Origin of the sequence: Pseudomonas sp. MIS38, from assembly GCF_019891575.1 — a bacterium.
GTDB lineage: Bacteria > Pseudomonadota > Gammaproteobacteria > Pseudomonadales > Pseudomonadaceae > Aquipseudomonas > Aquipseudomonas putida_A.
Window position 1 is genome coordinate 1 of the sequence record NZ_JAFLXF010000004.1, and the last position, 56076, is coordinate 56076.

56 protein-coding genes and 4 tRNA genes (1 of these 60 only partly in view) are annotated in these 56076 nt (G+C 60.0%); 33 read left to right on the forward strand and 27 right to left on the reverse strand.

Annotated elements, in window-relative coordinates; all coding sequences use genetic code 11:
• Positions 1-10 precede the first annotated feature (10 nt).
• The 4 genes from J1G18_RS06890 to J1G18_RS06905 form a co-directional block, all read right to left on the reverse strand.
• Positions 11-86, reverse strand: a tRNA-His gene (locus J1G18_RS06890).
• A 76-nt stretch (positions 87-162) separates the two neighbouring features.
• A tRNA-Leu gene (locus J1G18_RS06895) sits at positions 163-247 on the reverse strand.
• A gap of 58 nt (positions 248-305) precedes the next feature.
• Positions 306-381, reverse strand: a tRNA-His gene (locus J1G18_RS06900).
• Positions 382-413: 32 nt separating this feature from the next.
• Positions 414-490 (reverse strand) — tRNA-Arg (locus tag J1G18_RS06905).
• Between the two features lie 275 nt (positions 491-765).
• Here J1G18_RS06905 and folD point away from each other — a divergent pair.
• Complete coding sequence (gene folD, locus J1G18_RS06910; protein ID WP_003223627.1) at positions 766-1620, forward strand: bifunctional methylenetetrahydrofolate dehydrogenase/methenyltetrahydrofolate cyclohydrolase FolD; 855 nt, start codon at positions 766-768, stop codon at positions 1618-1620.
• Between the two features lie 229 nt (positions 1621-1849).
• Complete coding sequence (gene pbpG / locus J1G18_RS06915; RefSeq protein ID WP_047597458.1) at positions 1850-2788, forward strand: D-alanyl-D-alanine endopeptidase; 939 nt, start codon at positions 1850-1852, stop codon at positions 2786-2788.
• A gap of 78 nt (positions 2789-2866) precedes the next feature.
• Here pbpG and J1G18_RS06920 read toward each other — a convergent pair whose 3' ends face one another.
• The 3 genes from J1G18_RS06920 to J1G18_RS06930 form a co-directional block, all read right to left on the reverse strand.
• The gene (locus tag J1G18_RS06920; RefSeq protein ID WP_047291581.1) at positions 2867-3061 is read right to left on the reverse strand and encodes a hypothetical protein; all 195 of its coding nucleotides are present in this window, start codon (positions 3059-3061) and stop codon (positions 2867-2869) included.
• Positions 3062-3073: 12 nt separating this feature from the next.
• On the reverse strand, positions 3074-3280 hold the full coding sequence (locus J1G18_RS06925; protein ID WP_139055776.1) for a DUF6021 family protein: 207 nt from the start codon (positions 3278-3280) through the stop codon (positions 3074-3076).
• A gap of 89 nt (positions 3281-3369) precedes the next feature.
• The gene (locus tag J1G18_RS06930; RefSeq protein WP_223007402.1) at positions 3370-4041 is read right to left on the reverse strand and encodes a peptidase C39 family protein; all 672 of its coding nucleotides are present in this window, start codon (positions 4039-4041) and stop codon (positions 3370-3372) included.
• A gap of 232 nt (positions 4042-4273) precedes the next feature.
• Here J1G18_RS06930 and J1G18_RS06935 point away from each other — a divergent pair, with 232 nt between their 5' ends.
• Complete coding sequence (locus J1G18_RS06935) at positions 4274-4441, forward strand: hypothetical protein (RefSeq protein WP_171061921.1); 168 nt, start codon at positions 4274-4276, stop codon at positions 4439-4441.
• Between the two features lie 73 nt (positions 4442-4514).
• Here J1G18_RS06935 and J1G18_RS06940 read toward each other — a convergent pair whose 3' ends face one another.
• Both J1G18_RS06940 and J1G18_RS06945 read right to left on the reverse strand, forming a co-directional pair.
• The gene (locus J1G18_RS06940; RefSeq protein ID WP_027613902.1) at positions 4515-5264 is read right to left on the reverse strand and encodes a TerC family protein; all 750 of its coding nucleotides are present in this window, start codon (positions 5262-5264) and stop codon (positions 4515-4517) included.
• Positions 5265-5293: 29 nt separating this feature from the next.
• Positions 5294-5536: a hypothetical protein gene (locus J1G18_RS06945; protein ID WP_007965379.1), complete on the reverse strand. Its 243-nt coding sequence runs from the start codon at positions 5534-5536 to the stop codon at positions 5294-5296.
• 153 nt (positions 5537-5689) lie between these two features.
• On the opposite strand from J1G18_RS06945, the gene nhaR reads away from it, so the two are divergent.
• Positions 5690-6589 carry a transcriptional activator NhaR gene (gene nhaR / locus J1G18_RS06950; RefSeq protein ID WP_134785956.1) on the forward strand — a complete coding sequence of 300 codons (900 nt, stop codon included), beginning with the start codon at positions 5690-5692 and terminating at the stop codon, positions 6587-6589.
• Here nhaR and J1G18_RS06955 read toward each other — a convergent pair.
• Positions 6584-7747: an MFS transporter gene (locus tag J1G18_RS06955; protein WP_223007277.1), complete on the reverse strand. Its 1164-nt coding sequence runs from the start codon at positions 7745-7747 to the stop codon at positions 6584-6586. The genes nhaR and J1G18_RS06955 overlap by 6 nt on opposite strands.
• 337 nt (positions 7748-8084) lie before the next feature.
• On the opposite strand from J1G18_RS06955, the gene sstT reads away from it, so the two are divergent.
• Complete coding sequence (gene sstT / locus J1G18_RS06960) at positions 8085-9317, forward strand: serine/threonine transporter SstT (RefSeq protein WP_139055773.1); 1233 nt, start codon at positions 8085-8087, stop codon at positions 9315-9317.
• A 240-nt stretch (positions 9318-9557) separates the two neighbouring features.
• On the opposite strand, the gene J1G18_RS06965 is transcribed toward sstT, so the two are convergent.
• On the reverse strand, positions 9558-10067 hold the full coding sequence (locus tag J1G18_RS06965) for a DUF1993 family protein (protein WP_007965386.1): 510 nt from the start codon (positions 10065-10067) through the stop codon (positions 9558-9560).
• A gap of 125 nt (positions 10068-10192) precedes the next feature.
• On the opposite strand from J1G18_RS06965, the gene J1G18_RS06970 reads away from it, so the two are divergent.
• The gene (locus tag J1G18_RS06970; RefSeq protein ID WP_223007278.1) at positions 10193-10837 is read left to right on the forward strand and encodes a YceH family protein; all 645 of its coding nucleotides are present in this window, start codon (positions 10193-10195) and stop codon (positions 10835-10837) included.
• A gap of 132 nt (positions 10838-10969) precedes the next feature.
• Here J1G18_RS06970 and J1G18_RS06975 read toward each other — a convergent pair whose 3' ends face one another.
• A complete protein-coding gene (locus tag J1G18_RS06975; RefSeq protein ID WP_210557593.1) occupies positions 10970-11488 on the reverse strand; it encodes a cupin domain-containing protein in 519 nt (172 codons plus the stop codon).
• Between the two features lie 212 nt (positions 11489-11700).
• Positions 11701-12519 (reverse strand): shikimate 5-dehydrogenase, encoded by an 819-nt coding sequence (locus J1G18_RS06980; RefSeq protein WP_223007279.1) that lies wholly within the window; start codon positions 12517-12519, stop codon positions 11701-11703.
• Positions 12520-12776: 257 nt separating this feature from the next.
• Here J1G18_RS06980 and J1G18_RS06985 point away from each other — a divergent pair, with 257 nt between their 5' ends.
• The 3 genes from J1G18_RS06985 to J1G18_RS06995 all read left to right on the forward strand — a co-directional run bounded on the left by J1G18_RS06985 (position 12777) and on the right by J1G18_RS06995 (position 13836).
• The gene (locus tag J1G18_RS06985; RefSeq protein ID WP_007965394.1) at positions 12777-13127 is read left to right on the forward strand and encodes a hypothetical protein; all 351 of its coding nucleotides are present in this window, start codon (positions 12777-12779) and stop codon (positions 13125-13127) included.
• Between the two features lie 229 nt (positions 13128-13356).
• On the forward strand, positions 13357-13551 hold the full coding sequence (locus J1G18_RS06990) for a hypothetical protein (protein WP_025108897.1): 195 nt from the start codon (positions 13357-13359) through the stop codon (positions 13549-13551).
• Positions 13552-13653: 102 nt separating this feature from the next.
• Positions 13654-13836 carry a hypothetical protein gene (locus tag J1G18_RS06995; RefSeq protein ID WP_223007280.1) on the forward strand — a complete coding sequence of 61 codons (183 nt, stop codon included), beginning with the start codon at positions 13654-13656 and terminating at the stop codon, positions 13834-13836.
• Here J1G18_RS06995 and J1G18_RS07000 read toward each other — a convergent pair.
• Complete coding sequence (locus J1G18_RS07000; RefSeq protein WP_223007281.1) at positions 13833-14894, reverse strand: AI-2E family transporter; 1062 nt, start codon at positions 14892-14894, stop codon at positions 13833-13835. The genes J1G18_RS06995 and J1G18_RS07000 overlap by 4 nt on opposite strands.
• Positions 14895-15011: 117 nt before the next feature.
• The gene (locus tag J1G18_RS07005) at positions 15012-15698 is read right to left on the reverse strand and encodes a cysteine hydrolase family protein (protein WP_098968081.1); all 687 of its coding nucleotides are present in this window, start codon (positions 15696-15698) and stop codon (positions 15012-15014) included.
• Between the two features lie 192 nt (positions 15699-15890).
• Here J1G18_RS07005 and yegQ point away from each other — a divergent pair, with 192 nt between their 5' ends.
• Positions 15891-17225: a tRNA 5-hydroxyuridine modification protein YegQ gene (yegQ, locus tag J1G18_RS07010; protein WP_223007282.1), complete on the forward strand. Its 1335-nt coding sequence runs from the start codon at positions 15891-15893 to the stop codon at positions 17223-17225.
• Between the two features lie 113 nt (positions 17226-17338).
• Here yegQ and J1G18_RS07015 read toward each other — a convergent pair whose 3' ends face one another.
• On the reverse strand, positions 17339-18202 hold the full coding sequence (locus J1G18_RS07015) for a LysR family transcriptional regulator (RefSeq protein WP_115990239.1): 864 nt from the start codon (positions 18200-18202) through the stop codon (positions 17339-17341).
• A gap of 101 nt (positions 18203-18303) precedes the next feature.
• Here J1G18_RS07015 and J1G18_RS07020 point away from each other — a divergent pair, with 101 nt between their 5' ends.
• A complete protein-coding gene (locus J1G18_RS07020) occupies positions 18304-19197 on the forward strand; it encodes a DMT family transporter (RefSeq protein WP_223007283.1) in 894 nt (297 codons plus the stop codon).
• A 135-nt stretch (positions 19198-19332) separates the two neighbouring features.
• On the opposite strand, the gene J1G18_RS07025 is transcribed toward J1G18_RS07020, so the two are convergent.
• Both J1G18_RS07025 and J1G18_RS07030 read right to left on the reverse strand, forming a co-directional pair.
• Positions 19333-19563: a hypothetical protein gene (locus J1G18_RS07025; RefSeq protein WP_223007284.1), complete on the reverse strand. Its 231-nt coding sequence runs from the start codon at positions 19561-19563 to the stop codon at positions 19333-19335.
• A gap of 92 nt (positions 19564-19655) precedes the next feature.
• Entirely contained in the window at positions 19656-20369 is a 714-nt protein-coding gene (locus J1G18_RS07030; RefSeq protein ID WP_098968077.1) for a FadR/GntR family transcriptional regulator, read from the reverse strand.
• A gap of 366 nt (positions 20370-20735) precedes the next feature.
• Here J1G18_RS07030 and J1G18_RS07035 point away from each other — a divergent pair, with 366 nt between their 5' ends.
• Positions 20736-22082: an MFS transporter gene (locus tag J1G18_RS07035; protein ID WP_223007285.1), complete on the forward strand. Its 1347-nt coding sequence runs from the start codon at positions 20736-20738 to the stop codon at positions 22080-22082.
• Between the two features lie 34 nt (positions 22083-22116).
• Positions 22117-23460, forward strand: coding sequence for a glucarate dehydratase (gene gudD / locus J1G18_RS07040; RefSeq protein WP_223007286.1), 1344 nt, complete (start codon positions 22117-22119; stop codon positions 23458-23460).
• A 132-nt stretch (positions 23461-23592) separates the two neighbouring features.
• Here gudD and J1G18_RS07045 read toward each other — a convergent pair whose 3' ends face one another.
• On the reverse strand, positions 23593-24465 hold the full coding sequence (locus tag J1G18_RS07045; RefSeq protein ID WP_134785945.1) for a LysR family transcriptional regulator: 873 nt from the start codon (positions 24463-24465) through the stop codon (positions 23593-23595).
• A 160-nt stretch (positions 24466-24625) separates the two neighbouring features.
• Between J1G18_RS07045 and ampC the strand changes: the two genes are divergently transcribed.
• Complete coding sequence (ampC, locus tag J1G18_RS07050) at positions 24626-25792, forward strand: class C beta-lactamase (RefSeq protein ID WP_223007287.1); 1167 nt, start codon at positions 24626-24628, stop codon at positions 25790-25792.
• Between the two features lie 60 nt (positions 25793-25852).
• Here ampC and J1G18_RS07055 read toward each other — a convergent pair whose 3' ends face one another.
• Positions 25853-26125 carry a hypothetical protein gene (locus tag J1G18_RS07055; RefSeq protein WP_098968500.1) on the reverse strand — a complete coding sequence of 91 codons (273 nt, stop codon included), beginning with the start codon at positions 26123-26125 and terminating at the stop codon, positions 25853-25855.
• 548 nt (positions 26126-26673) lie between these two features.
• Between J1G18_RS07055 and J1G18_RS07060 the strand changes: the two genes are divergently transcribed.
• Together J1G18_RS07060 and J1G18_RS07065 are read left to right on the forward strand one after the other, a co-directional pair.
• The gene (locus tag J1G18_RS07060; RefSeq protein WP_098968072.1) at positions 26674-28041 is read left to right on the forward strand and encodes an AAA family ATPase; all 1368 of its coding nucleotides are present in this window, start codon (positions 26674-26676) and stop codon (positions 28039-28041) included.
• The gene (locus J1G18_RS07065; RefSeq protein WP_223007288.1) at positions 28034-28654 is read left to right on the forward strand and encodes a retron system putative HNH endonuclease; all 621 of its coding nucleotides are present in this window, start codon (positions 28034-28036) and stop codon (positions 28652-28654) included. Before J1G18_RS07060 ends, J1G18_RS07065 begins: the two co-directional genes overlap by 8 nt.
• Before the next feature lie 87 nt (positions 28655-28741).
• Here J1G18_RS07065 and J1G18_RS07070 read toward each other — a convergent pair whose 3' ends face one another.
• Positions 28742-29314: a DUF4174 domain-containing protein gene (locus tag J1G18_RS07070; RefSeq protein ID WP_223007289.1), complete on the reverse strand. Its 573-nt coding sequence runs from the start codon at positions 29312-29314 to the stop codon at positions 28742-28744.
• Between the two features lie 209 nt (positions 29315-29523).
• Between J1G18_RS07070 and J1G18_RS07075 the strand changes: the two genes are divergently transcribed.
• A complete protein-coding gene (locus tag J1G18_RS07075; protein WP_223007290.1) occupies positions 29524-29997 on the forward strand; it encodes a GNAT family N-acetyltransferase in 474 nt (157 codons plus the stop codon).
• Positions 29998-30077: 80 nt separating this feature from the next.
• On the opposite strand, the gene J1G18_RS07080 is transcribed toward J1G18_RS07075, so the two are convergent.
• The 3 genes from J1G18_RS07080 to J1G18_RS07090 form a co-directional block, all read right to left on the reverse strand.
• The gene (locus J1G18_RS07080) at positions 30078-30863 is read right to left on the reverse strand and encodes a sulfite exporter TauE/SafE family protein (RefSeq protein ID WP_027613882.1); all 786 of its coding nucleotides are present in this window, start codon (positions 30861-30863) and stop codon (positions 30078-30080) included.
• A 212-nt stretch (positions 30864-31075) separates the two neighbouring features.
• Positions 31076-32293 (reverse strand): MFS transporter, encoded by a 1218-nt coding sequence (locus J1G18_RS07085; RefSeq protein WP_223007291.1) that lies wholly within the window; start codon positions 32291-32293, stop codon positions 31076-31078.
• 176 nt (positions 32294-32469) lie between these two features.
• Positions 32470-33219, reverse strand: coding sequence for a hypothetical protein (locus J1G18_RS07090; protein WP_223007292.1), 750 nt, complete (start codon positions 33217-33219; stop codon positions 32470-32472).
• A gap of 234 nt (positions 33220-33453) precedes the next feature.
• Between J1G18_RS07090 and J1G18_RS07095 the strand changes: the two genes are divergently transcribed.
• The 3 genes from J1G18_RS07095 (at position 33454) to J1G18_RS07105 (ending at position 36102) form a co-directional block, all read left to right on the forward strand.
• Positions 33454-34602, forward strand: coding sequence for an aldose epimerase family protein (locus J1G18_RS07095; protein WP_223007293.1), 1149 nt, complete (start codon positions 33454-33456; stop codon positions 34600-34602).
• A gap of 179 nt (positions 34603-34781) precedes the next feature.
• On the forward strand, positions 34782-35603 hold the full coding sequence (locus tag J1G18_RS07100; RefSeq protein ID WP_223007294.1) for an aldo/keto reductase: 822 nt from the start codon (positions 34782-34784) through the stop codon (positions 35601-35603).
• A 28-nt stretch (positions 35604-35631) separates the two neighbouring features.
• Entirely contained in the window at positions 35632-36102 is a 471-nt protein-coding gene (locus J1G18_RS07105; protein WP_223007295.1) for a DUF1810 domain-containing protein, read from the forward strand.
• Here the strand turns inward: J1G18_RS07105 and J1G18_RS07110 are convergent.
• A complete protein-coding gene (locus J1G18_RS07110; RefSeq protein ID WP_223007296.1) occupies positions 36067-38427 on the reverse strand; it encodes a DNA polymerase II in 2361 nt (786 codons plus the stop codon). The two genes, J1G18_RS07105 and J1G18_RS07110, sit on opposite strands and share 36 nt — an antisense overlap.
• 329 nt (positions 38428-38756) lie before the next feature.
• Here J1G18_RS07110 and J1G18_RS07115 point away from each other — a divergent pair, with 329 nt between their 5' ends.
• A complete protein-coding gene (locus tag J1G18_RS07115; protein WP_027613875.1) occupies positions 38757-39197 on the forward strand; it encodes a CBS domain-containing protein in 441 nt (146 codons plus the stop codon).
• A gap of 155 nt (positions 39198-39352) precedes the next feature.
• On the opposite strand, the gene J1G18_RS07120 is transcribed toward J1G18_RS07115, so the two are convergent.
• Positions 39353-39976, reverse strand: a complete 624-nt coding sequence (locus tag J1G18_RS07120; RefSeq protein WP_223007297.1) for a glutathione S-transferase — start codon at positions 39974-39976, stop codon at positions 39353-39355.
• A gap of 1093 nt (positions 39977-41069) precedes the next feature.
• Here J1G18_RS07120 and J1G18_RS07125 point away from each other — a divergent pair.
• The 11 genes from J1G18_RS07125 (at position 41070) to J1G18_RS07175 (ending at position 53904) form a co-directional block, all read left to right on the forward strand.
• Positions 41070-41888 carry an energy transducer TonB gene (locus J1G18_RS07125; RefSeq protein WP_223007298.1) on the forward strand — a complete coding sequence of 273 codons (819 nt, stop codon included), beginning with the start codon at positions 41070-41072 and terminating at the stop codon, positions 41886-41888.
• Positions 41889-41939: 51 nt separating this feature from the next.
• Entirely contained in the window at positions 41940-42647 is a 708-nt protein-coding gene (locus J1G18_RS07130) for a MotA/TolQ/ExbB proton channel family protein (RefSeq protein ID WP_007966644.1), read from the forward strand.
• The gene (locus J1G18_RS07135) at positions 42647-43048 is read left to right on the forward strand and encodes an ExbD/TolR family protein (RefSeq protein ID WP_003223575.1); all 402 of its coding nucleotides are present in this window, start codon (positions 42647-42649) and stop codon (positions 43046-43048) included. Before J1G18_RS07130 ends, J1G18_RS07135 begins: the two co-directional genes overlap by 1 nt.
• Positions 43049-43254: 206 nt before the next feature.
• The gene (locus J1G18_RS07140) at positions 43255-45966 is read left to right on the forward strand and encodes a TonB-dependent receptor (protein ID WP_167797068.1); all 2712 of its coding nucleotides are present in this window, start codon (positions 43255-43257) and stop codon (positions 45964-45966) included.
• A 185-nt stretch (positions 45967-46151) separates the two neighbouring features.
• Positions 46152-48017 (forward strand): extracellular solute-binding protein, encoded by a 1866-nt coding sequence (locus tag J1G18_RS07145; RefSeq protein ID WP_223007299.1) that lies wholly within the window; start codon positions 46152-46154, stop codon positions 48015-48017.
• Position 48018: 1 nt separating this feature from the next.
• The gene (locus tag J1G18_RS07150; protein WP_223007300.1) at positions 48019-49083 is read left to right on the forward strand and encodes a microcin C ABC transporter permease YejB; all 1065 of its coding nucleotides are present in this window, start codon (positions 48019-48021) and stop codon (positions 49081-49083) included.
• The gene (locus J1G18_RS07155; RefSeq protein ID WP_134785930.1) at positions 49083-50105 is read left to right on the forward strand and encodes an ABC transporter permease; all 1023 of its coding nucleotides are present in this window, start codon (positions 49083-49085) and stop codon (positions 50103-50105) included. Before J1G18_RS07150 ends, J1G18_RS07155 begins: the two co-directional genes overlap by 1 nt.
• A gap of 14 nt (positions 50106-50119) precedes the next feature.
• The gene (locus J1G18_RS07160; protein ID WP_223007301.1) at positions 50120-51754 is read left to right on the forward strand and encodes an ABC transporter ATP-binding protein; all 1635 of its coding nucleotides are present in this window, start codon (positions 50120-50122) and stop codon (positions 51752-51754) included.
• 168 nt (positions 51755-51922) lie between these two features.
• A complete protein-coding gene (locus J1G18_RS07165; protein ID WP_027613866.1) occupies positions 51923-52444 on the forward strand; it encodes a DUF3455 domain-containing protein in 522 nt (173 codons plus the stop codon).
• Positions 52445-52672: 228 nt separating this feature from the next.
• On the forward strand, positions 52673-53206 hold the full coding sequence (locus J1G18_RS07170; protein ID WP_223007302.1) for a sigma-70 family RNA polymerase sigma factor: 534 nt from the start codon (positions 52673-52675) through the stop codon (positions 53204-53206).
• The gene (locus J1G18_RS07175) at positions 53203-53904 is read left to right on the forward strand and encodes an anti-sigma factor domain-containing protein (protein WP_098968056.1); all 702 of its coding nucleotides are present in this window, start codon (positions 53203-53205) and stop codon (positions 53902-53904) included. The genes J1G18_RS07170 and J1G18_RS07175 overlap by 4 nt, the downstream gene beginning before the upstream one ends.
• Positions 53905-53911: 7 nt before the next feature.
• Here the strand turns inward: J1G18_RS07175 and J1G18_RS07180 are convergent, their stop codons facing one another.
• The gene (locus J1G18_RS07180; protein WP_223007303.1) at positions 53912-55003 is read right to left on the reverse strand and encodes a DUF1615 domain-containing protein; all 1092 of its coding nucleotides are present in this window, start codon (positions 55001-55003) and stop codon (positions 53912-53914) included.
• 324 nt (positions 55004-55327) lie between these two features.
• On the opposite strand from J1G18_RS07180, the gene J1G18_RS07185 reads away from it, so the two are divergent.
• Positions 55328-56076: the beginning of a TonB-dependent receptor gene (locus tag J1G18_RS07185; protein ID WP_223007304.1), read on the forward strand. 1456 nt of this gene lie beyond the right edge of the window; 749 of the gene's 2205 nt are visible here — the first part of the coding sequence; the start codon lies at positions 55328-55330; its stop codon lies off the right edge, out of view.

Below are 56076 nucleotides of genomic sequence, written 5' to 3' on the forward strand. Positions count from 1 at the left end.
TTTCGAAATATGGGGTGGACGATGGGGATCGAACCCACGACAACGGGAGTCACAATCCCGTGCTCTACCAACTGAGCTACGCCCACCATATTGCGTCACAAAAAAGCCATTCAACTTCTTTGCTGAACTTCATCAGGCCTGCGGCATGAATGAAGCTTTAATTGGTGCGGATGAAGAGACTCGAACTCTTACGCCTCGCGGCGCTGGAACCTAAATCCAGTGTGTCTACCAATTCCACCACATCCGCAGATGAAGCTTTTTAAAGCAAAGGCGCCAGATTGTTACATCTGGCGCCTTTCGAAATATGGGGTGGACGATGGGGATCGAACCCACGACAACGGGAGTCACAATCCCGTGCTCTACCAACTGAGCTACGCCCACCATATCGCGCTACTTGTGCCAAAGCTGCCTAATGGCGCACCCGGCAGGACTCGAACCTGCGACCATCCGCTTAGAAGGCGGATGCTCTATCCAGCTGAGCTACGGGCGCCTTATTAATCTGTACTCTTGGAGGACTACAAACTAAATGCTTTCCAGCTTCGCAGAACGCTAATTCCGCTCAACCTTCTTAACCAGTGCTAGGCTGTGCCCGACAAGTGCGACGAATAGTATAGAGCGCTCCCAAGGTCGTCAAATCCTTTTTGAAAAAAATTCATTTAATTAAAGGAGTTAGGGGAATTTGCTGACCAAGCGCCTTTGCCCTCACCGTCTGACATGCGAGAATGCGTTCTCTTTTTTTCCCCTCTCGATGGTTAATCACGCGCAATGACTGCACAACTAATCGACGGCAAATCGATCGCCGCCAGCCTGCGCCAGCAGATCGCCCAACGAGTTGCCGAGCGTCGCCAGCAAGGCCTGCGCACTCCCGGCCTCGCGGTGATCCTGGTCGGCAGCGATCCTGCCTCTCAGGTTTATGTCTCGCACAAGCGTAAAGACTGTGAAGAGGTCGGCTTCCTCTCTCAAGCCTACGACCTGCCTTCCGAAACCACTCAAGAAGCGCTGACCGATCTGATCGATCGCCTCAACGACGACCCGGCCATCGACGGCGTGCTGCTGCAACTGCCGCTGCCCGAGCACCTGGACGCCTCCAAACTGCTGGAGCGCATTCGCCCGGACAAAGACGTCGATGGCTTCCATCCTTATAACGTCGGTCGCCTGGCCCAGCGCATTCCGTTGCTGCGTCCGTGCACCCCAAAAGGCATCATGACCTTGCTGGAAAGCACCGGCGTTGACCTTTATGGTCTGGATGCGGTGGTGGTTGGCGCGTCCAACATCGTCGGCCGCCCGATGGCGATGGAACTGCTGCTGGCCGGTTGCACCGTGACCGTCACCCACCGCTTCACCAAGGACCTGGCCGGCCACGTCGGTCGCGCTGATCTGGTGGTGGTCGCCGCCGGCAAGCCGGGACTGGTCAAGGGTGAGTGGATCAAGGAAGGCGCGATCGTGATCGACGTCGGCATCAACCGTCAGGACGATGGCAAGCTGGTCGGTGACGTGGTGTACGAAACCGCCCTGCCCCGCGCCGGCTGGATCACTCCGGTTCCCGGCGGCGTTGGCCCGATGACCCGTGCCTGCCTGCTGGAAAACACCCTCTACGCGGCAGAAACCCTGCACGCCTGAGACGTTTTTGCGCAGTAAAAGAACCCCGCCTTGTGCGGGGTTTTTCGTATCTGAGAAAAAACACTAACCGTTCGCCGGAAACCCCTCTTTTTACAGGCCTTTTCACGAGATTTTCAGGTCATTCAAACAACCATCGACAGATCTTCAGCCATACTCCTAGAATGCGACGCTTTGAAGAAATAACCCGTTACAAACTAACGGAATATCCAACCTTTATGAGTTCGCCCGCGTGAAAATTCGTCTTTCGATCCTGAGCCTGGTTTTTGCTTTTTCAGGCACATTCGTCACGCCAACGGTCAACGCCGCAGAAACTACCGCCGCGCCACGCGATGCTTCGCAATTGAAGATCGCCTCCGGCAGCGCCCTGCTTATGGATTTGCAGACCAATAAAGTCATCTATTCGAGCAATCCGGATGTGATCGTGCCGATCGCCTCGGTGAGCAAACTGATGACCGGACTGGTCGTGGTTGAAGCGCACCAGAACATGGACGAATGGATCGACGTCGACATCAGCCATACGCCGGAAATGAAAGGCGTGTTCTCCCGAGTCAAACTGAAGAGTGAACTGCCGCGTCGCGAGATGCTGCTGATTGCCCTGATGTCCTCGGAAAACCGTGCGGCCGCCAGCCTCGCGCATCACTATCCAGGCGGTTACGCCGCGTTCATCGCCGCAATGAACGCCAAGGCCAAAGCGCTGGGCATGACCAATACGCACTATGTCGAGCCGACCGGGTTGTCGGAACGCAACGTGTCCACCGCCCGCGACTTGAGCAAACTGCTGGTCGCCGCGAGCAAGCATCCGATCCTCAGCGAGCTGACCACCACCAAGGAAAAAACCGTAGCGTTTCGCAAACCCAACTACACCCTGGGTTTCCGCAACACCGATCACCTGGTGAACAAGGCTGACTGGGACATCAAGATCACCAAAACCGGCTTCACCAACCCGGCGGGTCATTGCCTGGTGCTGGTGACGCGAATGAGCAACCGCCCGGTTGCCCTGGTGATTCTCGATGCGTTCGGCAAGTACACGCATTTTGCCGATGCCAGTCGTATCCGCAGCTGGATGGAAACCGGTCGTAGCGCCAGCGTTCCGGCAGTTGCGCAGCAATACAAGGCCGAGAAAAACCTCAAGTCGCGCCAGAGCGGCGTGGTCGAAGCCTCCAAGTAACCAGAAATATCCAACTGTGGCGAGGGAGCTTGCTCCCTCGCCACAGAGGTATTCAGCCAGTCGTTAAATACCCGTTATTCAATCATTGGGTAACGGCATTTTGTCGTCGTCCGGAATGCCGTCACCAGCGCTCGGATCTGGCGTCAGCACATTAGGTCGCGCCAGCGGATCGCGCAGCGGGCTGTCCGGATCCAGCACAGGGTCCACGTCGTCCTCAGGCGTGGTCGGCACGCTGTCCGGTTTTTTATCGTCGAAGCTGGAATCGGTACTCATACGCACCTCACTTCATGGTTTCAGGTCAGCCAACGGATCGTAGGGCTTGGACGGACGCTTGCTGTCTTCGCCAGGTTCCACGTCTTTCGGCGCCTTGGCGGGGCCGACCGGATCGACCTGCGGATCGTCGAGATCCGGTGAATCCGGATCGAAACCCAGATCATGACCGGACGAATGCTCGCTTGAGTGTGGCCCTTTCGGGGATGGGGAATCTGCCATGCTCGCCTCCTGATTCACCCGCACATTCGGGCTCTATCAGTGAGAGGCCTGCCGGGCGTGAGGGTGCCCGGCAGATGACGAACGGAGTCTTAATGTGCGGCCAAGGCCTTTCTGGCTTGCGCCGCTTCACGTTCCTGCCCGGCCTGCGCCAGCTCGTCCGCGGCCTTGAGCCAGCGCTGGCGGTCGACTTCGGCAGGAATCTGCAACGGTTTCTGGATCAGTACTGCCCAGCCGCCGGATTTTTCGAAGGCGGATTCAAAGGAACTGAAACTCATCAGTTCGCGGCGATTCATCCCGGCGCGCAACAGCACCTTCTGTTTCAGCCGGTCATAACCGGAAAGGATCGCGTAACGCGGTTCAGCCCAGAACGCCGAGCCTTCACTAAAGCGCACCATCACCGGATAACCGGCCGCCACCTGAGTCAACAAGGCAGGCAGGTTCTTGTCCAGCGGGTAGACCACCATGCCGTAATCACGGGCCAGGTTCTGCAGATTCTGCTGCAACTGATCCTGTGCCCCCGGCAGATGCAACGGTTTTTCCAGCAGGCCCGGGGTGATCATGATGCCCTGCTGCGACAACAGGCTGGCCAGCACTTGCGGACCACTTTGATTGGCTTCGCCGCGATAGAACGTGCCGCTGAGTTCGACCCGTTCCGGCAGACGCTTGACCTGCGGCGCGACACTGCCCGCACACCCTGCCAACGCCGCCGCGCAACCGGCCACCAGCAACGCCCCTCGCAATCGAGAAAATACCTGCACCATCATCACTCTCGTCAGACGCCGGTCATCGTGTTCCGGCAACGCCTGCGATCATAGGGCGACGCACGCCTGCGGTATAGCCTTAAACCGCAGACTGATCGTTTGCATAGAGCGAACTGATTGGTCATTACCGACCTTTGGTCAATAGTCTGAAACACCCCATTGTCTAGACTGTCACTGAAACAGAGCGAATTGAAAAAGTGAGTGCCCGACGCAGGGCAAAGAGGAGGCACTGATGAGCCTGACCATGACTATCGTAATGCTGATCGCCGGCTGGCTGGCCGTGGCCACTGCCATGTTGTGGGGCGTGCTGCGGATTTCGCGGCGCCACCATCACCTGCAGCCACCTGTGGCGGTCGAAAAACCGCAAAAGCACAACGCACGGCACGCGACCGCACATTGATTCTGTAAACGTTCCGCCCATAAAAAAGCCCCCTGAACGCTTGGCGCTCAGGGGGCTTTTGGCTGGTCAGCGCTTACGCCTGCTGAGCCAGCTTCTTCTGCTTCGCCCGACGCGACATCATGTTCAGCACTTCAATCGCTGCCGAGAATGCCATGGCCGCGTACACATAACCTTTCGGTACATGGGCGCCGAAGCCTTCGGCGATCAGCGTCATGCCGATCATGATCAGGAAGCCCAGCGCCAGCATCACCACCGTCGGGTTGTCATTGATGAACTTGGCCAGCGGTTCAGCCGCAAACAGCATCACCATTACCGAGACCACCACCGCGATCACCATGATCGGCAAGTGCTCAGTCATGCCCACCGCGGTAATGATGCTGTCGATGGAGAACACCATGTCCAGCATCAGGATCTGACCAATCGCAGCCGCAAAACCCAGGGTCACGGTCGATGTCGCGGATTTCGGGTCTTCCGGCGCCGGGTCCATGCTGTGATGGATCTCGGTCGTGGCTTTCCACACCAGGAACAGACCACCGGCAATCAGGATCATGTCCTTCCAGGAGAACGCCTGGCCCATGATTTCGATCACAGGGGCAGTCAACTGCACAATGAAGGCGATGGTGCTCAACAGGGCCAGACGCAGAATCAGCGCCATGCCGATACCGATGCGCCGCGCCTTCTGCCGATGCTGCACGGGCAGTTTGTTGGTCAGGATCGAAATAAAGATCAGGTTATCGATGCCGAGTACGATCTCCATCACCACCAGTGTGGCCAAAGCAACCCAGGCGGCGGGGCTGGCGGCGAGTTCTAACAGATATTCCATGGGTCAGTCCTGACTCTGTGTAAGACGGTTTAGATGGTCTTGGAGGAAGATTCGGATTTTTCCGCGTCTTTTTCCGGTGTTTCTTTTTTCTCGATCAGGCCGCCGGTGGCGTCGCTGAGCGCTTGTTCAGCAGCCTTGTGCGTATCGTCGATCGCCTGTTTGGCGCTTTCGGCGGCCTTGCCCATCAACTGCTGGGCGCTTTTCTCGGCCTGATCGCAACCGGCCATAAGCAGTAAAGACGTAAACATCAACGCTGGAATTGTGTATTTCATGGGACTTCCTTCGAATGAACAGACAGGGTCACAGACCGCCCGTCGATGGCTGGGCATTCTAGGGAGACAAACACTTCAGGAAAATTCGTATTTTTAGCGGCTATACTTCGGTTTTAACGAACACTGCGCAATCCAGTCAGAGGCCATTGCTCGATGCTCAACTACCGACAACTGCATTACTTCTGGGTGGTCGCCAAGACCGGCAGCATCGTGCGTGCCTGCGAACAGCTGAACCTCACGCCACAAACCATCAGCGGGCAGATTTCGCTGCTCGAACAAACATACGGCATCGAACTGTTTCAACGGGTCGGCCGTCAGCTGGAGCTGACCGAAGCTGGACGTCAGGCCCTGCCCTACGCCGAGCAGATGTTTCAGTTAGGCGGCGAACTGGAGCTGATGCTGCGCGCCCAGCCCAACGAGCAGCAGATCCTGTTCCGCGTCGGCGTGGCGGACGTGGTGCCCAAGTCCATCGTCTACCGCCTGATTGCGCCGACCATGGAGTTGCACGAGCCGCTACGCATCACCTGCCGCGAAGACAAACTCGAACGCCTGCTGGCGGATCTGGCGATCCAGCGCCTGGATCTGGTGATTTCCGACAGCCCGATGCCATCGCATCTCGACATCAAGGGCTACAGCCAGAAGCTCGGCGAATGCGGGATCAGTTTCTTCGCCACCACGAAGTTGGCAGCGCAATACGGGCAGGATTTCCCGCGCAGCCTCAACGGCGCACCGCTGTTGATTCCCGGCGCGGAAACCGTGGTGCGCAGCCGTTTGCAGCGCTGGTTTGCCGAGCAGCAGATCCAGCCGCGAATCGTCGGGGAGTTCGATGACAGCGCCCTGATGCAGGCCTTCGGCCAATCGGGCAGCGGGATCTTCATCGGTCCGAGCGTGATTGCCGATGAAGTCAAACGCCAGTACGGCGTCGAAGTGATTGGCCAGACCGACGCGGTGACCGAGTCGTTCTATGCCATTTCGGTGGAGCGCAAGGTCAAGCACCCCGGCATCGTTGCGATTACCGAAGGTGCCCGACGCGAGCTGTTTACCGCGTTATGACGTCTGGGCGCACGCTTCGCGCGGCTTGAGCGTCATCAACACCATGGCGAGGAACACCGACAACAGAATGAACCCGGCAGCGGCGAACCCCAGAAAACCGAGGCCGGCACTGTCGATCACCCGCCCGCCGATCATCGCACCGAGGCCGATCCCGAGGTTGGCCCCGGCGATATTCAGCGAGGCGGCAAAGGCTGGCGCTTCCGGTGCGGCCTTCATCAGGCGCACGTGGCTGACCAGGAACAACGCAGCCTGGGTGATACCCCAGATGCCCATGGCCACCGCCAGCCCCACCGTCGAGTGAATGTTCGGCACCAGCGAGACCATGCCGGCAATCATGAACGCGCAGAACAACACCGAGGCGCCCAGTGGATGACGATCCACCGCGCGACCGCCCAGTGAGTTGCCGATCAGCCCGACCGCACCGAAGCCCATCAGGCACCAGCCAACCACCGTACCGTTGAACCCGGCCAGACGCTCAAGAATGTCGGCCAGATAGGTATAAGCGGTGAACATGCCGCTGAATACCAGAATCGACAACAGCACATGGCCGATCATCAGCGGGTTGCGCAGGATCTTGAACTGCGAAGCGAAACTGACCTGATGCTGGTGCAGACTGGTTTTCGGCAGGTAAACAAACAGCAGCAAGGCCTTGGCGAAAGCGATCACCGCCAGAATCGCGAACGCACTGCGCCAGCCGAACGCATCGGAAATCAAGGTGCCCACCGGAATGCCGAACACCGTCGCGCAAACAATGCCGAAGCCGATCTTCGCAATCGCGCGGCCGGCGTGATCCGGGCCGACGATGTCTACAGCCGTCTCACTGGCCAAGGCCCAGAACACCGGCAGGCCGAGCGCCGGGATCAACCGGGCGATGGCCATGACCCAGATGTTCGGCGCCAGCGCCGCAACGGTGTTGGCCAGGCCGAACATGATCAAAATCGTGATGAACAACTTGCGCCGCTCGAAGCGGGCGAAATACGCGGTCAAAAATGGACCGAACGTCGCCACCGTGAAAGCGAATAGAGTCACCAGCAAACCGGCCTGCGGAATGGTTACCGCCAGGTCGCGGGCAATGGCCGGCAACAGGCCGACGATGACGAATTCCGTGGTCAGCACCGTGAATCCGGCGGCGGACAACAGAAGAATGGGCAACAGCATGAGCAACTCCAGCAAAACGACGACACCAGCGATGACCAAGAGGCCCGCTGGAAGACTATGAAAATGAGGATGGCGAATCTTAACAGAGTGTTTCCGGGCTGACTTGCACAAACCTGCCGACTTGCCGATCAATCCGGTGGCAGATCGTCACAGGCCTGAAGGATAACGCCTACGCTGTGATAAAGTCCGCGCCCTGAAAAACGTACACCCTATTCAGCGGCCTGTTTAACAGCGTTGATGGCGCGTCAGCCCTTTCGGTTCGTGCCGGTGACCTGCCCCCCGATGTATCACCGGTTGCACGCAACCTTGCACCCTATAAAAAATCAGAGATGCCGTTATGACCGCTTCATCCCCTTCTCTATTGCAACGCCTGAAAAACCTCAGCCTGGTCACGCAGATCCTGATCGGCCTGATTGCCGGTATCGCTCTGGCGCTGTTCGCCCCGGAAGCGGCGAAAGGCTCGGCGTTCATCGGCAAAGTGTTCGTCTCGGCACTGAAAGCCGTGGCGCCGATTCTGGTGTTCGTGCTGGTGATGGCGTCGATTGCCAACCACAAGCACGGCCAGGAAACCCACATCCGGCCGATCCTGTTTCTGTATCTGCTCGGCACATTCGCTGCGGCGGTGGTGGCGGTTGTCGCCAGCATGGCGTTTCCCTCGCATCTGGTGTTATCCACCGACAACGTGTCAGTCACCGCGCCAGGCGGCATCGCCGAGGTGCTGCAAAGTCTGCTGTTGAGCGTGGTCGATAATCCGGTCAGCGCCCTGATGAACGCCAACTTCATCGGCATTCTCGCCTGGGCGATCGGCATGGGCGTCGCAATTCGCCACGCCGGTGACACCACCCGCGAAGTGCTCGGCGACCTGTCCAATGGCGTGACGCTGATCGTGCGCGTGGTGATTCGCTTCGCCCCCCTGGGCATTTTCGGTCTGGTGGCCTCGACGCTCGCGACCTCGGGCTTCGGCGCACTGATCGGTTACGCGCACCTGCTGGGCGTACTGCTGGGCTGCATGCTGTTCGTCGCGCTGGTGATGAACCCGCTGATCGTGTTCTGGAAACTCCGTCGCAACCCGTACCCATTGACCCTCAAGTGCCTGCGCGAAAGCGGGATCACCGCGTTCTTCACCCGCAGCTCGGCGGCGAACATTCCGGTCAACCTGGAACTGAGCAAGCGCCTGGGCCTGCACGAAGATACCTACTCGGTATCGATCCCGCTGGGGGCAACCATCAACATGGCTGGCGCGGCGATCACCATCACCGTATTGTCTCTGGCCGCGGTGCACACGCTGGGGATTGCCGTGGACATTCCAACCGCGATTCTGCTCAGCGTCGTCGCGGCAATCTGCGCCTGTGGCGCCTCGGGCGTGGCCGGCGGCTCGCTGCTGCTGATTCCGCTGGCGTGCAGCCTGTTCGGTATCCCGAGCGAGATTGCCATGCAGGTGGTGGCGGTCGGTTTCATCATTGGGGTGTTGCAGGACTCGGCGGAGACGGCGTTGAATTCGTCCACCGATGTGCTGTTTACCGCCGCGGCGTGCCTGGGTGAAGAGGCGAAAGCCCAGCGCACTGCGTAACAATTGCTGCAATGAAAAGCCCGCCAAGGTGTGAACCCTGGCGGGCTTTTTTGTGGCCGAGATCTTTCCCCCCTCACCCCAACCCTCTCCCCCCAAGGGGCGAGGGGGAAAGGGAGCCGATCTTTGTCGCATTCAAGTCTTGAGTTCGACTCGATAGATCAAGTCGGCGTATCTCGAACAAACAACGCGATCAGTCCCCTCTCCCCCTGGGAGAGGGCTAGGGTGAGGGCTTCTAACGATTTAGTACGCGCCCATGTAGTCGCGTTTACCCACTTCAACACCGTTGTGGCGCAGCAGCGCGTAGGTGGTGGTGACGTGGAAGAAGAACTGCGGCAGACCGTAGCTCAGCAGGTAAGCCTGGCCGCTGAAGCGCTTCTCCTTCGGCGTGCCCGGACGGGTCACGATCTCGATGCCTTCCTTGCCGTTGATCTGCTCCGGCTTGATCTCGCCGATGTAGGCCAGGACCTTGGCGATCAGCGCCTGCAGCTCGGCGAAGGTGGTTTCGGTGTCGTCATATTTCGGGATTTCGACTTCGGCCAGACGCGAGGAAACGCCCTTGGCGAAGTCGACGGCGATCTGCACCTGACGCACCAGCGGGAACATGTCCGGGTACAGGCGCGCTTGCAGGAAGGCGTTCGGGTCGATGTTTTTCTCGGTGGCGTGGGCTTCAGCCTTTTTCAGGACATCGCTCAGGGCGTTGAGCATTTGTTGAAAAACCGGGACGGATGCGGCGTACAGGGAAATGGTCATGGCAGTCTCGTGTAGTGGCTGGGTGGAACGTGGAGGCGATTATAGCCATGCTTGATGACCACACGGCTTGCCTTTTGTTAGCCAAGGATTAGGCTAGGCGCCTTCGACTGCAGAGGGAACGCGCGATGACCAACGAACTTGAAAGCATCACCGACGAACCACGGCTCAACGCCACGGAAATCCGCATTCTGGGTTCTTTGATCGAGAAACAGGCCACTAGCCCGGAAACCTACCCGCTGACGCTCAACGCACTGGTGCTGGCCTGCAACCAGAAAACCAGCCGCGAGCCGGTGATGAACCTGACCCAGGGCCAGGTCGGCCAGAGCCTGCGTGCGCTGGAAAGCCACGGTTACGCCAAACTGGTCATGGGCAGTCGCGCCGACCGCTGGGAGCACAAGCTCGACAAGGCGCTGGAGCTGGTGCCGGCCCAGGTGATTCTCAGCGGATTGATGTTCCTGCGTGGCCCGCAGACGGTGAATGAACTGCTGACCCGCAGCGGCCGGATGCACGACTTCGAAGATGCCGAGCAAGTGGTGCATCAGCTTGAGCGCCTGATCGCGCGCGGGCTGGCGGTGTTGATTCCACGTCAGGCCGGTCAGCGCGAAGACCGCTACACCCATGCGCTGGGCGATCCGGCAGATATCGAGGCGATCCTGGCGGCGCGGCAGAATCCTGGGGAACGCGCGACCAGCGGTGTGTCAGTTGAACGCATCGAAGAACTGGAAGCACGGATTGCCGCACTGGAAGAGCGCCTGGCGCGCCTCGAATAATCACCCCCAATCCTATGGTGGGAGCGGGCTTGCTCGCGAAGGGGCCGTGTCAGTCGAATCACTGTGAATGACACACTGCATTCGCGAGCAAGCCCGCTCCCACAGGGTCTGCACCAAGCCGAAGATCTCTATTTATTCACCATCCCAGTAATCCACACCATCCGCCTGCCGCGCCACGGCAACGAAACCTGACGCATTGCCTTGGTCATCGACTTTGAAGTTGTCCATCACCGCGTATTTGTTGGAGTCCGGGTACTCACAGATATCCGGTTGCTGCTGGGTGCTGACCGCCAGGTAACGCAGTTCCGCGTCGCTGGTGTTGATGATCTGATGCGCCGTTTCCGGGCCGCCCGGCGGGCAGGCGATCACGTCGCCCGCGCGGATCGGAAAGCGTTCGGCCCCCAGCCGCACTTCGCCCTCCCCGGCCACCACATAGAACATCTCTTCATTGACCCGATGGCTGTGAAACGGACTGCCGCGCATGCCTGGCGGCAAGGCGTACAACCGATAGCCGAGTTTCTGCGCACCAAGCTGCTGGCCGATGCGCGCCATGCGTTGTTGATAGCGACCAGCGGTTTCGCCTTCCGGGGCAAGGGCTTCGGGCAGGGATTCGAGTTCGACCTGGTGCAGGTTGAGGATGGGCGGATGCATGGGGAGCCTCGATCAGGTTTTTTATGAGGGGCAAGTCTGGGCTTGCTGAGGCCGCAGTATAGGCAACCGACTAACAACCGAGTCGCGGCCTTCGCGAGCAAGCCCGCTCCCACAGGATTTGTGGTTGCTCACCTGGTTGTGTTGCAACCTGATACCTGTGGGAGCGGGCTTGCTCGCGAAGAGGCCCGATGGATCAGCGCAAAACTCAATGATCAGCTGCGAGCAAATGCCACCGCCGCCGCAAACTGCTCCTCACTCGGCCGCACCCCGGTGTACAGCACAAACTGCTCCAGCGCCTGGATCGCAATCACTTCCAGCCCGGTAATCACCTTCTTGCCCTCAGCCCGCCCACGCACGATCAGCGGCGTCTCGGACGGAATCGCTACCACATCGAATACCGTGTCGGCGGCCTGGATCACTTCAGGCTCGAACGCCAGTTGCCCGGCCTCCGGCCCGCCGTCCATGCCCACCGGGGTGACGTTGATCAGCATCTGCGGCCGCTCTTCGCCGAGCTCCGCCTGCCAGCGATAGCCCAGCGAGTCCGCCAGTGCCCGTCCGGCGCGCTCGTTACGCGCAACGATCAAGCCATTCTTGTAGCCACCATCGCGCAAGGCACTGGCCACCGCTTTGGCCATGCCGCCGCTGCCGCGCAGGGCGAACGTCGAATCCTTCGGCACCGCGTGGGTTTCCAGCAATTGCGCGATGGCGATGTAGTCGGTGTTGTAGGCCTTGAGGTGGCCGTTGGTGTTGACGATGGTGTTGATCGACTGGATCGCCGCCGCCGACGCATCCAGTTCATCGACCAGCGCAATGCACGCTTCCTTGAACGGCATCGACACACCGCAACCGCGAATCCCCAACGCACGAATCCCGCCAACAGCCCCCGGCAGATCCTGACTGCTGAACGCCTTGTAATAGAAGTTCAGGCCCAACTGCTCATACAAATGGTTATGAAACCGCAGACCGAAGTTCCCGGGGCGCCCTGACAGGGACATGCACAGCTGGGTGTCTTTGTTGGGATTCATCTGCATGAAACTTCTCCTTCAAAACGGACTTTCGGATGGACGGAGTTAGCCATTCCATCGGGTTCTGGACGATCATAGGCGCCTGTCTGCAACGGGCTGCGAGCCCCTTTGACCGACCGGTAAAGAAGCCGGTACAGACCTTACACAAAATTTACCCAGCGGCTGTGCTGATTTTCAGAATTTCGCTGTCATAGAAGTATCCCCGCGACAACTTTGGGCCTGGTGCAGGCCCGGACGCCGGGTCGAAGAACCGAGGAATTATCATGATTCGTAAACTCCCCATCGTGGCCTTGTTGATTGGTGCATTCGCTATCACAGGTCAGGCAGAAGCCCACGGCGGTGGCTGGCAGGGTCCGGCAGTGTTTGGTGCGATCGTCGGCTCGGCCATCATCGGCTCCGCGTTGATCAACCAGGACCGGCCGGTCTACGTGCAACAGCCTGTTTACGCTCAACCGGCACCGGTTTATGTGCAACAGCCGCCGCCACCGGTCTACTACCAGCCGGCCCCGGTCTATGTGCAACAACCGGTCTACGTGCCTGGCCCGGTCTACTACGGCCCACCACGCGGCTATTACGGCCGGCCACACGGCTACTACGGTGGCCCGCGCTGGTAATCGCAACCAACAAGCCCCGCTTTATAGCGGGGCTTTTTTATGACCGTCGGTCGGGCAGAGTCTGAAAAAATCTCGCCAAGGTCGCTGTGAGGACAGTTCCGGCAGCTAAAGTCGGCATGATGGACTTGACCGTCGGGGGCAAAACACAAAACGGTCATCCATTTGTCATGACGGAACCGCAATCTGAATCCGTCCGTAAACAACAGGTTGATAAAAACAAGGACGAACCATGCCTACACAAAATCCGCACCGCATCGTCGGCCTGTGCACTTCAAGCAAGGTGTACAGCGCGTTGACTGAACTCAAACACCTGGAAGGCCACCGCTGCGCCAAGTTTCTTTCGCTGCTGGCGGAGAATCTCGTGCACAAGGGCCTGCTCAATGAGCGCGAAGTGGTGCACATGCTCGACCAGGTTGTCGACTGATGCAGCCCTCACTGTGATCAATGACCACTATCGAAAGCGTTGATTGTCCCTGAGCGCAGCGAATCCCTAAGGTAGCTCCACAGATTGATGGAGGTACTTGTCATGGCTCAGGTTCAAATCATGTCGGTAGTCGGTAGCGCTGTTCCCGCATCGCTCAGAGCGTCGGGATTGCTCGCCTGCTGGTATCTGGTGCGCGATGGCGAGCCGATCAGCGGCCCGCTCACTTCACTGCCCGCCGCACAGGCCCTGTCACAGAAAATCGTCAGCGACCCATTCCACGCTTAAGGCAACTGGACTTTCGGTTTGGTCTCGATGAACAACGCCCAACTGGACATGAACAGCGCTGCGATCAGCGGCCCGATCACGAAACCGTTGAGGCCGAACACCGCGAGGCCGCCGAGGGTCGAGATCAGGATCATGTAGTCCGGCATCCGCGTGTCCTTGCCGACCAGGATCGGGCGCAGCACGTTGTCCACCAGACCGATTACAAATACCCCGAACACCCCCAGCACCACACCCTGCCAGATCATCCCGCTGAGCAGGAAGTACACCGCCACCGGCGCCCAGACGATCCCCGCCCCCACCGCCGGCAACAGTGACAGAAAGCCCATCAGCACCGCCCACAGCAACGCGCTGGGAATGTCGAGAAACCAGAAAATCGCACCACCCAATGCCCCTTGAGTGACCGCCACCACCAGGTTGCCCTTCACCGTCGCGCGTACCACCCGATTGAATTTCAACTGCAAACGGCGTTTGTGATTCTCTTCCAGCGGTACCGCGGTGCGAATCTTGCGCACCAGCTCGGCGCCATCGCGCAGAAAGAAAAACAGCAGGTACAGCATGATGCCGAAGCTGACCACGAACTCGAATGTGCCTTGACCGAAACTGAACGCCTGACTCGCCAGCACCTGACTGCCCTGCATCGATGCCTTGACGATTTTCTCGCGCAGACCATTGAGTTCGCCCATGCCAAAACGATCGAGCAGATGCTGGAAGTACGGCGGCAGGCTGTGTTTGAACTGCGCTATATAGGCGCCGATGTCCAGTTGGCCACTTTCGATGTTGGTGTACAGCGTCGCGCCTTCCTGGACCAACAACACGCTGAGGATGATCACCGGCAAAATCGCGATCACCAGACAAATGCCCAGGGTGCATAGAGAAGTCAGATTGCGTTGCCAGCCGAACTTCTGCTGCAACCGGCGCTGCATCGGCGCAAACAGGATGCCGAGAATCACCGCCCAGAACACCGCGCCGTAGAACGGCAGCAGAATCCAGATGAAGGCGACCGTCACCAACAGCAACAGCACGGTGAGGGATTTGAATTGCAGGGTTTTTTCGTTCATGTCCGATCCATGTCAGTCAGGCGTCTCGCACGCCCCGAACCTTAGTCAGCCGGGGCGCGCGCGAGTGCCATCTTTGTTCATGGAGCATAGATTGCCTGGACGATGCAGCCCGGCTAATCAGCGCACCGGCAGTTTGACGATCTGCGCAGTGCTCAACACATCGCCGAAGGTGTCTTCGACTTCCGCCAACGCGGCTTTGTGCAGCGAATCCTTGTCGATAGACACGCCGTTGGCGCGGGTGATGGCGCGGGTCGCCGAGGCATCGGACGCGACAATCACGTTGTAACCCAAAGGCGCGGCGTCCCGTGCGGCACCCGCCACGCAGGCGTGGGTCATCAGGCCGGAAATGATCAGGGTCTGGATGCCGGCCTTTTTCAATTGCTGGTCAAGGTCGGTGCTGGCGAACACGCTGACGGTGCTCTTTTGCAGCACCACGTCTTGCGGGCGCGGCTGCATGTCCGGGTGAAATTTGACGGTCTGGCCATCGATGGCAAACACTGGCGAGCCGGCCGGGGCAACGTGCTGCACGTGATACACCGGGATCTTGTGACTGTCAGCGAAAGTGATCAGCTCACGGGTTTTCGCCAGGGCAGCGGCACCGTCCGGGATCGGCATCCGGCCGCTGAAATATTCATTCTGGAAATCGATCACCACCAGTGCGGATTTGCCCGCTGGCAAATGATCAGCCGGTGTCGCGCCGGACATTGCCCGAATGGTCGGGTGGTTGTCGGCCATCGCTGCGCTGCTGGCCAATACACCGGAAAATGCACAAGCGGTGAGAAAGCGGCGAGTAAAGTTCTGCATGGGAAAGTCCTGCCTCGGTTGATTTGACAAGCGAATCTTAAGCAGCCACCGCCGCACCGAACACAGTGAAACCGGCACATGATCTGTGCCCTTTCTGCACAGATAAAGTCCACGCACTCAAACGTAGATCCAGATCAATAAACCGCACTTGCCACTGCACTACCCTGCCGCGCTTTTGCGACCGATGCCGCCATGATCCCTGACCTCCCCCTCGCCGCCCCGGAACTGCTCGCCCCCGCCGGCACCCTGAAGAACATGCGCTACGCCTTCGCCTACGGTGCCGACGCGGTCTATGCCGGCCAGCCGCGCTACAGCCTGCGGGTGCGCAACAACGAGTTCGACCACGCCAACCTCGCCCTCGGCATTCGCGAAGCGCAGGCACAGGGCAAGCGCTTCTACGTGGTGGTCAACATCGCCCCGCACAACGCCAAACTGAAGACCTTCCTCAAGGATCTGGCGCCAGTGATCGAGATGGCGCCGGATGCGCTGATCATGTCCGACCCGGGCCTGATCATGCTGGTGCGCCGGCATTTCCCGCAGATGCCGATCCACCTTTCGGTGCAGGCCAACACGGTGAACTGGGCGAGCGTCGAATTCTGGCAGCAACAAGGCCTGAGCCGGATCATCCTGTCGCGGGAGCTGTCGCTGGAAGAAATCGGTGAAATCCGTGAACAGGTACCAGGCATGGAACTGGAAGTGTTCGTTCATGGCGCACTGTGCATGGCCTACTCCGGGCGCTGCCTGCTGTCGGGCTACATGAACAAGCGCGACGCCAATCAGGGCACCTGCACCAACGCTTGCCGGTGGAAGTATTCGGCGCAGCAAGCCACGGAAAACCAGCTCGGCGAGATCGTGCAGACCTTCCAGCCGGAGCCAACCCTGGGCATCGGCGCGCCGACCGATCAGGTATTTCTGCTGCAGGAAGCCAATCGCCCCGATGAGTTGATGCCGGCATTTGAAGACGAGCACGGCACCTACATCATGAACGCCAAGGATCTGCGCGCGGTGCAGCACGTCGAACGCCTGACGCGCATGGGCGTGCATTCGCTGAAGATCGAGGGCCGGACCAAATCGCACTTCTATTGCGCGCGCACCACCCAGGTCTATCGCCGGGCAATCGACGATGCGATGGCCGGGCGCGAGTTCGACCGCAGCCTGATGACCGATCTGGAGTCACTGGCCCAGCGCGGCTACACCGAAGGTTTCCTGCGTCGCCATGTGCATGACGAATACCAGAATTATCAGAACGGCAGCTCGGTGTCAGAGCGTCAGCAGTTCGTCGGCGAACTGACCGGCGAGCGCCGCGACCGGTTGGCCGAGGTCAAAGTGAAGAACCGTTTTGCCTTGGGCGATCATCTGGAATTGATGACTCCGAAGGGCAATTTCCACTTCGACCTGCACCAGTTGCAGAGTGCCAAGGGTGAAGCGATCGAGGTTGCGCCGGGGGATGGACACACGGTGTACCTGCCGATTCCGGATGCGGTGGATTTGCGCTTTGGCCTGCTGATGCGCGACCTGACTCCTTGACCCCCTCCCATGTAGGAGCTGCCGCAGGCTGCGATCTTTTGATCTTGTTCTTCAATAACAAAGTCAAAAGATCGCAGCCTGCGGCAGCTCCTACAGGTGCGCGTTGGATGTGATCAGAGGAATTCTTCACGCAACATCGCCACGAACGCCTCACGCGCCGGGTGTACCCCGGCGTTTTCGTGCCAGTAAAACAGGTTGTCGATCGCCGTCAGTTCGGGAAACTCATAGCCCACGCATCCAGCGCCTTTGGCGTATTGCTCGAACACGCCTTTAGGTACTAATGCCACCCCGGCGCCAGCACTCACGCAACCGACAATCGCCCCGTAACTCGCCAGACTGACAATCGGCAGCGCCTGCCCCTGACGCAACAGCCAGTGCTCCAGCGCCGCCCGATACGGGCAACCCTGCGGCCACATGAACACGGTTTTATCCTGCAGATCGTGGATGTCGCGCACCGGGCCGAATGACGTCGAGGCAATCAGTAGCAACTCCTCGCGGTACATCGGCGTGCGTTTCAGTTGCGAGCGCTCGACGTCCACCGCGACGATGGCGCCGTCGAGGCGATGGCTGACGGTGTCGTCGAGCAACTGACCCCAGGTGCCAGTGGTCAACTCCAGCGCCACCTGCGGATAGCGCTGGTGAAACTTGGCCAACAGTCGGGGCAAACGCCCGGTGGCCGAGGACTCGATCGCGCCGATACGCAGCGGGCCGGACGGTTCGGCGGCGGGATCCACCGCGCGCTTGGCTTCGGCGGTCAGCGCCAGAATCCGCTCGACATAGGCGAGAAACGTCTGTCCCGCCGGACTGATCCGCAGCCCGCGTCCCTCGCGCAGAAACAGTGCGACGCCGAGTTCCGCCTCAAGCGCCTTGATCCGTGCGGTGATGTTCGACGGCACACAAAACAATTTTTCAGCAGCGCGGGCAATGCTGCCCTCGTCAGCCACGGTCTTGAACATGCGGATCTGCGCCAGCTCCATACTCATCACTCAAAGTGAACATTCAGCGCAGTATAAGTCAGTTGTGGAGACTTGTTGACCGCCCGGATACTCGGCGCATCAACCCTTGCGGTGCGCCGATCATGCCGTCTCCTTCTCCCTTGAAAATCATTCTGGCCACGGCCTTCGTGGTCGGCTGCTGGGCCTATTCACCCACCGGCATTCACATCGGCCTGCAAGCCTACGACCCCGGGCATCTGGCGTTGCTGCGGTTTCTGCTGGCGTCGTTGTTCATGGCCGTGATTGCGGCGTTCAAGGGCATTCGCCTGCCGCAACCGCGCGACGTACCGCTGTTGTTCGCCCTGGGATTTTTTGCCGTCAGCCTGCATCACGTGGCGCTGAACATCGGCCAGCAAAGCGTCAGTGCCGGCGCCTCCAGCGTACTGGCGCAGTCGAGCCCGCTGTTCAGTACGCTGCTGGCGCGTTACGTGTTCAAGGATCAGGTCAGTGTCTGGCGATGGGGCTGCGTCTTGCTGGGACTGGTCGGGGTGGTGATCGTGGTCAGCGCCGATCGGGGCCTGGGGCAGATCGACGCGCATGGCTTGCTGATCCTGCTGGCAGCGCTGTCATGGAGCATTTACTTCGCCCTGCAAAAACATCATGCCCGGCGTTATGACGGCTTCAGTCTGGCCTGTTATGCGGTGTGGTCGGGGACGCTGCTGTTGCTGATTTATCTGCCGGGGCTGGGTGCGGCGGTGGTAAATGCGCCGCTGCGAGTGCAGTGGGCAGTGCTGGCACTGGGGGTATTTCCCAGCGCACTGGCCTATCTGGCCTGGGGCTTTGTGCTCAAGCATGTGGACTTGAGCCGGGCGACGATGACGTTGTACCTGATACCACCGACGGCGATGGGGATTGCTTCGCTGGGATTGGGCGAGCGACCGACGCTGATGGTGCTGGCGGGGTCGGCGGTGGTGTTGATCAGTGTGCTGGCGTTGAATCTGGAGCGGCGGGTGGAGGGTCGACCGATTGAGGTCTGATCGAGGTTTTTACTGAGGCTGATGACCCCATCGCGAGCAGGCTCACTCCTACAGGGGGATGCGTTCTACCTGTGGGAGCGAGCTTGCTCGCGAACGGGCCGGCGCAGACTATAAATATCTCGTGCCGGGTTAGCCTCAGCGCCTGTCATCCGACAACGGCGTCGGCTCATCCGCTGGCGGCACATCATCGTCCGCCGCCGGGTCCTTCCAGTCTTCCGGCCGATCAGCATCACTCAACGGATCACGTCCCGGGCTCATGCCCGGCGGCGCATCGTGATCGGCCAGTGTCGGCTCATCCGTGCCGGGTACCGGACGGGTTGGATCGGTCGGCAGCACACCAACCTGAAACAGCAAATCATTAGCCATGACACACCTCACCAAGGAGGTCCGGAGAACCCGGGCCATACAGCTTGGAAGCGTGCATCTGCAGGCGGTGCTATCGAGCAGACCAACGGCAATCAGCCTTGAGAACTGAAACGGTCGCGGCTGTTGGTCAGGTGCAGCCACATGGCCGCGCGCGCCGCGTCCGGATCCTGCCGCTTGATCGCATTCAGGATCGCTTCGTGCTCCAGATGGGCCAACTGCCCCAGCTTGCTCAGATCCGCCGCGCCACGCTCGGCGGCATTGAGCCGCTGACGTGGAATCATCGCGCTGCCCAGGTGCTGCATGATTTCGCTGAAGCAGACGTTGCCGGTGGCTTCGGCAATAAGCAGATGAAAACGTCGATCAGCCTCGACACAACTGTCATTGCTGTCCAGCAGACGCTGATAGTCATCCAGCGCCTGACGCATTTGCAGCAATTGCTGCTCGCTGCGACGTGACGCGGCCAACGCCGCAGCCTGCGTCTCCAGGCCCATGCGCAATTCAAGAATGCTGCGCACGCCGAGAGCGGTATCGACATTCAACCGCAAGCCCTGCTCGGCAGCGCGCTCGATGACAAAACTGCCGATGCCGTGCCGCGTCTCAACCAGCCCCGACGCCTGCAACTTGGAAATCGCTTCGCGCACGACCGTGCGACTGACGCCGTGCTCCTGAACGATGGCGTTCTCCGACGGCAGCTTGTCGCCGGGCGACAGCCGGCCGAGCAGGATGCTCTGGGTGAGTTTCTCCACCAGATCGTGTGCGAGGTTGTGTGCACGTTTGGGCGCAGGGGCGTCGAGGTCTTCTTGCATGATCGGTTCCGGTCATCGGGGCTTGTCGATCGTAGCACTGCGCGGTGGCTGACGAGATCGATTTTAGCGCTGAAACAGCCAGAAACTTGTATGACAACATTCAATAAAACGAAAAAAACCGCAACAACCAAGCCCTACGCCCTGTTTGAAAATTTGGATCGCGAACCGAAATGCACGTCTGATGGGCGCGATTTTAACCAATTAAAACGGGGACAAATCCCAAAAAGAAATAAAAAATCTGTTCACCAGACAAATTTAATCGCTCCACCCCACTTGTAGGACAAAAAATCCCAGTTGTATGATGTCTATCAACAACGCAGCACCCAGTCCTACCCCGCATAAAAATAATCAGTGGGAGAAAACCAAGTGAAAACCTCCGTCTCCGGGATGAACGAGGGCGTCGATTCGACACTCGCGTCCGCCATCTCGAAAGTGAAACGCCACGTCCTGCCGCTCTTCGTGATCATGTTCATCGTCAATTACATTGACCGGGTGAACATTGGTTTCGTCCGCACTCACATGGAACATGACCTGGGCATTGGTGCTGCCGCCTACGGCTTCGGCGCCGGTCTGTTCTTCATCGGTTACGCGCTGTTCGAAGTGCCGTCCAACATGCTTTTGCAGAAAGTCGGCGCGCGTATCTGGCTGACCCGCATCATGCTCACCTGGGGCCTGGTCGCCGCCGGCATGGCGTTCATCCAGAACGAAACGCACTTTTACATCCTGCGCTTTCTGCTCGGCGTGGCCGAAGCCGGGTTCTTTCCCGGGGTGATCTACTACTTTACCCGCTGGCTGCCGGGTGCCGAACGCGGCAAGGCGATCGCGATTTTCCTCAGCGGGTCGGCAGTCGCCTCGCTGATCTCCGGCCCGTTGTCCGGCCTGCTCTTGCAGATCAACGGCCTCGGCATGCACGGCTGGCAATGGATGTACTTCATCGAGGGCATGTTTTCCGTGGGGCTGTGCGTGTTCGTGTGGTTCTGGCTCGACGCCAAACCGCATGACGCGCAATGGCTGACCCGCGCCGAACAGGACGCACTGGTCAGCGCCATCGACGATGAACAGAAGGCCCGCGAAGCCGCGACGCCGATCCGGCCATCGATGGGCAAACTGCTCAAGGACCGCCAGATCATTCTGTTCTGCCTGATCTACTTCTTCATCCAGTTGACCATTTACGCGGCAACCTTCTGGCTGCCGAGCATCATCAAGAAAATGGGCGAGATGAGCGACTTCCAGGTCGGTCTGTTCAACTCGATTCCATGGTTGCTGTCGATCGTCGGCATGTACGCCTTCGCCGCCTTCTCGGCCAAGTGGAAGCACCAGCAGGCCTGGGTCGCCACCGCGTTGTTGATCGCCGCGGCGGGGATGTTCATGTCCACCACCGGCGGGCCGATCTTCGCCTTTGTCGCGATCTGTTTTGCCGCGCTGGGCTTCAAGTCCGCCTCATCGTTGTTTTGGCCGATTCCGCAGGCCTATCTGGATGCACGGATCGCCGCGGCAGTGATCGCACTGATCAACTCGGTGGGCAACCTCGGCGGCTTCGTCGCGCCGACCACCTTCGGCCTGCTCGAAGAACACACTGGTTCGATTCAGGGCGGCCTCTATGGCCTGGCCGCGACTTCGATCATCGCCGCGATCATCGTCTTCGCTGCACGTACCACCCCGAAACCCGCTGCTGACCTCGCCGTGGCCGAGGCCGCGCCAAAGCACGCATGACTTCCTTTTTAAAGATGCTGACAAGGATAAAAACATGACCGCACACGACACTGCCAAAGCGCCAATCATCACTGACATGCAGGTGATTCCCGTGGCCGGCCACGACGGCATGCTGCTCAACCTGAGCGGCGCCCATGGGCCGTTTTTCACCCGCAATATCGTCATTCTCAAGGACAACGCCGGCCACACTGGCGTCGGTGAAGTGCCCGGTGGCGAGCGCATCCGGCAGACGCTGGAGGACGCCCGCAGCCTGGTGCTCGGCAGCACAATCGGCAACTATCAGAAGATCCTCAATCAGGTGCGCGAGACCTTCGCCGAGCGTGATGCCGGCGGCCGTGGCCTGCAGACGTTCGACCTGCGCATCACCATCCACGCGGTCACCGGACTCGAAGCCGCCCTCCTCGACTTGCTCGGGCAACACCTCGACGTACCGGTCGCGGCGCTGCTCGGCGAAGGCCAGCAACGCGATCAAGTGAAGATGCTCGGTTATCTGTTTTATGTCGGCGATCAACGCGAGACCAACCTCGCCTACCGCAGCGAACCGGACGCCGATAACGACTGGTTCCGCGTGCGTCACGAGAAGGCCATGAGCGCCGAGGCGGTGGTGCGTCTGGCTGAAGCGGCCCAGGCGAAATACGGTTTCCAGGACTTCAAACTCAAAGGCGGCGTGCTTAGCGGCGACGCGGAAATCGAAGCGGTGACGGCACTGGCCGAACGCTTTCCCGAGGCGCGTATCACGCTTGATCCGAACGGCGCCTGGTCACTGAAAGAAGCGATCCGCTTGTGCCGCGATCAACATAAGGTGCTGGCTTACGCCGAAGACCCGTGCGGTGCGGAAAACGGTTACTCGGGGCGCGAAGTCATGGCCGAGTTCCGCCGCGCTACCGGACTGAAGACGGCGACCAACATGATCGCCACCGACTGGCGCGAGATGGGCCACGCCATTCAGTTGCAGTCGGTGGACATTCCGTTGGCCGACCCGCACTTCTGGACCATGCAAGGCTCGGTACGTGTCGCGCAGTTGTGCCATGAGTGGGGCCTGACCTGGGGCTCACACTCCAACAACCACTTCGATATCTCGCTGGCGATGTTCACCCATGTCGCGGCGGCGGCACCGGGCGACATCACCGCCATCGACACGCACTGGATCTGGCAGGACGGCCAGCGCCTGACCAAGGCACCGCTGCAAATTGTCGAAGGTTGCGTGCAAGTGCCGCAGAAACCTGGGCTGGGGGTGGAGCTGGACATGGATCAGCTGGCCAAGGCCCACGAACTGTACAAAGGCATGGGTCTCGGCGCGCGGGATGACAGCGTGGCGATGCAGTTTTTGATACCGGGGTGGACGTTCGATAACAAGCGGCCGTGTCTGGTGCGCTGAATTCTGATCTGCAGTCCACTGCCGTCCCTGTGGGAGCGGGCTTACTCGCGAAGGCGGTGCATCAGTCAATATTTGAGTTGACTGACACGCCGCCTTCGCGAGCAAGCCCGCTCCCACAGGAGGGGACTTGTGTCAGGCAGAGTTTTGTACCAGCCACTGCTTGAACGCCGTCATCGCCGCCGTCTCCGGCCTTGACTGCAAGCGCGTCAGCCAATAACTGCCGGTGGTGATTTCAATCGCAAACGGCTGACGAATCACGTCCGCCGCCAGTTGCCGGGCGAACATCAGCGGTGGCGCCAAGGCCACCCCGCTGCCCTGCAGCGCCGCTTCCATCATCGCCAGAGACGAATCGAACACAATGCTTTGCGGCGGCGCCGCGTGGGTCGCCAGGCCGGCGGCGTGAAACCACTCCGGCCATTCATCGGTGCGATAGGAACGCAGCAAGCGCTGTTGCAGCAGATCGCCCGGGGTATGCAACTGCCGGGCAATTTCCGGCACGCACAACACCGACAGTGGCGCATCCAGCAGACGCGTTGCCTCGATGCCGTGCCACGCTCCGGCGCCAAAACGAATCGCGTAATCCAGCCCCTCGGCGGCGACGTCGACCCGGTTGTTGTGAGTCGACAGCCGCAAATCTATGAGCGGATGTTTCGCCTGGAAGTCTGGCAGCCGTGGCAGCAACCAACCGACCGCAAAGGTTCCGACGGCACCCACGGTCAACATTTCCCGATACTGACCGCCGGCCAGCCGCTCGAGCATCTGCGCGATATGATCGAACGACGTGGTCAAAACCGGCAACAGGGTCTCGCCTTCACTGGTCAGCATCAGCCCGCGGGGCAGGCGTTTGAACAGGGTGACGTTGAGTTGCGCTTCGAGGCTTTTCACCTGATGGCTCACCGCCGCCTGAGTCACGCATAACTCCACGGCGGCACGGGTAAAGCTCAGATGACGCGCCGAGGCTTCGAACGCGCGCAGTGCATTGAGCGGCAGTAGAGGTCGAATCATGCCCAGTCCCAAATTTTTCTAATGGCTCATCCGAAATATCATCGTTTGTCGACGAGTGCCAGACTGCCTAAATTGTCGGCGCTGATCAGCTGCCCAACATTGCAATTGCCCGCAGTCTAGCGGGATAACACCCTCAACACTCATGGAGAGTGGTTCATTTATGTCATTCATCAATCCGAGCAAAGTCATTTCTCGCAGCGCTTTCGGCCTGATTTTCGCTGCCACCGCGTGCATGGCTGCCCAGCAAACCGACGATCAGTTGCAGGCGCTGGTCAAGGCCGCCGTGACCCCGGTCATGCAGCAACAGGACATTGCGGGGCTGGCCGTGGCCGTGACCGTCGATGGCAAGGTGCACTACTTTAACTACGGTGTCGCCGACAAAAGCACCGGGCAACCGGTGAGTGAAAACACCCTGTTCGAAATCGGCTCGGTGAGCAAAACCTTCACCGCAACCCTCGCCGCCTACGCCCAGGCCAGCGGCAAACTGGAATTCTCCGACAAGGCCAGCCAGCACTGGCCCGAGCTGAAAGGCAGCGCTTTTGACCACATCAGCCTGCTGCAACTGGGCACTTACAGCGCCGGCGGCCTGCCATTGCAATTCCCGGATGCTGCGGATTCTTCCGACAAGATGCTCGGCTATTACCAACAGTGGAAATCGACTTTTCCGGTCGGCAGCCATCGCCTGTATTCCAACCCGAGCATCGGCCTGTTCGGCTATCTGGCGGCGAAAAGCCTTGGCCAACCGTTCAATCAGGTCATGACTGAAACCCTGCTGCCGAAACTCGGGCTCAAGCACACCTTCCTGTCGGTGCCGGCGTCTGAACAAAAGCTCTACGCCCAAGGCTATGACAAGAACAACAAACCGATTCGAGTCAGCCCCGGCGCCCTCGACTCCGAAGCCTACGGCGTAAAAACCAGCGCCGCTGATCTGCTGCAATTCGTCCAGGCCAACCTCGACACCGCCAAACTCGAAACACCCCTGCAAAAAGCCATCGCCCTCACCCACACCGGCTACTACACCGTCGGCGACATGACCCAGGGCCTGGGCTGGGAACGCTACACCTACCCGATCAGCCTCGACCGCCTGCTGGACGGCAACTCGACGCCGATGGCCATGGAAGCGCACAAGGTCAAATGGCTGAATCCGCCACAACCTGAGCCGGCGAACGTGTTGCTGAACAAGACCGGATCCACCGGTGGCTTCGGCGCGTATGTCGCATTCGTACCGTCGAAGAAAGTCGGGATCGTCATTCTGGCGAACCGCAACTACCCGAATGGAGAGCGGGTGAAGATTGCGCACAAGATTCTGGGGGAGTTGACCCGGTGATCACGCCATAAAAAATGGGCGACCTGAGAGGGTCGCCCATTTTGGTTTGAGGGTTTGAAACTACGCCTGTAGCTTCCAGCCCAGCACATCCATCAGGTCGCAGCTGTCGCGCAGAGGGATTGCCAGCACCCGGGCGAAGTCCTGCAGCAGTAATGAGTCATGACCGATGCCGTCGCTGAGGGAAAGGGTTTCCAGCAGTTGAGTCACGCTTCGTAATCGGTAGGCGGCGGTGCCGTGGAGTACGTCTACCGGGGCTTCGCGGTCGATCAGGAGACAGGGGATCTGGCAGTCGATGCCGGTAATGGGGATGTAGCGGGGTTTGGGGTTGGCGATTTGTTCGGGGGAATCTAGGTTCGCGGAAGCTTCGGCTGCGTTCGAATCAAATTTTTTCATGCTTGAAGATCTCGTGCAGTTAGAGAAAAAACTGCCGAGCGCCCTTCCACGAGAGGGTGGCAGCTTTGCGCAGGTGTGGAAGTCCGGGACCCCGAGAAAAACCCGGTGCACTCGAGAGTGCTCCTGCGCATAGCTGCCATAAGCAAACAATGTTGGCATAAAAGGCGCCAACAAGTGTTTACAGGCGCACATGCGCTTTCAGGATTCACCGGACTTCCACATCCGACCGCTGATTTTGCAGCGGCTCGGAAAGATTATCGGCACGGCTCTCGGAGCACCAGTTCCTCAGTGCCGCCGCGCGTTGCAGGAAAAATCCGATAGATTTGAAGGGTATTGCGCAGCTCATTTTGGTGGGAATATTCGGCAACTATTTTCATGGGTGACCGGGTGAAGTGGAGTATCTACACTCCATCGAATCAATCCGTGGCCGGGGATGACATAATGCGCGCCAAAGCTTTTAAACCGACTGACCCTCGAAGGGCGTTGTAATGGAAATTCTCAACTTAAGCCTCAAGGATGTAGGTCGGTTCGCCGACCTTACCATTCACCTCGCCCCCACAAATAAAAACTCCTCGAACATAACGGCGATCGTAGGAAATAACGGTGCTGGGAAAACCACATTATTAAAGTCACTTGCCACCTCTCTGAGCTGGTTGGTAGCCAGAATTCGTACCGAAAGAGGCATTGGCAGCCATTTAATAGACGACGACATTCGCAATGGAGCCTCGTTTGCGATGGTCACTGCGGCCCTGATAGACGGGTCCAAAGCACGGTCAAACGTTCCCAAAAAAGTGGCAGACGAAATTTTATTTGTCTGGACCGTTGCAAGATCCAAGCAGGGGAGAAAGTCGAGTGTTCATAGCGAATTAACTGAGACTAGCCGCCTAGCTGATCTCTACCGCACAAAGTTGACTGCCGATGACAAAGCATCACTTCCCCTAATTGCGTACTACCCAGTTGAACGCTCAGTTCTTGAAATCCCTCTAAAAATCAAAACAAAACATACTTTTGATCAGTTGGACGGCTACGACAACTCGCTCAACCGAGGTGTAGACTTCCGCCGCTTCTTCGAGTGGTTTCGCGAGCGTGAGGACAGCGAAAACGAGACCGGCATTTCCGACACTGCACTGGCCGAAATCTCCATAAAGTTCGGCTATGAAAGTGATGTTTGGAAAACCCTGTCCAACCTGAAAGCCTCTTCCCGCGACCGTCAGCTAACCGCCGTCCGCTCCGCCATCGCCGCTTTCATGCCCGGCTTCACCAACCTGCGCGTGCAACGCAAGCCGCGTCTACACATGGCTATCGACAAGGACGGCGTCACCCTCAACGTCGCCCAACTCTCGCAAGGCGAGAAGTCGATGATGGCGCTGGTCGGTGATATCGCCCGTCGTCTGGCAATGATGAACCAGTCGCTGGACAACCCGCTCCACGGGGACGGCATCGTGCTGATCGACGAAGTGGATCTGCACCTGCACCCTAAATGGCAACGCAGTCTGATCCGCCAACTGAGCGAAACCTTCCCCAACTGCCAGTTCGTGCTGACCACGCACTCACCACTGGTCATCAGCGACGCCAAGGATGTGCTGGTTTACGTACTCAATGACGGTGAACTCCACGAACACAACGGCCTGTACGGACTTGATGCCAATCAGGTGCTGCTGGAAGTCATGGACACCGACATCCGTAACAGCGACGTTCAAAAACGCTTGAACGCACTGCTCGAACGCTTGCAGGACGGTGATCTGGAAACCGCACAAAAGCTATTCGCCGAACTGGCAGAAGAACTTCCGGACGGTCATATCGAACTGGCGAAAGCTGCGCTGTTGCTGCGCAAACTGGAGTTGCGCCGTGCGTAAGATCACCAAGGGAGCCGAGCCGGAACAACTCATCAGATGGAAACGCGCCAACACAACATTACGTTACCGGGACCTGCCCGGCGAAGAACGCGTGAGCGTGCGCACGGCCTGTATAACGGAACAGTTCAGCCTTTGCGCCTATTGCTGCCAGACCATTGCAGGCGACAACTCACATAACGAGCACGTTGAGGCCCAGGATAAAGTCCCCAATCGCACACTGGAATTCACCAACATCGTCGCCAGTTGCCAACGCCAGAATCAATGTGGACATCATCGAGGCACGCGCCCACTAGATCTGACGCCCTTGATAGAGGAATGCGAGTCGGAATTAAAGTTTTATCTGTCCGGCAGAGTGACCGGCAAAACTGAACGCGCAAATTCGGCTCTGGAAATTTTGAATCTCGGTCATACTGAAGAAAGCAATCGCGGACTCATAGGGGCACGGAAACAACTGGTTGATCAGTTGATCTTTACAGGAGGCATGCAACCCGATGACCTTGAAGATGAAGAGCTTCTGGGCATTCTCCTTGATGACATGCTGACTCCCAAGAATGGCCAGCTTGCGGCTTTCTCTCCGGTTCTGGTCAATGTCATCCGTCAGCTCCTGCCCTGATATTCAGAGTATCGTGGTCATCCAAGCGGACAAAAAAATGGCGAACGTTTAAAGCGTCCGCCATTTTTTATTCAGAGCCTGCCTCAATCAATCATCCGGCATTTCCGGTGGCTTGCTCGGTTTCGCCGGTTTGGCTGGCTTGGCGCCCTTCTCGCCTTTCTTGGCTGCCGGTTCGGCGGCGGTGGCCTTGGTTTCAGCGACCGTCGGTGCGCTGATTTCCTTTTCGCTGGCCGGCAGCGCGTCAACCGTGTCGAAGATTTTCTTCAGGTCCACCGACTTCGCTTCCTCGCCCGAGGCCGAGAGTTTGGTCTCGCCGTCCTTGCCCAGCAGGAACACTTTCGGATACGCACCAGCACCGAGCTTCAGCGACCGCAGCAAAGCCATGGTGTCTTGCTGGCCGAGATCCTTGCCATCGAGTTGTCCGGCCATATTGAGGATGGTGTAGACCTTGATGTTGCGGTCGGTGACGCCCTTCTTGTTCGCCGGATCTTCCAGCGACTTTTTCAACCCCACCCACACCGGGTCGACGGTGCTTTGGGCGATCACGATCAACGGTCGGGCCCGTCCCATATCCCCGGCTATGGGCGAGTCATTGTCAGCGGCGAACAAGGGGCCGGCAATCGCCAGCAAGAGTGTCAGGGTCAGTGACCTGATGAGCATGCGCATCTCCTTTTGATATCCACGCTCTAATGATTGCGCATCGCGGCGATTGTTCCGGGGTCGTGCCCGGCAAATATGTTTCGCCTTGTCAGAAGCTTAGGTCAGCCGCGTCATTGCGCAACTGCATCGGCGTAATCGTGACGCGGATTTGATTACCTTTTGTGAGCGCATTAGGGTGGTCATTCTGCCCACGAAATGGAGTTCAACCCATGCACATCGACTACCTGTGCGATCACCCGCATTTGATTGAGGAACTCGCCGAACTCAATTTCAAGGAATGGGGCGAATTCCGTGACGGCGATACCCTTGAAGCCCGCACCGAGCGGATGCGCGCGGCCTGCGGCAAGGGTGCGGTTCCCAGCGTGGTGGTGGCCATTGAAGACGACAGATTGCTCGGTGGCGCGCTGCTGATCGACAGCGACATGAAGATCCGCCCGCAACTGACGCCGTGGCTGGCGGGCGTCTACGTGAAAGCCGAAGAACGCGGACGCGGAATTGCTTCGCAACTGGTCAACAGGATCGTCGCCGAGGCGGCGACGCTGGGAGTGACTGAGTTGTATCTGTACACCGACGCTGCGCAATCGCTGTATGCGGGGTTGGGTTGGGAGGTGGTCGAGGATCTGATCTACGAGGATTTGCCGGTGACCGTCATGAAATTCAACATCCTTCATACCGCAGCGTAGGAGCTGCCGCAGGCTGCGATCTTTTGATCTTGATTGTAAAAACGAAGATCAAAAGATCGCAGCCTGCGGCAGCTCCTACATCAGAACGCCAGTTTGTAGCCAATCAGCAGCAGCATGGTCGCCAGGCACGGGCGCAGCAATTCATCGGAAATGCGCCCGGTCAGGTGGCTGCCGAGCCAGATGCCTGGCAACGAACCCATCAGCAGAAAGCCCAGCACGCCCCAGTCCATGTTGCCCATGCTCGCGTGGCCCAGACCGGCAACCAGGGTCAGCGGCACGGCGTGGGCGATTTCGGTGCCGACCAGACGCCGGGTCGGCAGCAGCGGATAGAGGATGAACAACGCGACCGTGCCGAGGGCGCCGGCGCCGATCGAGGTCAGGGCGACCATGGTGCCGAGGATCAGCCCGGTGATCACTGTCATCACATTCAGGCGCGTGCCGCTCGGGTTGTAATTGCCGCCCGCGCGTTTGTGGGCGAATTCGAGCAGGCGCTTCTTGAACAGAATCGCCAGCGCCGTGGCGAACAGCACGAAGCCCAAGGCCTGTTTGATGATCGCGTTCATCGCCTCGGGCGCGGTGTGCAGGGTGCTGAGAAACCACAGGGTCATGGCGACTGCCGGCACGCTGCCGAGAGTCAGCCAGCCAGTGATCGCCCAGTCGATGTTGTTGTTCTTTTTGTGCACCAGCACGCCACTGGATTTGGTAATGGCCGCGTACAACAGGTCGGTGCCCACCGCTGTTGCCGGGTTGATGCCGAACCACAGCAGGATCGGCGTCATCAACGAGCCGCCGCCGACACCGGTCATGCCGACAATAAAACCCACCACCAGCCCGGCAATCACCAGGCCGAAATTTGCCAATTCCATTAAGACGTCCAGAAAAAACGACAGGAAAAATCTGGCCCGCAGCATAGCGATTTTTCATATAACCACATATATCGATGCGGTCTATCGTTATGCCTTTGTTCAAATCCACATCATCTCTACTGTAGGAGTGAGCCTGCTCGCGATAGCGTCTCCGCAGACAAATCGTTCGTGTCTGATAAAACGCTATCGCGAGCAGGCTCACTCCTACAAAGTCATGTGGTGACGCGCCGGCCTGGTTTGAAGCTGTGATGACGGTTGATCCACACCGTCGCCAGCGAGATCAGCGACAGGATCAACAATGCCCATGGAAACGACATCGCCCCCGCCCGATCCAGCAGCAACCCGCCAAACAGACCGCCGCCGGCAATCGCCACATTCCAGGAGGTGGTGAGCATCGCTTGCACCACGTCCACGTGCTCGCCAGCCGAATCCGCCGCGGCTGTCAGCAGCAGCGTCGCCGAACCGCCGAACGACAGGCCCCACACGGCCATGCAGGTGTAGATCAGCCACGGCGACGGGGATATCAGCGCCAGCACCAGTGCGGTCACGGCAAACACCGCGAGGCTGATCAGCGTCAGCCAGCGCAACCAGCGGTCCACCAGCAGGCCGATGATCCAGATCCCGATCAGCGAACACAGGCCGAACACCAGCAGCACCAGATCGACGCGCTCGGCCAGCCCGGCCTGCATCAGGAATGGCGCGATGTAGGTGTAGAGAATGTTGTGCCCAAGCATCCAGGTCAGCACCACGAACAGCACCGGCCGTACGCCCGGCAGACGCAGCGATTGCAGCAACGGCAGGCGTTCGGCGCTGGTCTGGCCGGGACGATCCGGCACCGCCAGCACAATCCACGCCGCCAGCACCAACGCCAGCGCCGACATGATCCCGAACGAAGCGCGCCAACCGATCAGGTTGCCCAGCCAGGTTCCCGCCGGGGTGCCCAGCGACAGCGCCACCGGGGTGCCGAGCATGGCGATTGCCAACGCCCGTCCCTGCTGGTGCACCGGCACGATGCCACGGGCGTAGCCGGCCATGATTCCCCACGACAGCCCTGCCGCCATCCCGGCCAAGAACCGCGACGCCAAGGTCAAGCCGTAATGGCTGGAGAACGTAGTCACGGTGTTGAACACCAGGAAGCCACCGACCGTCATCAGCAGTACCCGCCGCCGTGGCCAGCCCCGGGTGGCGACGGTCAGCGGAATCGCCGCGACAATCGAGCCCAGTGCATACAGCGTCACCAGTTGCCCGGCGAGCACTTCGCTGACCCCAAGCCCGGCGCCGATCTGCGGCAGCAGCCCGGCCGGCAGGGTCTCGGTGAGGATGGCGATGAAGCCGGTCATGGCGAAGGCCAGCAACGCGGCATAGGGCAGTTTTTCTGCACGGGTGGCGCGGTCGATACGGTTGAAGTCGGTGCTTGCGGAGTCGGTCATGACAGGTGCAGCTCCCTTTGGATCAATAGTAGCGATGGATTGTATACAAAAATCCCACGCACAATTTGATCAATGTGGGAGCGAGCCTGCTCGCGAATGCGGTGGATCTATCAGAGATTCAGCGCCTGGTAGATCGCTTTCGCGAGCAGGCTCGCTCCCACATTGGATCTCCGCACTTACTGCACCGGAAGGAAATTCAGGAACAGCAGGCTCTGCGCGTAGTTCAGGCCGATGCGCCGGTAGCGCTCATCGAGCATCTGCGTCAGCAAGTCGAGGCGCGCGACGATCTTGCCGAATTCGGTAGCGAAACTCAGGTTGCTGCCCTCCTCCGAGATTTCATTGGAGAACAGCAGCGGCTGGCCTTCGTTGTTCTGCCGCTGGGCCAGAATCCACGTGGCTTTCTCGATATTGCGCGCGGCGTTGTGGACGAAGGTCGGGTTGATTGCATCGGTCATGTAGAACTCGATGCGATTGCCGTGGGCGGTGACCAGCATGCTGCCGATGGCATAGATGAAGGCGCCGACCCGATCCCCGAGAAACTCCGGACTCATCGCATAGCTGAGCGCCGCCAGATCTTTGCGCCCGCCCAACACCGGTAACGGTTGCTGCTGCTCGACGGCAAGGCGCACCTGTTTCACCGCCGTGTTGATGTCGAGGAAGCCCGACTTGCGCAGTTCTTCCGGGTTGCGCAAATACAGCTTGCCCATCAGGCGATAAAGGCTGTTGAGGTTGTCGCGCATCGCCAACGTGGCCATGCGATCGACGCTGGTCTGCAGGAATTCCTGCGGTTGACCGTCACGCATCTGAGCGATGAAACCGTTGCCGGTCTGGTGCGTGCAACCGCTGACAAACAGCGATGACAGACAGGCCAGCAACAGGCACGGGCGGCGAAAAAATCGGGCGATCGGGTGAAAAACTCTAGGCATGAATTCTCGAACGGGCACATTCCTGTGCGGCGGGCGTCGCCGCATCCTGGCCATGGATAGAGCCGCCGAATCCGGAAAAGTGCAGCGCTGGCACGATTTCCCGACCTTCGGCAACTATTTAGTATGACTTTATATTTGCACTAAACCTTTAACCGGCTATAAATTCTGACTCAACCCACAATTAGCATGACTATTACCCTGTTTTGAAAACAACAACAAAAAGGAAGGTCAACCATGCTTCAATCACGTCACCTGCTCTCCGGCCTCGGACTGTCCCTGATGATCGCCACCCTCTCCGCCAACGCGGCGGGCCTGACCGCCGAACACAAAGCCTTTGGCAAAACCAATGACGGCACGCCCGTCGAGCAATACATCCTGCGCAACAGCCACGGCATGCAGGCGACCGTCATCACCTACGGCGCCACCCTGCAATCGCTGCTGGTGCCGGACAAACACGGCAAAGCCGCCGATGTGGTGCTGGGTTTCGACGATGTTCAGGGTTACCAGAAAGGCACGGCGTATTTCGGCGCGACCATCGGCCGTTTCGGCAATCGCCTCGCGGACGGCGCGTTCGAACTCGACGGCAAGCGCTATCAGGTGCCGCAGAACGACAAGTCCAACGCTTTGCATGGCGGTACTCAGGGTTTCGACAAGAAGGTCTGGAAAGCGCAGGAAACCAAGGACAAGGATTCCGTCGGCGTGACCCTCACCTATCTGTCGGCAGACGGTGAAATGGGCTTCCCCGGCAATCTCACCACCGAAGTGACCTATCGCCTGACCGACAGCAACGAGTTGCGCATCGACTATAAGGCCAGCACCGATAAACCGACCGTGCTCAACCTGACCAACCACAGCTACTTCAACCTCGCCGGCGCCGGCAATGGCGACATTCTCAAGCAGGTGGCCACCTTGCACGCCAACCGTTACACCCCGGTCACGGACAAGTTGATCCCGACCGGCGAACTGGCGCCAGTGGCCGGCACACCAATGGACTTCACCAAGCCCACTGCCATTGGTACGCACATCAAGGCCGATCACCCACAGCTGAAATTCGCCGAGCCGAAACAGGGTGGCTTCGATTTCAACTGGGTGCTGGATACCAAAGGTGATGTGAACAAAGTCGCCGCCGAGGTCAGCGATCCGCAGTCAGGGCGGCATTTGCAGTTGTTCACCAGCGAGCCTGGTGTGCAGTTCTATACCAGTAACTTCCTCGACGGCACGGTCAAGGGCAAGGGTGGCAAGGTCTATCCGCACTGGGGCGCGTTTACCCTGGAAACGCAGCACTATCCGGATGCGCCGAATCAGCCGGACTTCCCGAGCACGCGTCTCGATCCGGGGCAGACTTACAGCCACAGCGTGGTGTTGAAGTTCTCCGCGAAATAACACTTGCCTTGTGGTGAGGGGATTTATCCCCGATGGGTTGCGCAGCAACCCTGCTTCTTGGGGGCGCTGCGCGCCCATCGGGGATAAATCCCCTCGCCACAGGTTCATCGACCTCCATTGGAACCCCTGCGCTATCCTGCTGCCCACTAAGGTATCGACCATCAGCACAGGAGGTTTGAATGCGTACCCTTGAACTGGCAGGCGTGCAGGTTCCAGTGATCGGCCAGGGCACCTGGCGCATGGGCGAGGATCGCTCGGCGCACCAGCGTGAAGTGTCTGCGTTGCGCCAAGGCATCGAACTCGGCATGACTCTGATCGACACGGCGGAAATGTACGCCGAGGGCGGCGCCGAAAGCGTGGTCGGCGAAGCCATTGCCGGTCTGCGTGATCAGGTATTTCTGGTGAGCAAGGTCTACCCGCACAACGCCAGCCGCAAAGGCATCCCGCAAGCCTGCGAGCGCAGCCTGCGCCGGCTCGACACCGATTACATCGACCTCTATCTGCTGCATTGGCGCGGCCAGTATCCGCTGGATGAAACCGTCGAAGCGTTCGAACGCCTGCGCGAGGACGGCAAGATCGGCCGCTGGGGCGTGTCGAATTTCGATGTCGATGACCTCGAAGAACTGGCCAACCCGGCGTGCGCCACCAATCAGGTGCTGTACAACCTGGAAGAGCGCGGCGTCGAATTCGATCTGCTGCCATGGTGCCAACAGCAGCGCATGCCGTTGATGGCTTACTGCCCGATTGGCCAGGGCGGCGCGATGCTGGCTGAACCGGTACTGAACAAGATTGCCGCTCGTCACAACGTGACCCCGGCACAGGTTTCACTGGCGTGGATTCTGCGTCAGGATGGTGTGATTGCGATTCCCAAGGCTGTGCGACCGGAACATGTGCAACTCAATGCACAAGCGGCGCAGTTGCAACTGGATGCCGGGGATCTGGCGGCGCTGGATCAGGTATTCAAAGCGCCACAACGCAAGCAGCGGCTGGCGATGGTCTGAGTCGCTGCCGGCTGGCGAGGGCTTCGTCATGAGAAGCACTGATCAGTACGACCCGTTCAATCTGCAGCGTTTCGTCCAGGCGCAGGACCCGGTGTTCGAACGGGTCCAGCGTGAACTCGGTGAGGGGCGCAAACGTAGCCACTGGATGTGGTTTGTGTTCCCGCAGTTCGCCGGGCTGGGTGGCAGCGAGATGTCCCGGCGCTTCGCCATTCAGTCTGCCGAGGAAGCCGAGGCTTACCTGAACCATGACCTGCTCGGCGCTCGACTGCGCACCTGCACGCAGTTGGTGCTGAACATCCGTCAGCGCTCGATTGCCGAGATTTTCGGCCACCCCGACGACCTGAAATTCCACTCCTCAATGACCCTGTTTGCGCAGCTCAGCGCCGACGACTGTCCGTTCGCTCAGGCGCTGGAGCGTTACTTCCACGGCATCCTCGACGAATGGACCCTGCAACTGCTGGACTCAAAACAGGCCCAGTTGCCCCCCGATCAAGGTTGAGAAATCGTCGTCGACGAACGGCAGAATCGCGTCCGCCACCGGTTGCAACTGGCGGGTGATGTAGTGGTCGTAGTCGATCGCGGCGCGACGCACTTCCAGCGGTTCCGGCCCGGCCAGGGTGATCACGTAACTGATCCAGCCGCCGTTCTGGTATTGCCGCGGGCGCCCGTGCTGCGCGTTGTAATCGTCGGCCAGCCGCGCCGCACGCACATGCGGCGGCACGTTGCGTTCGTAGTCATCGAGGGTGCGGCGCAGGCGTTTGCGGTAGATCAGTCGTTCATCGAATTCGCCGGCCAAGGTCTTGCGCACGTAATTGCGCACGTAATCCTGATACGGCTTGCGCTGGAAGATCCGCTCGTAGAGTTCCTGCTGGAACTGCCGGGCCAGCAGCGACCAGTCGGTGCGCACGGTTTCCAGGCCCTTGTAGACCATTTCGTCACTGCCATCGGCGCGCGTCACCAGTCCGGCGTAGCGCTTTTTGCTGCCCTCCTCGGCACCGCGAATGGTCGGCATCAGAAAACGTTTGTAGTGGGTTTCGTACTGCAATTCGAGAGCACTTTGCAGGCCGTATTCCTCACGCACATGCTCGCGCCACCAGTCGTTGACGTGCTTGACCAGCGCCTGACCGATCTGTGCCGCTTCCTCCTGACCGTGCGCGCGACGCAGCCAGACGAAGGTCGAATCGGTGTCGCCATAGATCACCGCGTGGCCCTGCGCTTCGATCAGCTGACGGGTGCGCAGCATGATCTCGTGGCCGCGCAGGGTGATCGACGATGCCAGACGCGTATCGAAAAATCGGCAACCACTGGAGCCGAGCACGCCGTAGAAGGCGTTCATGATGATCTTCAGCGCTTGCGACAACGGTGCGTTGTGTTCGCGCTTGGCGGTCTCGCGACCTTCGGCGACCCGCGCGACAATCGACGGCAGGCAATGCCGGGTGCGCGAGAAACGTGCACCGCGAAACCCCGGCACCGAGTCGGCATCGTCCGGGTGCTGCAAGCCTTCGATCAGCCCCACCGGGTCGATCAGAAAGGTGCGGATGATCGACGGGTACAGGCTCTTGTAATCGAGCACCAGTACCGACTCGTACAGCCCCGGCTGCGAGTCCATGACGAAGCCGCCGGGGCTGGCCTGTGGCGGATTGGTCCCCAGGTTCGGCGCAACGAAACCCTGGCGGTGCATCAGCGGCATGTACAAATGGGTGAACGCCGCCACCGAGCCGCCGCTGCGATCTGCCGGCAGGCCGGTGACGCTGGCGCGTTCGAGGAGAAACGTCAGCAGTTCGGTCTTGGCGAAGATCCGCGTCACCAGCTCACAGTCCTTGAGGTTGTACTTGGCCAGCGCCGGTTTGTCCTCGGCGAACATGCGGTTGATTTCATCCATGCGCTGGTACGGGTTGTCGATCGCCTTGCCCTCGCCGAGCAAGGTCTGGGCGACGTTTTCCAGGCTGAACGAGGGGAAACTCCAGGTCGCCGAGCGCAGCGATTCGATGCCGTCGATGATCAGCCGCCCCGCCGCCGAAGCAAAGAAGTGGGTGCGACTGCCGTGTTCGCGCCACTGCATCTCCTCACCGCCACGGCCGATTTTCAGCGGCACACCGAGGCGTCGCGCGTGTTCGTGAAGGATGCGCAGGTCGAACTGCACAACGTTCCAGCCGATGATCGCGTCGGGGTCGTGGAGGGCGAACCAGTCGTTGAGCTTCTTCAGGATCACGGTGCGCGAGTCGCAATATTCCAGATCGAAGTCGACAATGCTGGCGTCACCGTTGGGCGCGCCGAGCATGTACACCTGACGCTGGCCGCAACCTTCGAGGGCGATGGAATAAAGCTCGCCGGTTTCGGTGGTTTCGATATCCAGCGAGACCAGCCGTAGTTGCGGTCGGTATTTCGGATCAGGTTTGAGCTGGGCGTTGAGCAGCACGCCATCGGCGTCGGCGCTACCGCCGAACAGCACCGGTGCGGTAATGAAACGCTCCATGAGGTAGCGCTCGGGCGGGCGCACATCGGCCTCAAAGACGTCGACCCCGGCGCGGTTGAGCGCGGTTTCCAGGCGCATCAACTGGCCGTGTTGTTGGCAATACAGTCCGAGCACCGGGCGATGTTCGAAATCCTGCAGGGCCAGCGGGCGCAGTTCGACGTTCTTTTCATCGTGCAGCAGGCGTTCGGCCGCCTCGCGTTGAGCAGCGGGGATAAACGCCACTGACGTCTGCGGCGCCAGCCGCACACGGCGCGGCCCGGCGTCGGTCGCCAGCCAGAACTCGACTTCGGTGCCGGCCGGGGTATCGCGCCAATGCCGGGTCAGGACGAAGCCCTGCTGTAAATCCACCACTGCAACCTCAGGAATTGAATCAGAGGGGCATTCTACGCTGCCCTTCAAGGGATAACCCCATTCCCTGTGGTGAGGGAGCTTGCTCCCGCTCGCCTGCGCAGCAGTCGTAAAACCAGGCAATGCGGTGCATCAGGCAAACCGAATTCTCAGGGTTTGGGCCTGCTACGCAGTCCAGCGGGAGCAAGCTCCCTCGCCACAGGTTTAGCGCTAAGCCGGAAAAACCGGCAAATGACGTTTTTTGCGTGCTATCTGCCGCTTTGCCACCTTGCTCTGCGCGCCAGCGTCTACGATGCTTGAATAACAACGACAACACCTGAGTAACCGCCATGAAGACCGTCGCCCAACTGCTCAAGCTCAAAGATCAGAAAAATCAGGAAGTGCACCATATCGATCCCGGTCACATGGTGCTCGAAGCGCTGATGAAAATGGCCGAGAAAAACGTCGGGGCCTTGGTGGTGATGGAAGATGACAAAGTGGTCGGCATCATCAGTGAGCGTGATTACGCACGCAAACTGGTACTGCACGGGCGCTCGTCAGTGGGAACACCGGTGCGCGACATCATGGTCAAGGACGTCATCACCGTGGACACCCACCAGACCGTCGACACCTGCCTGGGCATCATGTCCGACAAACGCCTGCGCCACTTGCCGGTGGTGGAGAACGGCAAGCTGATCGGTCTGCTGTCGATCGGCGACCTGGTGAAAGAGGCGATTGCCGAACAGGCGGAGCTGATCAAACAGCTGGAGCAGTACATTCGCGGGGAATAGACCCTTCCCACTTACAGAAGTGAGCCCTGTGGCGAGGGGATTTATCCCCGATGGGGCGCGAAGCACCCCCAGAAAAGCCGGGACCGCTTCGCAGTCCATCGGGGATAAATCCCCTCACCACAGAGTTCACTCCTACATTTTGGTTTATCGGGTGATCAGGACGGCCAATGCCGGGCGAAGACAGGGGCCAGCACCGGGTGCCGGTCGATGCGCTGCAACCACGCATAAAACCCCGGACGGGTCTGGCTCAAGTGCTCGCGACTGCCCGCCCAACGCGTCACCACGGCCGCCAGCACGTCCAGCGCGCCGGGCGTTTCGTCGTCCAGGTACAACTCGGCGGAAAACTGGTCGGCAAACACTTCCCAACTCCAGTGCAGGCGCTCACGTGCGCCGGCCATCAGGTTCTGCCGTGAGGCTTCGTCCGGCATCACCAGCCAGCGCTCGGGATAATCGATGACGCCGATGGCCGCATAGCAATTGCTGGCGATGTAGACCATGCCGCGAATCGCCTGATCGCGATCAGCCGCCTTGGCCGGCAACAGACCGGACTCGGGAAAACTCAGGCCCAGATGAATCAGAATCGCCACACTCTCGGTGATCGCACTGCCATCGGGCAATTGCAGGGTCGGCACCTGCTTCAGTGGATTGAGGCGCGCCAGTGCTTCCGCGGCCTCGGTCGAGGCTTCGATATCGATAAAGCGATAGGCGATCTGGCATAACTCCAGCGCCGCCTCGATGGCTGCGGCACCTGAATTGCGATGTCCGTACAGTTGATACATGCCCCCTCCTCGATCTCGACAGATCTGTGTAGCCCTATTTATAGCGGGTGTATCCGCTTTGGCACGTTTTTCCCATGCATTGGCGACTTGCGAATTCAAACCTCGCATAACAGCGCTGGCGGTGCCCATCCCGCACCAAGAGCAATCATCGAACGCTATCCGCGTTCTTGTAAGGTGCGATACCGAACCAAAAGTTCGCGTATCCGAGCTGGCAACAAGGAGTTCACCGCGTGAATCTTCAAACGCTCTGCCGCATCAGCCTCTGCTTGCTTGTTTATCAACAACGCCGAGTTCATTCGAACAGTCCCGGCGGCCAGTGCCTCTATTTTATTACCTGACTCCATGACCACACACCGTGATTGGCGATGACGCTTCGCCGACAACGGCGTGTTATTTATTTTTTAAATACAACTGCAAAAATTCCTGCACCTGCGCCGTATTAAATGAACGCAGACTGGATTGTCGGACAATAACTTTCAGAGACTTTGCAAGTGCACCAAAACGGCTCCAGTGAGTTGGATTATTCAGCACTGGAAACATTGATTTCATTTAAACAAGAACAAGGAACATACGCCGTGACCCGCTAAAACACAGACCCGCACCAAATCAGTCCGCCGCGCACCAGCAAGTGCCCGGGCCGTTAGCCAAGCCGCCGCTCTATCCCGCCGATCAGCGTGATACCGCGTAGAGCCTGACTCGCCTCTGAAAAAACTCCACTCAATGGAGTTTCGGGAAACTGTTGGCCGGAGAAATACACGACAAAGGCAAAACTTATATAAATGCGACATGGGTAACACTGATGAAATAAGACCTATACATTTCGGCAACATCTGGCACAGCGGTTGCTACATGCAAAAAGCACAAGCGTGAGACACCAACACTGATCTCAAGCGATAGAAGAACAACCAGGGAATGGCCAATGAACACTCGAAGTCGATAGCTCTAAGCCAGTAACTGTAAGCAAGCCCTGTTCTATAGATAGTTCAACTATCGGCCTGCGTACACCTTGAAGAAAGTTACACCCACCCACTCGAACATCACCCCTATGTTCGGACGGCACCTTATTGCCCTTCATCAACCCGAGGGAGCTTTAATGAACGATGCGGTAAAGCACAGAACCCTGCCGGGGTCGTTACGGGAAGCGCCAATCCCGCTGTCACCGGACAGGCCAGCCTTCACGGCCAATACCTCGCAGCCCGGCGGGTTGAACAAACAGCAAATGCTGTTGCTGGTGGCGGTATCGGCGCTGATACATAGCGGCGCCTGGTGGTTTTTCCAGCAGACCCGGCCCGAGCCACTGCCGACTCCGCCGCAGATTCCGGAAATGACCGTCGAGCTGAGCAGCCCGACGCCGCCGGCACCGCCCACACCGGAACCGCCACCGCCGCCCCCTCCACCTCCGGAACCGGAACAACCGGTGGAAGACGAAGACGCGGTCAAGCCACCGCCAAAACCGGTGGAAAAACCCAAGCCGATCGAAAAACCGAAACCGGTCGAGAAGCCCAAACCGGTGAAGAAAGTCGAGCCGCCGAAAGCTCCGCCCGCCCCGGCACAACCGGCCGCTCCCGCTGCGCCGGCGACACCGAGCGCGCCACCGGCCCCGGCCGCCGCGCCTGGCCCGGTCAAGGAATCGGCAGCGATTTCCGGTCTCGCCAGCCTCGGCAACCCGCCGCCGGAATACCCGTCGCTGGCACTGCGGCGCAATTGGGAAGGCAGCGTGGTGCTGCGCATTCAGGTGTTGGCCAACGGTCGCGCCGGCTCGGTGACAGTGACCAAGTCCAGCGGCAAGCCGCAACTGGATGACGCCGCCGTCGCGGCGGTAAAGAACTGGAAGTTCATTCCGGCCAAACGCGGTGACACGCCGATTGACGGCTTCGCCACCCAGACCATCGATTTCAAATTGCCGCAATAACGGCACAACCCAACGAACTCACAACCGACTTAATGCAAGCGAGGTGTAGCGATGAACAATTCACTGTCTTCGATGATTGTCCCCGGTGTGCTCTGGGGCCTGGTGCTGTTTTCCGTGGTCAGCTGGGCGATCCTGCTGGTCAAGTCGGCGCAATACCTGCGCCAGAAAGCCCAGAACAAACAGTTCAGCAAAGCCTTCTGGGGTGCACCGGATCTGCTCACCGCTGCCGAACACGCCAGCCAGTATCCGGGCTCGCTGGCGCGCATCGCCAGCAGCGGCTTCGAAGCCTTGCTGGTGGAAGAATCGCCGCGTACCACGCAACAACTGGCGCACACCATCAACCGTTCCGATCGTCTGGAGCGCAACCTGCGCCAGCAGATCCAGAAAGAACGCCGCTCGCTGGAAAACGGTCAGGCGATTCTCGCCAGTATCGGCAGCACCGCGCCGTTCATTGGTCTGTTCGGTACCGTGTGGGGGATCATGGAAGCCCTGCAAAGCATCGGCGAAACCGGTTCGGCCAGCCTTGAAGCGGTCGCCGGCCCGATCGGTCATGCACTGATCGCCACTGGCGTGGGGATCGCTGTCGCGGTCCCGGCAGTGCTGATTTACAACTTCTTCCTGCGCCGCCTGAAACTCGCCTCGGCGGACATGGATGACTTCGCCCACGACTTCGACGCCCTCGCCTCGCGCAGTGCGTTCTCCATCAGCCGCCAGGCCATCGCCAGCAAAACCACAGCCGCCGTGCGGGAGGCCAGCTGATGTCGTTCTCCACGCAAGACAGCGATGAAGTGCTCAGCGAAATGAACGTCACGCCGCTGGTGGATGTGATGCTCGTGCTGCTGGTGGTGTTCATCGTCACCGCGCCGCTGATGACCAATGCGATCAAGGTCAATCTGCCGAAAACCGATGCCGTCGCTCCCGCCGAGAAGAAAGACCCGGTGGTGGTCAGCGTCGATCAGGACGGCAAGTTCTACCTGGCAAAAACCGAACTGGCGCCGGAGTCTTTGGAAGCCAGCCTCAAGGAGGTCAAGGCCAAGGACGCCGAAGTGCGCGTGCAGCTGCAGGCCGACGCCAACGTCAACTACGGCCAGGTGGCCAAGGCCATGGCCTCCATCGAACGTTCGGGCATCAGCAAGATTTCGGTGATGACCACCCACTGAGTGCGGTGCCGGCCGCACGTTGAGAAGCGCGCCCGGCACCGCTGAAGCATCCCGTCGCAATCAGCCGACCGAAAAAACGCCAGGCGTCTTCGGAGGGGATCGGCTTGCTTGAAGAAAGTGGTTTTCCGCACGCGGTATCACCGATAGCGGAGCAATGAGGGGCTCACAAGGCCAATTCGATAACGTCTAAAAAGTCGGAAATAACCATGCTGATGAACACTCCACGCTTCACGCTCAAACCTTTGGTGGCAACGATCTCTCGCCACCGTTTTGTTCCGTTGTATCTGGTGGCCATGGGGATGGGCGCCGGGACTGTGCAAGCCGCCGAGGATGACAGCGCCACCGTGCCCGCCGCGGCAGCGGTGGTGGCGCCGACCACGCAACTGCAACGGGTGGAAGTGACCGGTTCGGCGATTCGCCGGGTCGATGCGGAAACGGCGGTGCCGATCACCATTCTCAAGGCCGATGAGTTGCGCAAACAGGGCGTGACCACCACCGCCGAACTGGTGCAGCGGATCACCGGCAGCCAGTCGATCAACAACAGCGCCGGCTCGGTCGGCGCCGCCACCGGTGGCGCTTCGTTTGCCGACATGCGCGGCATCGGCGCGAACAAGACGCTGGTGCTGCTCAACGGTCGACGCCTGGCCAACAACGCCCTGTCCGGCACCAACTCGGCCGGCGGCGCGGTGGATCTGAACATGATCCCGTTTGCCGCGATCGAGCGCGTGGAGGTGCTGCGCGACGGCGCATCAGCCCTGTACGGCACCGACGCCATCGGCGGCGTGATCAACTTCATCACCAAGAAATCCATGACCGACGGCCAGCTCACCCTCGGTGGCGAAACCCCGACCCACAGCGGCGGCGGTGCCACCAAAGACATGAGCGCCAGCTGGGGCTACGGCGATCTGGAGCAAGACCGCTTCAACGTCCTCGGCGTGTTCAACTACAACAAGCAGCAGAACCTCGACGCCAACGACCGCTCCTTCGCCCGCGACTATGTGCCCGGCCGTGGCCTGGACCAGACCTCCGGCACCGCGTTCCCCGGCAACTACAGCCAGAACGGCAACGCCACCAACCCGTTGGCCAACAGCAATTGCAACGGGCCGAACCTGGTGGCGCGCGATGGCCTGTGCCGCTTCAGCACCCGCGAATACATCGACCTGATTCCGCAAACCGAAAAGACGTCGTTCTTCGGCAAGACCACCGGCAAGCTGGCGGATGACCACAACGTCAACCTCGAATACTTCTGGTCGCGCAACAACAACGCCACCGCTGTCGGCCCGGCCCCGCTCACCGGCTTGAGCCTGGATTCGTCGTCGCCCTACTACCCCGGCAACGGCATCACCCCCGGCCCGACCGGCTTCGCCCTCGACCCGACGCAACCGGTCGATGTGAACTGGCGCGAGACCGCTGCCGGCCCGCGTGAATCGAAAGACCAGAACACCAGTCAGCGCTTTCTGCTGAGCTTCGATGGTCTGGTCGGCGGCTGGGATTACAACGTCGGCGCCTCGTACAACCAGAACAAAATCGTCTCCAGTGTCACCAGCGGATATGTCAGCGATCAGGCGATGATCAACGGTCTGGCCAGCGGTCTGCTCAACCCGTTCGGCCCGCAATCCGCCGCCGGTCAGCAGTACATCGACCAGGCCATGTACCACGGCGCCTACTCCACCGCTGTCGGCCGCGTCGCCGGTTTCGACGGGCGGATCAGCCGCGAGATCGGTGACTGGTTCGGTGCCGGCCCCGCCGGTCTGGCGCTGGGTGGCGAGTACCGCAAAGAGAAATTCCACCAGGACTTCGAACAGTTTGCCGGTGATATCCAGAGCCTCGGCATCGACCCGGCCGGCAGCGTGGAAGGTGACCGCAGCGTGAAAGCCGCGTACGCCGAAATCAACGTGCCGGTGCTCGACAGCCTCGAACTGTCCGCCGCCGTGCGTCACGACAAATACAGCGACTTCGGCAGCACCACCAACCCGAAATACTCGTTCCGTTATCAGCCGCTCAAAGAGCTGGTAGTGCGTGGCGCGTACAGCGAAGGCTTCCGTGCGCCGTCACTGTACGAGCTGTATTCGCCGCGCAGCATCACCTACACCCAGGGCTACTACAACGACCCGGTGCTGTGTACCGGTGGCGTGGTGCAACCGGGCGGCAACGGCGGGCGCGATTGCGGCCAGCAGTTCCTCAATCAGATCGGCGGCAATGAAGATCTGGCCCCGGAGAAGGCGCGCAACGTGACGCTGGGCTTCGTCTATCAGCCGGTCAGCAACCTGTCGGTGGGTCTGGATTTCTGGTGGATTCACATTTCCAACCAGATCCAGCCGTTCCCTGAATCCACCGTGTTCGATCAGGCCGGCAGCTACCCGGATCGCTTCGTGCGCAACGCCGACGGCACGCTCAACTACATCGTCACCGGCAACGCCAACCTCGGCATCGTCGAAACCAACGGTGTCGATGTGTCGCTGGATTACCGCTTCCCGAACACCCCTTACGGCCAGTTCGGTCTGGGGCTGCAAGGCACCTACGTCGACAGTTACGACTTCCAGAGCACCATCAAGGGTCCGTTTACCGACAAGGTCGGCGACTTCGAAGGGGACGGGGTGATCGCGCGCTGGAAACACAACCTCACCGGCAGCTGGACCTTCGGCGCGGCTCGTGCGTCGCTGACCAACCGCTTCACCACCGGCTACAACGACTACGACCGCGATACCCATGCGCGCGTCGCGTCGTATTCGGTGTGGGACCTGTCGGCCGGCTACACCTTCAACAAGGTGCTGGACGTGGATGCGGGGATGAAGAACATGTTCGACCGCAACCCGCCGTTCACCAACCAGGCCTACAACTTCCAGAGCGGCTATGACCCGCGCTACACCGACCCGCTGGGCCGCACGCTATTTGCGCGCATGACGTATCACTTCTGACCGGAAACACCGGATGTCTCTCCTGTGGGAGATGTTTCCACTGTGGGAGGGGGCTTGCTCCCGAAGGCGGTATATCCGTGAAGGGTGTGTTGACTGACACACCGCCTTCGGGAGCAAGCCCCCTCCCACAGTAGATCTCCCACAGGTTGAGCTGAGCTTTTCCAGGGATTTTGAGGAGTGATTGCATGAGTGTTTTGCGCAACATGGCGGGCCTGCTTTTGGGCAGTGCACTGCTGTGCACCGGCCCCTCGGCACTGGCCGCCGGCAGCTACGCACTGACGGTATACGGCGAGGCTCCGAAGTATCCGGCGGGTTTCGAGCATTTCGATTTCGTCGATCCGCACGCGCCCAAGGGCGGTTCGCTCAGTCGTGCGTCGATGGAAATCGGCCAGTACAACTACATCACCCCGTATGCCGATCAGGGCATTTCTGTGGTGCAGGTCAACGACTGGGTGTATGCGCCACTGGCGTTCCGTTCGCTCGACGAGCCGTACACCGTTTACGGGCTGGTCGCGCAACAGATGGAACGCGATCCCGATGGCCTCTGGGTGCGCTTCACTCTGAACCCCAAGGCTCGCTTCGCCGATGGCACGCCGATCACCGCCGAGGACGTGCGCTACACCTTCAACCTGCTGATGACCAAGGGCAGCCTCAGTTATCGCCAGCAATACGCCGACGTGCAGGACGTGCTGATCGAAGGCCCACGGCAGGTGCGTTTCACTTTCAAGAACAACCTCAACCGCACCCTGGCGCTGGACCTGGCGACCCTGCGCGTGGTGCCCGAACACTGGTGGAAAACTCGCGATTTCGCCAACGGCGGCGGCTTCGAGCCACCGCTGGGCAGCGGCCCGTACCGCGTGAGCAAGGTCGATGCCGGGCGCAGCATCAGTTTCCAGCGCGACCCGGACTGGTGGGGCAAAGACCTGCCGGTCAGTCGCGGGATGTACAACTTCGACACGCTCACGGTGAATTTCTATGGCGACACCGACGTCGCCCGGCAACTGTTGCAGGCCGGGGCTTTCGACTACAACCGCGAGTTTTCCTCGTCCGGTTATGTGGTGGGTTACGACAGTCCGGCGCTGCGTGACGGTCGCTTGCAGCAGGCGATCCTCGCTCCGGAAAAACCCACCGCCGCCCAAGGCTTCGTGTTCAACCTGCAAAACCCGATTTTTCAGGATCGCCGCGTGCGTCAGGCGATCAGCCTGCTGTGGGATTTCGAATGGACCAACAAGCAGATGATGCGCGGCTTTTATGTACGCCAGAACAGCTTCTGGCCGAAGAGTGAAATGGCCGCGACCGCCCTGCCCGACGCCGAGGAATTGAAGATCCTCGAACCGCTGCGCGGGCAGATTCCCGACGAGGTGTTCACCACGGTGTATCAGGCGCCGAAAACCGATGGCAGCGGCTACATCCGCGACAAGCAGCTGCAAGCTCTGAAGCTGCTCGCCGAGGCCGGCTGGACGCCGCAACACAGCCGACTGGTCAACGCCGCCGATGAGCCTCTGGAGTTCACCTTCCTCGACGGTCAGGGCGGTTTTGATCGCATGCTGCTGCCGTTCAAACGCACCCTCGCGCAGATCGGCATCACCCTCAATCTACGGCGGATCGACTCGGCGCAATACGTCAATCGGCTCAACGCCCGCGACTACGACATGATCGTCACCAGTTTCCCGCGCAGTGGCGATCCGATCGTCTCCCCCGGCCGCGAGCTGTACAGCCTGTATGCCTCGCAAAGTGCCACGCAAGTCGGCAGTTCGAACTCGATGGTGCTGGCCAACCCGGCGGTCGATCAACTGATCGACGGGCTGGTCGAGGCTGACACCCGCGACGCCATGGTGCATTACGCCCGCGCCCTCGACCGGGTGCTGCAATGGGGTTACTACATGATTCCCAACTACTACTCCAAAGGCACGCCGACGGTGTATCAGAACCGCTTCGGCATGCCGCCGGTGCAACCGGCGTACGACGAAGGCCTCAACACCTGGTGGGAGATCTCGGCCAAGCCGCTGACCACACAACAGATGCACACCCAGCTCGCGGGGGGCCAGTGACATGCTGCGTTATCTGAGTCGACGTTTGCTGCTGATCATCCCCACGCTGCTGTGCATTCTGGTGGTCAATTTCCTCATCGTGCAGGCCGCGCCGGGCGGTCCGGTCGAACAAGCCATTGCCCGCCTGCAAGGTTTCAGCGGGCACGGCATGGGCGGTGGTGGCGAAGTCGCCGCGGTTGGCGGTGCCGGGCGCAGCAGCCGTGGCCTCGATCCGGCGCTGATCGAGGAAATCAAACACCACTACGGCTTCGACAAACCGATGCACGAACGCTTGTGGCTGATGCTGAAAAACTACGCCCAGCTGGATCTGGGCAGCAGTTTCTTTCGCGGCGCCAAGGTCACCGATCTGATCCTGCAGAAACTGCCGGTGTCGTTGTCGCTCGGCCTGTGGGCAACGCTGATCACCTACCTGATTTCAATCCCGCTGGGCATCCGCAAAGCGATCAGCAACGGCAGCGCATTCGATGTCTGGAGCAGCACCGCAATCATTATCGGCTACGCGATGCCGGCGTTTCTGTTTGCGATGCTGCTGATCGTGGTGTTCGCTGGCGGCAGCTACGTCAACTGGTTTCCGGTGCAGGGCCTGATGTCAGATAACTTCGACAGCCTCAGCACCTTGGGCAAGGTCGGCGACTACCTCTGGCATCTGGTTTTGCCGGTTACAGCACTGGTGATCGGCGGGTTCGCCACCCTGACTATCCTCACCAAAAACAGCTTCCTCAACGAGATCAGCCGCCAATACGTGATCACCGCGCGGGCCAAGGGTTTGACCGAGCGCCGCGTGCTCTACGGCCACGTGTTTCGCAACGCGATGCTGCTGGTGATGGCCGGGGTGCCCTCGGCGCTGATCGAGGTGTTTTTCGCCGGTTCCTTGCTGATCGAAACCATCTTCAACCTCGACGGCCTCGGGCGCATGAGTTACGAGGCGGCGGTGTCGCGTGACTATCCGGTGGTGTTCGGCGCGTTGTTCCTGTTCACCCTGTTCGGCCTGTTGATCAAGCTGATCGGTGACCTCTGCTACACCCTGCTCGACCCGCGCATCGACTTCTCGGCGAGGACTGCCTGATGTTCACACTTTCTCCTCTGGGTCAGCGCCGGGTCGCGCAGTTCAAGGCCAACCGCCGTGGGCGCTGGTCGTTGTGGCTGTTCCTCGGCCTGTGCCTGATCTGCCTCGGTGGCGAACTGATTGCCAACGACAAACCGTTGGTGATCCGCTACCACGGCGCCTACTACTTCCCGATCCTCAGCGAATACCTGGAAACCGATTTCGGCGGTGAACTGCCGTTCCAGCCGGATTACGCCAGCGCTTACGTGCACGGGCTGATCGAGGATCAGGGCGGCTGGATGCTGTTTCCGCCGATCCCGTTCAGCTACGACACGGTCAATTACGACCTGACTGAACCGGCACCCAGCCCACCCTCTTCCAGCAATTGGCTGGGCACCGACGATCAGGCGCGGGACGTGTTGGCACGGGTGATTTTCGGCACACGAATTTCAATTCTGTTTGCGCTGATCCTCACCGGCATCAGTGCGCTGGTCGGCATCGTTGCCGGGGCCTTGCAGGGTTATTACGGCGGTTGGGTGGATTTGCTTGGGCAACGGGTGCTGGAGATCTGGTCGGGGCTGCCGGTGCTGTATCTGCTGATCATCTTGTCCGGGTTTGTCTCGCCAAGTTTCTGGTGGCTGCTGGGGATCATGGCGCTGTTTTCCTGGCTGGCATTGGTGGACGTGGTGCGCGCCGAGTTCCTGCGTGGACGCAATCTGGAATACGTCAAAGCCGCTCGGGCGCTGGGGCTGACCGACAGCGAACTGATGTTGCGGCACATCCTGCCCAACGCGATGACCTCCACCCTGACCTACCTGCCGTTCATTCTGACCGGCGCCATCGCCACCCTCACCGCGCTGGATTTCCTCGGTTTCGGCATGCCCGCCGGGACCGCCTCGCTGGGCGAACTGATCGGCCAGGCCAAGCGCAATCTGCAAGCGCCATGGCTGGGGCTGACGGCATTTTTTGCCTTGGCGCTGATTCTGTCTTTGTTGGTGTTCATCGGTGAGGCTTGCCGTGATGCGTTTGATCCACGATCTTGATCCGAGGAGCTGACATGAGCGACAACCTGATTGAAATCCGCGACCTGCGTGTCGCCTTCGCCGGGCAGGAAGTGGTGCACGGTCTGAACCTCGATATTCGGCGTGGCGAGTGTCTGGCGCTGGTCGGTGAGTCCGGCTCGGGCAAGTCGGTCACGGCGCATTCGATTTTGCGTCTGCTGCCGGGCAAAACCGTCAGCAGCAGCGGTTCGATTGCTTACAACGGGGTGAACTTGCTGCACGCCAGCGAGCAACAGATGCGCGGTTTGCGCGGCAACCGGATTGCGATGATTTTCCAGGAGCCGATGACCTCGCTCAATCCACTGCACACCGTGGAACGACAGGTCAGTGAAGTGCTGGAGATTCACAAGGGCCTCAAGGGCCGCGCCGCCCGTGAGCGCACGCTGGAATTGCTTGAACTGGTGGGCATTCGCCAGCCATTGCAGCGTTTGAAAGCCTATCCCCACCAGTTGTCCGGCGGCCAGCGGCAACGGGTGATGATTGCGATGGCGCTGGCCAATGAGCCGGAACTGCTGATCGCCGATGAGCCGACCACGGCGCTGGACGTGACCGTGCAGCAGAAGATTCTCGAGCTGCTGATCGAGTTGCAGCAGCGGCTCGGAATGTCGATGCTGCTGATCAGTCACGATCTGAATCTGGTGCGGCGCATCGCGCAACGGGTGTGCGTGATGCGCCACGGCGAAATCGTCGAACAGGCTGACTGCGAGACGCTGTTTCGCGCGCCGCAGCATCCTTACAGCCGCTTGCTGATCGAAGCTGAACCGAGCGGTGCGCCGGTGCCGAGCCCGTACCAGCACAACCTGCTGGAAGTCGATGATCTGAAGGTCTGGTTTCCACTGCCCAAGGCGTTGTTGAGTCGTTCGCAGGCGTACATCAAAGCGGTGGACGGGGTCAGTTTCCGCCTGCAACGCGGCAAAACGTTGGGGATTGTCGGCGAATCCGGTTCGGGCAAATCGACGCTGGGCCAGGCGATCCTGCGGCTGGTGGAATCCGAGGGCGATATCCGCTTCGGCAACAAGCAGCTGAGCCTGCTCAATCAACGCTTGATGCGGCCTTTGCGCCGGCAGATTCAGGTGGTGTTCCAGGATCCGTTCGGCAGCCTGAGCCCTCGGATGTCGGTGCAGCAGATCATTGCCGAAGGCTTGCTGACCCACGGCATCGGCACCGAGGCCGAGCGCGAAGCAGCAGTGATTCGCGTACTCGAAGAAGTCGGCCTTGACCCCAAGAGCCGTCATCGCTACCCCCACGAGTTTTCCGGCGGCCAGCGTCAGCGCATCTCCATCGCCCGCGCGCTGGTGCTGGAGCCGGCGCTGATCCTGCTCGACGAACCAACCTCGGCGCTGGATCGCACGGTGCAGAAACAAGTGGTGGAGCTGTTGCGGCAACTGCAGATCAAGCATGGGCTGACCTATCTGTTCATCAGCCATGACCTGGCGGTGGTGCATGCGCTGGCCCATGACTTGCTGGTGATCAAGGATGGCAAGGTCGTGGAACAGGGTTCGTCGCGGGAGATTTTTGCTGCGCCAGCCCACCCCTACACCCAGGAACTGCTGAAAGCCTCCGGCCTCACGCCCAATGCAAATCCCTGTGGGAGCGGGCTTGCTCGCGAATGCGATATACCTGTGACATGAATATCGACTGACAGGACGCCTTCGCGAGCAAGCCCGCTCCCACAGGGGAAGATCGGTGGAGGTGGAAAATATTTTTCAGGCACTGCATCCAAATGCCTCCGCCACGGGTAGTCCCTGTAACAGCCCTCTTCGGCTGTCAGCGGTCTACCCCTTTCGGAGATAACACTGATGAACATCACTCAACTGATTGGCCTCACCGGTTTGCTCGCCCTGTCCTCGACAACCTTCGCCCAAAGCAGCTACCCCGATGCGATCAAAGTCCCGGAAGGCCACAAGATCGCGATGGAAACCACCGGGGTCGGCGAGATCACTTACGAATGCCGCGACAAGCCCAATGCCGCCGGCCAGACCGAATGGACCTTCGTCGGCCCAAAAGCGGTGCTCAATGATCGCAGCGGCAAGCAGGTCGGCACCTACTTCGGCCCGCCCGCCACCTGGCAGGCCAAGGACGGTTCGAAAGTCACCGGCACGCAATTGGCCGTCGCTCCGTCGAGCCCGGGCAACCTGCCCTATCAACTGGTCAAGGCCAACCCGGCTGAAGGCAAAGGCGCGATGAGCGGCGTGAGTTATATCCAGCGTGTCGCGCTCAAGGGCGGCGTGGCACCGGGCAGTGAATGCACAGCAGCGAACAAGGGCAAGCAGGAAGTGGTGAAGTATCAGGCCGACTACATTTTCTGGGCGGCGAACTAGTTCCTTGATGTCCCTATGGGAGCGAACTTGTGGCGAGGGGATTCATCCCCGATGGGGCGCGAAGCGCCCCAAAATCCGGCAACTGCGGAGTCAGGCATTCACCGCAACCAACGGTTACGGCTGCTGTGCAGCCGGTCGGGGATGAATCCCCTCACCACAAAGGCTCGCTCCCACAGTAGAAGACTGTGTTGTCTGGATGTTTGAAGAATGTGAGCTAGATTGCACCCCATGTCTTTGCCTGAACCGCTGTTTGATTACGAAGCCCGTCTCGCTGCCTGTGCCCGCGGCGAGCAGTCGGCCCTGCGCGATTTGTACGTGCAGGAAGGCCCGCGCCTGCTCGGCGTTGCAAAACGACTGGTACGTGACGCGGCGCTGGCCGAAGACATCGTGCATGAGGCGTTTATCAAGATCTGGAACGGTGCGGCGCAGTTCGATCCGGCGCGCGGTTCAGCGCGCGGCTGGATGTTCAGCGTGACCCGCCATCTGGCGTTGAACCAGCTGCGTGATCAAAGCCGGGAGACGCCGTTCAACGAAGAACACGATGCCGTGCCTGACGAGGACGCCTTCGATGTGCAGGGCCATTCGGCGCGGATCCATCGTTGTCTGGAACAACTCGACCCGCAGCGGCGAAGCTGCATTCTCCACGCCTATGTCGACGGCTACAGTCATGCACAGATTTCCGCGCGCCTGGACACGCCGCTGGGCACGGTCAAAGCCTGGATCAAACGCAGCCTCAACGCTTTGCGGGAGTGCATGGGATGACCACTGAATCGGCGCAGGAACGTGATGAACTGGCCAGCGAGTACGTGCTCGGCACCCTGTCGGCGCCGGAGCGTGAAGCGCTGCAACAGCGCTTGCCATACGACCCCGAACTGCAAGCGGCGGTGGATGCCTGGGAGCGACGCTTGCTCGACCTGACCGAATTTGCCGGGACGCAGCAGCCTTCGCCGCACTTGTGGCCGCGCATCGAGCGCAGTGTCGAGCGGTTCGCGCAAAAAGCGCCGGCTGCGCCGTCAACCTCGTGGTGGAATCTGCTGCCGCTGTGGCGCGGCTTGAGTGCGGCCGGCTTGGTCGCCACATTGGTTTTGGGCTCAATCCTGCTGACCCAGACCCCGCCGAAACCGAATTATCTGGTGGTGCTGGTCGCGCCGCAGGACAAGGCGCCGGGCTGGGTGATCCAGGCGAGCAATCCGCGTGAAATCCAGTTGATCCCGCTGGGCGTGGTCGAAGTGCCGGCGGACAAGGCGCTGGAGTTCTGGACCAAGGCTGACGGCTGGCAAGGGCCGGTGTCGCTGGGGCTGGTCAAACCGGGGCAGACGCTCTCGGTGCCGCTGGATAAATTGCCGCCGCTGCAACCGAATCAGCTGTTCGAACTGACGCTGGAAGGCGCCAATGGCTCGCCGATCGGTAAACCGACCGGGCCGATTCAAGCCATTGGCCGAGCCGTCAAAGTGCTTTGAACCGGCGTCAACCGGCCTTGGCCATGCAGCGCTTGTAGCGCTCATCCACGCGTTTGGCGAACCACGCCGTGGTCAGCTTGCGGGTGATTTTCGGGCTCTGCAGCACGATCCCCGGCAACACTGCACGCGGCAGTTTTTTTCCCTCCGCTTGCTCCGCCAGTTCGAACACCCGCTGATAGAGTTTGGTCTCTTCGAACTCCAGGGTTTTGCCCTTCTCCAGTTGATCGCGAATGGTCGGGTTGCGCATGCCCAGCGACTTGCCGAGGGTGCGCACCGCCAGTTCGTTGCTGCCAGGCATGATCGAGTCGTAGCGAATCAAGTCGCCATCCAGCGCCAACGGGATGCCCGATGCTCGGCTGACGGCGTTCTGAAACGCGGCATTGCGGCTGGCGTACCAGCCGGCATTGAAGTCGGCGAAGCGGTACAGCGGCTCGCGATAACTCACCGGGTAACCGAGTAAATGCGCGATGCCGAAGTACATGCCGCCACGGCGGGTGAACACTTCGTGGCGGATCGTGCCGTCTACCGGGTACGGATACTCCTTGGCGTGCTGCTCGGCGAATTCGATGCTGACCTGCATCGGTCCGGCGGTGTGTACCGGGTTGAAGCCGCCGAACAAGGTGCGGCCCATCGGCACTCTGCCGATGAAGTCGTCAAAAATGGCGCTGAGTTCTTTTTCACTGCGTGCCGCGTTCAAGCGTTCGCTGTAGGTCTTGCCGCTGGTGGAGCGCACTTGCAGCGCGGCGCTGACCAACAGACCGGGGATATGCACTTTGGCGGCACGACGGTCGATTTCGTCGCGGGCGATCTTGCCCAGGCCCGGCACCGTGGGGTCTACCTGGAAGGTGGATTCCTGCTCGGCCACGGCCAGCACCGAACACAGATTCTGCGTGGTCGGGCTGATGTTCTGTGCGGCGAACGCGGCGTAGATGTCGGTGGCCCAGCCTTGACGGTCGGGAACTTTGGCCGGCATCAGCCGCACTATTTCGGCTTTCACTTCGGCGGGTGCGCGCGGAACAGGCTCCTGACTGCGCTGGCCGGCGCAACCGGCGAGCACCAGCAGCGCGGCGAGGGTAACGAGTAATCGAGGGGTGTGCATGGCGCTCCTTGGCGTGCATTGAGGCGGGTTCACCATACGATCAAAAGTGTGACGCAGGCTAGGACTGTGACCTTTGTGGTGAGGGGATTTATCCCCGATAGACTGCGCAGCAGTCCTCGAATGTCAAAGCGGCCCGCTCCGCGCGCCATCGGGGATAAATCCCCTCACTACAGGTTTCCATTCGGATCGGGAAATTCAGCAAGATAAACAGTTTGCAAAACGTTACTGCGAACTCCTATCATTTGTACCTGGAGTCGTATTTGCGCAAGGAGTTCCCCGCGCCGTTCCAATTTTCTCACCGGCCGCACGCCTCCAGGTATCGACATGCCCGTTTCAGCTCGACTCGCCGTCCCGTTTCGCCCGACGCTTCTTGCCCTGCTGTGCTCCCTGACTGTTACCGCTCACGCTGCCGACGAAAACGGCAAGGAGCTGGTGCTCGACAACGTCAACATCAACGCCCAGGCACCGACGCCCAACGCCCTGCCCCCGGTCTATGCCGGTGGTCAGGTCGCCCGTGGTGGTCAGCTCGGCGTGCTCGGCAATCAGGACATGATGGACGTGCCGTTCAGCGCCGCGTCGTACACCGAACAGCTGATTCAGGACCAGCAAGCGGAAAACGTTGCCGACGTGTTGCTCAATGATTCGTCGGTGCGTCAGGCCTCGGGCTTCTCCAACCAGGCGCAGGTGTTCATGATCCGCGGCTTGCCGCTCAACGGCGACGACATTTCCTATAACGGCCTGTACGGCGTGCTGCCGCGGCAGATCATTTCCACTGACGCCCTGGAGCGCGTGGAAGTGTTCAAAGGTCCCAACGCTTTCATCAACGGCGTGACCCCGACCGGCTCCGGCATCGGTGGCGGCGTCAACCTGCAGCCCAAGCGTGCCGGCGACGAGCCGCTGCGCCGCTACACCACCGATATCAACAGCGAAGGTCGCATCGGTCAGCACTTCGATATCGGCCAGCGTTTCGGCGAAGACAACCGCTTCGGCGCGCGGATCAACCTGTCGCAGCGCGAAGGCGACACCGGCATCGATCACGAAAACCAGCGCTCGAAACTGTTCAGCATCGGCCT

Bases quoted from the DNA above. Each gene is read 5' to 3' on its own strand.
- folD (WP_003223627.1), top strand. From the start codon at position 766: ATGACTGCACAACTAATCGACGGCAAATCGATCGCCGCCAGCCTGCGC.
- J1G18_RS06920 (WP_047291581.1), bottom strand. From the start codon at position 3,061: ATGAGTACCGATTCCAGCTTCGACGATAAAAAACCGGACAGCGTGCCG.
- J1G18_RS06925 (WP_139055776.1), bottom strand. From the start codon at position 3,280: ATGGCAGATTCCCCATCCCCGAAAGGGCCACACTCAAGCGAGCATTCG.
- J1G18_RS06930 (WP_223007402.1), bottom strand. From the start codon at position 4,041: ATGGTGCAGGTATTTTCTCGATTGCGAGGGGCGTTGCTGGTGGCCGGT.
- J1G18_RS06935 (WP_171061921.1), top strand. From the start codon at position 4,274: ATGAGCCTGACCATGACTATCGTAATGCTGATCGCCGGCTGGCTGGCC.
- J1G18_RS06940 (WP_027613902.1), bottom strand. From the start codon at position 5,264: ATGGAATATCTGTTAGAACTCGCCGCCAGCCCCGCCGCCTGGGTTGCT.
- J1G18_RS06945 (WP_007965379.1), bottom strand. From the start codon at position 5,536: ATGAAATACACAATTCCAGCGTTGATGTTTACGTCTTTACTGCTTATG.
- nhaR (WP_134785956.1), top strand. From the start codon at position 5,690: ATGCTCAACTACCGACAACTGCATTACTTCTGGGTGGTCGCCAAGACC.
- J1G18_RS06955 (WP_223007277.1), bottom strand. From the start codon at position 7,747: ATGCTGTTGCCCATTCTTCTGTTGTCCGCCGCCGGATTCACGGTGCTG.
- sstT (WP_139055773.1), top strand. From the start codon at position 8,085: ATGACCGCTTCATCCCCTTCTCTATTGCAACGCCTGAAAAACCTCAGC.
- J1G18_RS06965 (WP_007965386.1), bottom strand. From the start codon at position 10,067: ATGACCATTTCCCTGTACGCCGCATCCGTCCCGGTTTTTCAACAAATG.
- J1G18_RS06970 (WP_223007278.1), top strand. From the start codon at position 10,193: ATGACCAACGAACTTGAAAGCATCACCGACGAACCACGGCTCAACGCC.
- J1G18_RS06975 (WP_210557593.1), bottom strand. From the start codon at position 11,488: ATGCATCCGCCCATCCTCAACCTGCACCAGGTCGAACTCGAATCCCTG.
- J1G18_RS06980 (WP_223007279.1), bottom strand. From the start codon at position 12,519: ATGCAGATGAATCCCAACAAAGACACCCAGCTGTGCATGTCCCTGTCA.
- J1G18_RS06985 (WP_007965394.1), top strand. From the start codon at position 12,777: ATGATTCGTAAACTCCCCATCGTGGCCTTGTTGATTGGTGCATTCGCT.
- J1G18_RS06990 (WP_025108897.1), top strand. From the start codon at position 13,357: ATGCCTACACAAAATCCGCACCGCATCGTCGGCCTGTGCACTTCAAGC.
- J1G18_RS06995 (WP_223007280.1), top strand. From the start codon at position 13,654: ATGGCTCAGGTTCAAATCATGTCGGTAGTCGGTAGCGCTGTTCCCGCA.
- J1G18_RS07000 (WP_223007281.1), bottom strand. From the start codon at position 14,894: ATGAACGAAAAAACCCTGCAATTCAAATCCCTCACCGTGCTGTTGCTG.
- J1G18_RS07005 (WP_098968081.1), bottom strand. From the start codon at position 15,698: ATGCAGAACTTTACTCGCCGCTTTCTCACCGCTTGTGCATTTTCCGGT.
- yegQ (WP_223007282.1), top strand. From the start codon at position 15,891: ATGATCCCTGACCTCCCCCTCGCCGCCCCGGAACTGCTCGCCCCCGCC.
- J1G18_RS07015 (WP_115990239.1), bottom strand. From the start codon at position 18,202: ATGGAGCTGGCGCAGATCCGCATGTTCAAGACCGTGGCTGACGAGGGC.
- J1G18_RS07020 (WP_223007283.1), top strand. From the start codon at position 18,304: ATGCCGTCTCCTTCTCCCTTGAAAATCATTCTGGCCACGGCCTTCGTG.
- J1G18_RS07025 (WP_223007284.1), bottom strand. From the start codon at position 19,563: ATGGCTAATGATTTGCTGTTTCAGGTTGGTGTGCTGCCGACCGATCCA.
- J1G18_RS07030 (WP_098968077.1), bottom strand. From the start codon at position 20,369: ATGCAAGAAGACCTCGACGCCCCTGCGCCCAAACGTGCACACAACCTC.
- gudD (WP_223007286.1), top strand. From the start codon at position 22,117: ATGACCGCACACGACACTGCCAAAGCGCCAATCATCACTGACATGCAG.
- J1G18_RS07045 (WP_134785945.1), bottom strand. From the start codon at position 24,465: ATGATTCGACCTCTACTGCCGCTCAATGCACTGCGCGCGTTCGAAGCC.
- ampC (WP_223007287.1), top strand. From the start codon at position 24,626: ATGTCATTCATCAATCCGAGCAAAGTCATTTCTCGCAGCGCTTTCGGC.
- J1G18_RS07060 (WP_098968072.1), top strand. From the start codon at position 26,674: ATGGAAATTCTCAACTTAAGCCTCAAGGATGTAGGTCGGTTCGCCGAC.
- J1G18_RS07070 (WP_223007289.1), bottom strand. From the start codon at position 29,314: ATGCTCATCAGGTCACTGACCCTGACACTCTTGCTGGCGATTGCCGGC.
- J1G18_RS07075 (WP_223007290.1), top strand. From the start codon at position 29,524: ATGCACATCGACTACCTGTGCGATCACCCGCATTTGATTGAGGAACTC.
- J1G18_RS07080 (WP_027613882.1), bottom strand. From the start codon at position 30,863: ATGGAATTGGCAAATTTCGGCCTGGTGATTGCCGGGCTGGTGGTGGGT.
- J1G18_RS07085 (WP_223007291.1), bottom strand. From the start codon at position 32,293: ATGACCGACTCCGCAAGCACCGACTTCAACCGTATCGACCGCGCCACC.
- J1G18_RS07090 (WP_223007292.1), bottom strand. From the start codon at position 33,219: ATGCCTAGAGTTTTTCACCCGATCGCCCGATTTTTTCGCCGCCCGTGC.
- J1G18_RS07095 (WP_223007293.1), top strand. From the start codon at position 33,454: ATGCTTCAATCACGTCACCTGCTCTCCGGCCTCGGACTGTCCCTGATG.
- J1G18_RS07100 (WP_223007294.1), top strand. From the start codon at position 34,782: ATGCGTACCCTTGAACTGGCAGGCGTGCAGGTTCCAGTGATCGGCCAG.
- J1G18_RS07105 (WP_223007295.1), top strand. From the start codon at position 35,632: ATGAGAAGCACTGATCAGTACGACCCGTTCAATCTGCAGCGTTTCGTC.
- J1G18_RS07115 (WP_027613875.1), top strand. From the start codon at position 38,757: ATGAAGACCGTCGCCCAACTGCTCAAGCTCAAAGATCAGAAAAATCAG.
- J1G18_RS07120 (WP_223007297.1), bottom strand. From the start codon at position 39,976: ATGTATCAACTGTACGGACATCGCAATTCAGGTGCCGCAGCCATCGAG.
- J1G18_RS07125 (WP_223007298.1), top strand. From the start codon at position 41,070: ATGAACGATGCGGTAAAGCACAGAACCCTGCCGGGGTCGTTACGGGAA.
- J1G18_RS07130 (WP_007966644.1), top strand. From the start codon at position 41,940: ATGAACAATTCACTGTCTTCGATGATTGTCCCCGGTGTGCTCTGGGGC.
- J1G18_RS07135 (WP_003223575.1), top strand. From the start codon at position 42,647: ATGTCGTTCTCCACGCAAGACAGCGATGAAGTGCTCAGCGAAATGAAC.
- J1G18_RS07140 (WP_167797068.1), top strand. From the start codon at position 43,255: ATGCTGATGAACACTCCACGCTTCACGCTCAAACCTTTGGTGGCAACG.
- J1G18_RS07145 (WP_223007299.1), top strand. From the start codon at position 46,152: ATGAGTGTTTTGCGCAACATGGCGGGCCTGCTTTTGGGCAGTGCACTG.
- J1G18_RS07150 (WP_223007300.1), top strand. From the start codon at position 48,019: ATGCTGCGTTATCTGAGTCGACGTTTGCTGCTGATCATCCCCACGCTG.
- J1G18_RS07155 (WP_134785930.1), top strand. From the start codon at position 49,083: ATGTTCACACTTTCTCCTCTGGGTCAGCGCCGGGTCGCGCAGTTCAAG.
- J1G18_RS07160 (WP_223007301.1), top strand. From the start codon at position 50,120: ATGAGCGACAACCTGATTGAAATCCGCGACCTGCGTGTCGCCTTCGCC.
- J1G18_RS07165 (WP_027613866.1), top strand. From the start codon at position 51,923: ATGAACATCACTCAACTGATTGGCCTCACCGGTTTGCTCGCCCTGTCC.
- J1G18_RS07170 (WP_223007302.1), top strand. From the start codon at position 52,673: ATGTCTTTGCCTGAACCGCTGTTTGATTACGAAGCCCGTCTCGCTGCC.
- J1G18_RS07175 (WP_098968056.1), top strand. From the start codon at position 53,203: ATGACCACTGAATCGGCGCAGGAACGTGATGAACTGGCCAGCGAGTAC.
- J1G18_RS07180 (WP_223007303.1), bottom strand. From the start codon at position 55,003: ATGCACACCCCTCGATTACTCGTTACCCTCGCCGCGCTGCTGGTGCTC.